Here is a 57,467-nt window from a genome sequence, read left to right as displayed (position 1 = left end):
CGTCGTCCCACCGCGGGGCGGTGCGCGGCAGGCGCGCCTCGTCACCCGGCGCCGCCGGGTCGAGGCCGGGCAGGGAGAGGCTGTCGAAGAGGGAAGTCATCGCCCCTAAGCCTAGGCGGGCTCACCGACACTGCCGACGGGCCGCGCGGCGGACCGGCGGCCCCGGGGCCCCGCGCCCCACCCAGACGGTCGTCGGGATCATCCGCCGGGAGTGCCGAAAGGCCCGCCGAACCACCGGATGAAATACCGGGAACGGTTTTGTGCGACGTTCCCGGGCCCACCGGGAAAAGACGCCGGATATCAACCGTGGGCCGGGGTGATGTTCGGGTGATGTTCCGCGCCCTGAATATCACCCGGCGCCGCGGGTGAATCGCCGTGTTCACCCGCTCCCCGGCTTTCTGGGGCGCGCCGCGGGGGCAACACTTTCCTCATGCATTCCGCCGCTCCACACGTTCTGGTGATCATCCAGAACCTGCCGTTCAGGATCGACCGCCGGGTCCGGTCCGAGTGCCGCGCGCTGACGGACGCCGGGTACCGCGTGAGCGTCGTCTGCCCGCAGGAGAACCCCGACGAGCCCGCCCGGTTCCAGGTGGACGAGACGACGGTCTACTCGTACGCCCCGCCGCCGGACTCCCGCGGCGTCATGGGCTACGTCCGCGAGTTCCTCGTCTGCTGGTGGCGGACGGCGCGGGCCTCGGGCCGCGTGCACCGCGACGCGCCGTTCCAGGTGATCCAGGCGTGCAACCCGCCGGACACCTACTGGCTGCTCGCCCTGCTCTGGCGCCTGCGCCGCGGGGTGCGGTTCGTCTACGACCAGCACGACCTGTGCCCCGAGGTGTACCTGGCCAAGTTCGGCCGGCAGGACCTGCTGTACAAGGCGCTGCTGCTCCTGGAGCGCGCGACGTACCGCACGGCCGACCACGTGATCTCGACGAACGGCTCGTACCGGCAGATCGCGCTGGAGCGCGGCAAGGTCGACCTGAGCCGCAGCTCGGTGGTGCTCAGCACGCCCGACGCCGACCTGATGCGCAAGGGCGACCCCGAGCCGGGGGCCCGTGACCTGGGCAAGCACCTCGTCTGCTACGTGGGGATCATGGGCTCGCAGGACGGCGTGGACCGGCTGCTGGCCGCCATCGAGCACGTGGTGCGCGTGCGCGGCCGCACCGACGTGCGCTTCGCGCTGCTCGGCTTCGGGGACGCGCTGGAGGAGCTGCGCGCGGACTGCACGCGCCGCGGCCTGGACCTCTGGGTGCACTTCACCGGCCGGGTCGACCACGAGGCCATCGGCCGGTGGCTGTCCAGCGCAGACCTGGGTGTCACGCCCGACCCGCCGAGCGAGTTCAACGACCGCTCCACCATGAACAAGACCCTCGAGTACATGGCGCACGAGCTGCCCGTCGTGGCGACCGACCTGACCGAGACCCGCCGCAGCGCGGGCGACGCGGGGCGGTACGTCGCCGGGAGCGACGCCGCGGCGTTCGGCGACGCGATCCTCGAGATCCTCGACGACCCCGACCGCGCCCGGCGGATGGGCCTGGCCGGGCGCGCCCGGATCGAGGGCGAGCTGTCCTGGCGCCGGCAGGCGGAGACCTACGTGCGGGTGTTCGACACGGTGACGGGCCACGCGCGCGCATTGTCCGAGAAGCGCGGATGAATGCACGTCGCGGTATTTCCGGCGCGCCTCGCGCATTTCTCTTTCACCCCTGGGTGAAACACGCTCCGGGTGAATAAACGTCTACCACGGGTGATTTCGAAAGGCCTCGGCCGGTTCGCCGCGAGGCCGGGACGTACATTGATCGGAGCCAGGATGACAACACTCCGGGCCGATCCGAGCTGATACCGGAAGAAGGCAGCATGGACCAGAGACTCTTGCGGGCGGCCGTGGTGGGCGCCGGCTACTGGGGACCCAACCTGGCACGCAACTTCGCGGCGTCCGACCGCTGGGAGCTGGCCGCCGTCTGCGACCTCGACGCGGACCGCGCCACGCGGGTGGCCCGCGCGAACGGCCGGGCCGACGTCGAGACGTCGCTCGACGCGCTGCTCGCCCGGGACGACGTGGACGCGGTGGCCATCGCCACGCCCGCGCGGACGCACCACGCGATCGCCCTGGCCGCGCTGCGCGCCGGCAAGCACGTGGTCGTCGAGAAGCCGATCGCGGACCACGCGGCGGCCGCCGCCGAGATGGTCGCCGAGGCGCAGGCCCGCGGCCTGGTGCTGATGACCGACCACACCTACTGCTACACGCCCGCGGTCCGGAAGATCCGCGAGCTCGTGGCGGGCGGCGACCTGGGCGACATCCTCTACATCGACTCCGTGCGCATCAACCTCGGCCTGGTCCAGCCCGACGTCGACGTGTTCTGGGACCTGGCGCCGCACGACCTGTCGGTCCTCGACCACATCCTGCCCGGCGGGCTGCGCCCCGAGTCGGTGGCGGCGCACGGCGCCGACCCGATCGGCGCGGGCAAGTCCTGCGTGGGCTACCTGGTGCTGCCCCTGCCGGGCGGCGCCGTGGCGAGCGTGCACGTGAACTGGCTCAGCCCCACCAAGGTGCGGCGGATGACCATCGGCGGGTCGCGCCGCACGCTCGTGTGGGACGACCTGAACCCGCAGCAGCGGATCAGCGTCTACGACCGCGGCGTCGACCTGGAGACCCAGGCGTTCGACAGCCTGGAGCGCCGGGCCGCCACGATCTCCTACCGCCTGGGCGACACCTGGTCGCCCGCGCTGGAGGAGCGCGAGGCCCTCGGGTCGATGGTGGGCGAGCTCGCCGAGGCGATCCAGGGCGAGCGCCCGGCCCTGACCGACGGCGCGGCGGGCCTGCGCGTGCTCGACGTGCTGGAGGCCGCGGACCGCAGCCTCGCCACGGGCGGCGGCGTGACCCGGATCGAGACCGGTGCCCGCACGCCGGTGCTCGCGGGCGGTCCCACCGGGAACGGAGCGGCCGCATGAGCGCGCTGAAGGGGACGCGCGTGCTGGTCACGGGCGGTGCCGGATTCATCGGCAGCCACCTGGTCGACGAGCTGGTGCGCCGGGGCGCGGCGTCGGTCACCGTGGTGGACAACCTGGTCAACGGCCGGCGCGAGAACCTGGCCCACCACCTGGAGGACACCGACGGGCACGGCACCGTGCGCCTCGTCGCCGACGACATCCGCAGCGCGGCCGCGCTCGCGCTGGTCGACGACGCGGACGTCGTCTTCCACCTGGCCTGCCTGGGGGTGCGGCACAGCCTGCACGACCCGCGGGAGAACCACGAGGTCAACGCGACCGCCACGCTGGAGCTGCTCGAACGGGCCCGCGCCGCGGGCGTCGGCCGGTTCGTGCACGTGAGCTCCAGCGAGGTGTTCGGCACCGCGCAGTACGCCCCGATGGACGAGCGGCACCCGACCTGGCCCGAGACGGTCTACGGCGGGTCCAAGCTCGCCGGGGAGGCGTACGCGCGCGCCGCGTTCCGCACCCACGGCATGCCCGTCGTGGTGGTCCGGCCGTTCAACACCTTCGGCCCGCGCAGCCACTTCGAGGGCGACAGCGGCGAGGTGCTGCCGCGCACGATCGTGCGCGCCCTGTGCGGCCTGCCCGCCTTCGTCTACGGCGACGGCGAGCAGACGCGCGACTTCCTGCACGTCAGCGACACCGCGCGAGGCCTGGCCGACATCGCGGAGTGCGACGCCGCCGTGGGCAGCACCGTGAACGTCGGCTCGGGCGCCGAGGTGACGATCAACGAGCTGGTGACCACGGTCGCGCGGCTCGCCGGGCGGCCCGACCTCGAGCCGGAGCGGCTGGAGGCCCGCCCGGGCGACGTGCGGCGCCTGCTGGTGGACAACACGCTGGTCCGGGAGCTGACCGGGTTCCAGCCGCGCACCACCTTCGAGCAGGGGGTCGCCGACCTGGTCGACTGGTTCCGCAGCCGGCCCGAGAGCCCGCAGGAGATGCTGAGCCGCATCGAGGACCGCAACTGGGTCGCGCCCGCGAGCGCCACGGCCCCCGCGGGGGTGGTCGCATGACCGCCGTCGAGGAGGGGCTGCACCGCGTCGACGTCATGAAGCCGTGGCTGGGCCCGGAGGAGGTCGCCGCGGTCACCGAGGTGATCGAGTCCGGCTGGGTGGCCCAGGGCCCGCGGGTCGCCGCGTTCGAGGCGGCGTTCGCGGACGCGATGCGCGCCCGCGCGGCCGTCGCGACGTCGAGCTGCACCACGGCGCTGCACCTCGCGCTGGTCGTCGCCGGCATCCGGGCGGACGACGACGTCGTGGTCCCGTCGTTCTCGTTCGTCGCCACGGCGAACGCCCCCACCTACGTGGGCGCGCGCCCCGTCTTCGCGGACGTGGACGCCGCCACCGGCAACCTCACCGCGGAGACGGTGGCCGCCGCCCTCACGCCCGCCACCCGTGCGGTGATCGCGGTGGACCAGGCCGGCGTACCGGTCGACCTGGCCGCGATCCGCGAGCTGTGCGATCCGCTCGGCATCGTCGTGATCGAGGACGCCGCGTGCGGCGCCGGCTCGACCTACCGCGACCGTCCGGTCGGGGCGGGCGCCGAGATCGCCGCCTGGTCCTTCCACCCCCGCAAGATCCTCACCACCGGCGAGGGCGGGATGATCACCACCAGCCGCCCGGACTGGGCCGCCCGCGCCCGGCGCCTGCGGGAGCACGCCATGAGCGTCTCCGCGGCGGACCGGCACGCCTCCCTCGTCTCCCCGCCGGAGGAGTACGACGAGGTCGGGTTCAACTTCCGGATGACCGACCTGCAGGCCGCCGTCGGCCTGGTGCAGCTCGGCCGCCTCCCCGAGATCGTGGCCCGGCGGCGCGAGCTCGCCGCCCGCTACCGCGAGGCGCTGGCCGGCGTGCCCGGCCTGCGCCTCGTCGAGGACCCGGCCTGGGGCCGCGCCAACGTGCAGTCGCTGTGGGTCGAGGTGCTGCCCGGGTACCGCCTGGACCGGGAGGGGCTGCTGCTGGCGCTCGCCTCGGCGGGCATCTCGGCACGCCGCGGCATCATGGCCGCGCACCGGCAGCCGGCCCACGCGGACCGCGGCCACGTGCCGCTGCCCGTGACCGAGCGGCTCACGGACCGCACGCTGATCCTGCCCCTGTTCCACCAGATGACGGACGCCGAGCTGGGCCGCGTGGTCGAGGTGCTCCGCGGGTACGGGGGGCAGTGAGGTGGCGGCGAGCTGGGGCGGGCCGCTGCTGCTGGTGGGGGCGAGCGGGCTGGCCCGCGAGGTGCTTCCCGTCGCCGCCGAGGCCGGGCACGAGGTGCTCGGCCTGCTCGACGACCGCCACGCCGACCTGCCGCCCACGCTCGGCGGGGCGCCGGTGCTGGGGCCGGTGAGCGCCGCCGCGGAGCATCCCGGCGCCCGGCTGCTGCTGTGCGTCGGCCCGAGCCGCACCCGCGCCGCGGTCCACGCGCGGCTGGACCCGCGGGCCGCGTACGCGCGCGTCGTCGACCCCTCGGTGCGCAACCCCGCCGGCTGCCCCGTCGGCGAGGGTTCGGTGCTGCTGGCCGGCGTCACGATCACCGCGGACGCCGTGCTCGGCGCGCACGTGGTCGCGATGCCCGGGGTGACCGTGACGCACGACTGCGTGCTGGACGACTTCGCGACGCTCGCCGCCGGGGTGTCCCTCGGCGGGGGCGTGCGCGTGGGCCGCGCCGCCTACCTGGGCATGAACGCGTCGGTGCACCCCGGCGTCCGGATCGGCGCGGGCGCCGTGGTGGGCATGGGGGCCGTGGTCCTGACCGACGTACCCGACGGCGAGACCTGGGCCGGCGTGCCGGCCCGGCGGCTGGTCCGGGAGGTGGCGCGATGACCACGGTCCGGGCCCCGCTCCCCCTGCGCACGCGCCCGCTCGTCTCGGTCGTGGTGCCGCACTACAACTACGGGCAGTACCTCCCGACCTCCGTCGGCTCCGTGCTCGCCCAGGAGGGCGTCGACGTCGAGGTCATCGTGGTCGACGACACCTCGACCGACGGGAGCGTCGCCGTCGCGCGCGAGATCGCCGCGTCGGACCCGCGCGTGAGGCTGGTCGAGCACGAGCAGAACATGCGGCACATCCGCACGTACAACGACGGGCTCGGCCGGGCCAACGGCGACTACGTGGTGCTCCTGTCGGCCGACGACGCCCTCGCGCCCGGCGCGCTGGCCCGCGCCGCCGCCCTGCTGGAGCACGACCGGCGGATCTCGCTCGTGTACGGCCTCGTGACCGACTTCGACGGCGTGCCGCCCGCGTTCACGCCGGCCCGGAGCTGGTGGACCGTCTGGGAGGGCGAGCAGTGGGTGGGCCACGTCGCCCGCCGCGGGCGGAACATCCCGACCAACCCCGAGGTGGTGATGCGCCGGTCCGTGTACGACGCGATCGGCGGCTACGTGGCCGCGCTGCCGCAGGCCGCGGACATGTACATGTGGCTGCAGGCCGCCGCGCGCGGCCGGATCGGCCGCGTCAACGGGCCGGTCCAGGCCTACTACCGGCAGCACGACGCGAACATGCACAACGTCCAGTTCGGCGGGAACCTCGACAACTGGCGGTCCGTGCTCGAGACCTTCGACCTGTTCTTCCGCGAGGACGGGCACCTGTTGCGCCGCCCCGACCGCCTGCGCGCGCGGGCCGACGCCGCCGTCGCGCGCGAGGTGGCGCTCGCCTCCACGCTGCTGCCCCCGGGGCCTGACGGCGCCGAGCACCGCGCGCAGCTCCTGCGGCTCGCCCGCGAGGCCGACCCCGCCGTCGTCCGGTCGCCGGCCTGGCAGTGGGCCCGGCTGGCCGGGCGCGCCGAGCACCGGTCGCGGCTCGGCGTCGAGGCCGTCGAGTCGCTGCGCTGGAAGGTCCGCGGCCAGCTCCTCGCGAGGTTCGGGACATGAGCAAGGGCGCCACCCTGAGCGGCCGCGTCGGCAACGCCCTGCGCTGGAGCACCACCGGCACCGTCGTCGTGCGGCTGGGCAACCTCGGCCTGGGCATCGTCATCGCCCGCATCGTGTCGCCGGAGGAGTTCGGCCTCTACGCGATCGCGCTGACGGTGCAGAGCGTGGTCATGGCCCTGGCGGACCTCGGCCTGAGCGCCGACCTCGTGCGCAGCCCCGACTTCGAGCGGCGCACCGGCCCCGTCGCGGTGCTCGGCCTGGTCACCGGTGGCACGCTCACCCTGGTCACCGCGCTGTCCGCGCCCGCGCTCGCCTCCGCGATGGGCGGCCCCGGGGCGGCCGGACCCATCGCGATCCTGGCCGCGACCTTCCTGCTGGCCGGGGTCGGCGTCGTCCCGTTCGCCACGCTCCAGCGAAAGCTCGACCAGCAGGGGCTGTTCCGCTCCAACGCCGTCGACTTCGGCGTGGGCGCCGTGGTGACCCTCGTGCTCGCCGTGCTCGGCTACGGCCTGGTCGGCCTGGCGGTGGGCCGGGTCGTCGGCCAGGCCTGCGGCGTGGCCGTGCAGTTCTGGCTCACCCGGAGCAGGCTCCGCCTCTCGTGGGACCGGACCGTGGCCCGGTCGGTGCTCGCGTTCGGCCTGCCCGTCGCGGCCGCGAACCTGCTGTCCTGGGTGCTGCTGTCGGTCGACCGCGTGGTGCTCGGCAACCTGGCCGGCGCCGTCGAGCTCGGGTTCTACGTGCTCGCCGCGAACATCTCGACGTGGCCCATGACGCTGGTGGGTCAGGCCCTGCGGTCGGTCACGCTGCCCGCCTTCTCCCAGGTGCGCGAGCGCGCCCGCGCCGCGCTCGTGCCGCTGCTCGGGCCCGTCTGGTGGGCCGTCGTGCTGGCGGCGGCCATGCTCGCCGCGCTCGCCCACCCCGTGGTCGTGCTCGTCTACGGCGCCCGGTGGGAGCCGGCCGCGCAGATCCTGGTGCCGCTGGCCGTGGTCGGCGCCGTGCGCGTCGTCTCGGACGTGCTGGCCGGCTACCTCTACGCCCTGGGCCGCTCGCGCGGCGTCCTCGCGGTGCAGGTGGTCTGGCTCGTGGCCCTGGTCCCCGCCGTCGTGCTCGGCGCGCGGGCGGCCGGGAGCATCGGCGTCGCCGTCGCACAGGCCGCCGTCTCCGTGGGCGTGCTGCTGCCCGCCTACCTGGTGCTGCTGCGCCGGTCGAGGGACGAGGTCGGCGCACTGACCTGGGCGCTGGCCGTGCCGGGCCTCGCCGGGGCGGGCGCCGTGGCCGCGGGCCTGCTGGTCGCCGGCCGGGTCGAGAACCCGCTGCTCGGCGGCCTGCTCGCCGGGGCGGTCACCTTCGCGCTCTACGCGGCGGCCACGGTCGCCTGGGTGCGGCCACGCTGGCGCGCCGCCCGCACGGCCCTGGACGGTCCGGACGACGCGGCGGACGCCGCGCCCGACGCGGTGCCGGACGCCGTGCCCGACGCCGCCCTCGCCGGGACAGCGGCCGAGGCCCTTGATCTTCTGCCGGACGCCGTCCCGGCTGCCCCACCGAGAGGAACGACGCGATGACCGAGACCACGACCGCCACCACCCCCGCGCCGCCGCGGGAGCCCGTGCCCTTCCTGGACCTGGGCGCCCAGACCGCCGAGGTCGAGGGCGACGTCCGCGAGCGCTGGGACGACATCCTGCGCACGTCCGGGTTCGTGCTGGGGCCGGACGTCGAGCGGTTCGAGCGCGAGTTCGCCGCCTACAGCGGGGCGCACCACGCCGTCGGGGTGGGCAACGGCACGGACGCCCTGGAGATCGGCCTGCGGGCGGCCGGGATCGGCCCGGGCGACGAGGTGATCGTCCCGGCCAACACGTTCTTCGCGACGGCGGAGGCCGTACTGCGCTGCGGCGCCCTGCTGGTGCCCGCCGACGTCGACGACGACTTCCTGCTGGACCCCGAGGACGTCGCCGGCCGGCTGTCGGCGCGCACCCGCGCCGTCGTCGGCGTGCACCTGTACGGGCAGATGGCGCCGGTGACGCAGCTCCGCGAGCTGGTGGGCCCCGACGTCCTCCTGGTCGAGGACGCGGCGCAGTCCCAGGGCGCGAGCCGGGACGGGTTCCGCTCCGGCGGGGCGGGCGACGTGGCCGCGACCAGCTTCTACCCGGGCAAGAACCTGGGCGCGTTCGGCGACGGCGGCGCGGTGCTGACGTCGTCCGACGACGTGGCCGAGCGGGCCCGCCGCCTGCGCAACCACGGCGGCGTCCACCGCTACGAGCACCTGGAGGTGGGGGCCAACTCGCGCCTCGACTCCCTCCAGGCCGCCGTGCTGTCGGCCAAGCTGACCCGGCTCGACGCGTGGAACCTGCAGCGCTCGGAGGCCGCGGCCCGGTACGGGGCCCTGCTCGCCGACGCGTTCCGGGACGTGCCGGAGCTCGTGGCGCCGCGCGAGCTGCCGGGGGCCACGCACGTGTGGCACCTGTACGTGGTGCGGACGCCGAGCCGGCCCGCGGTGTCCGCGGCGCTGTCGGCGGCCGGGATCGGGCACGGCATCCACTACCCCGCCCCGGTCCACCTCCTGCCCGCGACGGCGCACCTGGGCTTCCGCCCCGGCACCGCCCCGCGGGCCGAGGCGGACGCCGGCCAGATCCTCTCGCTGCCGATGTTCCCGGGGATCACCGCCGACCAGCAGGAGCACGTGGTGCGCACGCTGCGCGCCGCCGTGACCGGGCGGGCCGCACCTGCGGGGGTGGCCCGATGAGTACGGGGGCGCTCGACCGCGCCGCCGTGGCGTGGCGCGCCCGGGTGGACCGGGACGCCACGGGCGGGCCGGGGCTCGGCGCCCGGGTCGTGGGCACGCTCGGCTCCTGGGTCCGGTCGCCGCTGGCGCCCCGGTCGTTCCGGCGGCAGCCGCCGTCGGCCCCGCAGCTGCGGCCCCGGGTCTCGGTGGTGGTGCCGTGCTACGGCTACGGCCGGTTCCTGCCGCAGACGGTGGGCAGCCTGGTGACGCAGGAGGGGGTCGACGTCGAGGTGATCGTCGTCGACGACGCCTCCACGGACGACAGCCTCGCCGTCGCGCGCGCCCTGGCGGCCGAGCACCCGGGCGTGACGGTGCTGGCCAACGAGCGCAACCTGGGCCAGGTCGAGTCGTTCAACCGGGGCTGGGAGCACAGCACGGGCGAGTTCGTGGTGCGGCTCGACGCCGACGACATGCTGCCGCCCGGCGCGCTCGCGCGGGCGACCGCGCTGCTGGAGCAGCACCCGGAGGTCGGGCTGGTCTACGGCCACCCGCAGCACTTCGACGACGGCACGCCGCCCGTCCCGGCGCTCGGCGAGCTGTCCTGGACCGTGTGGGACGGCCGAGCGTGGCTGGCGGAGCGGTGCCGCACCGGCGTCAGCTGCATCACCTCCCCCGAGGTGGTCATGCGGTCCGACCTGCTCAAGGACGTCGGCCCGCTGGACCCGCACCTCAGGTTCACGATGGACGTCGAGATGTGGCTGCGCCTCGCCGCCGTCGGCGACGTCGCGTACGTGGGCGGCGCCGACCAGGCGCTGCACCGCGAGCACGCGGGGAGCCTGAGCGTGAACGAGGGCTCCGGCGCGCTGCTCGACCTGCGCGCCCGCGCCGACGCGTACGACCGGCTGTTCGCGAACGTCGGCGAGCGGCTCACCGGCGCGCACGGGCTGCACGACCGGGCACGCTCCGCGCTCGCCCAGGACGCCCTGCGGTACGCCGCGGCCGCCGCCGACCGGGCGGAGTCGCCGGCGCCCTACCTGGAGCTCGCGACCGAGGTCTGGCCGGGCTCGCGGGAGTGGCCCTCGGCCGCGCGGATCGCGCGCCGGGCTGCGCGGGCCGGGCGGACGGGCCGGGCCGGGTACGGCGCCGTCGTCCGCCGCGTCGCCCGCCGGGCCCGGACCGAGCTGATGTACCTGCGCTGGGCCACGTCCGGCCTGTGACCGTGCCCGACGACATGCCCGTGACCGCGCCCGTGAACCACGAGGGGGACCACCGATGAACCGGCTGACCAAGGCCACCGCGCGGCTGCGCCGCCTGCGCCGCGTGGGCGCGCGCGGGCTGGCCCAGCGCGTCGCCGCGCGCGCCTACCGCAGCACGGACGCCGCGTCGCTCGGCTTCCAGCTCGACGCCGCGGACATCGCGGACGACGTCCCCGAGACGCTCCCGACGCCGGAGCCCGTGCCCGGCGACCGCCCGCTGACCGTGGGCTGGGTGACGTCCCCGCCCGCGGCGGGCTCCGGCGGCCACACCACGCTGTTCCGGATGGTCGAGGGGCTGGAGGCGCGCGGGCACAAGTGCGTCGTGTTCCTCTACGACCGGCACGGGCTGGACGTCGACCAGCGGACCGCCGAGCTGCGGCACGGCTGGCCCGGCGTGCGCGCCGAGGTGCGGGACGCGCGCGCGGGCATCACCGGCATGGACGCCGTGGTGGCGTCGTCGTGGGAGTCCGCGCACGTCATCGTGGCCCGCACCCCGCGGCCCACCCGGCGCCTGTACTTCATCCAGGACTACGAGCCCTACTTCTACCCGCGCGGGTCCGAGTACGAGCTGGCCGCGATGACGTACCGCTTCCCGTTCCGGCGCATCGCGCTCGGCGACATGGTGGCCGGCTGCCTCACCGCCGAGCTGGGGCAGACCAGCGACGTGGTGCCGTTCGGCTGCGACACCGACACGTACCGGCTCCCCGAGGTCGAGGTGCCCCGGTCCGGGGTGGTGCTCTACGCGAAGCCCGACGTCGGGCGCCGGGGCTACCTGCTCGCCCGCCTCGCCCTCGAACGCTTCCACCGCGCGCACCCCGAGCAGGAGATCCACGTCTACGGCTCACGCCCGGCGGACCTGACGTTCCCGGTGACGTACCACGGCCGCCTCACTCCGGCGGAGCTCAACGCCCTGTACGGGCGGGTCGTGGCGGGGCTGGCGATGTCGTTCACCAACATCTCGCTCGTGGCCGAGGAGATGCTGGCCGCCGGCGTCGTGCCCGTCGTCAACGACTCGCCGCTGGCGCGCGCCGACCTGCCCAACCCGTACGTGGGGTGGGCCGAGCCGACGGCGGCGGGGATCGCCGCCGGGATCGCCGCCGCCGTCGAGCGGCCCGACGCCGCCGCGTACGCGGCCAAGGCCGCCGCGAGCGTCGTGGGCCGGTCCTGGGGCCCGGCGCAGGAGGCCGTGGCCCGCATCGTGGAGGACGAGGTCCGTGGCGCGGCGCACGGCTGACGGCCGGCGGCCCGGGTCAGCGGCGCCGGGCGCGCGTCTCGAGCACGGCGATGAGCGCGAACGTGGCGCTCGCGCCGAGCAGGCCCGCCATCCCGGCGGCCCGGATGGTCGAGCCCCCCACCTGGTGCACGACCAGGGACTCCGGGGCGACCGTCACGGTGATGTCGTTGACGGGGACCACCCCGGCGTCGCGCTGCAGGCGGTCCAGCTCGTCGGCGATCTGCGCGACGATCTCGTCCTGCCGGGCCGCGACCTCCTCGGCGGTGGCCGCGACGACCTCGACGTACAGCACCTGCTCGGCGAAGTTGGGGGCCCACTGGCCGCCCGTGTCGGGCAGCCGGATCGACCAGCCGTCGCGCGTCCCCTCGCCCACCAGGGTCGCGTCGGGCGAGGCGTACTTGGTGACCTTGTCGGGCCCGGACACGGCCTTGGCGACCGCGCCGGCCGTGATGATCAGGTCCTCGGACGTGGTGCGCAGCGCGTTCGGGTAGGCCTTGCTCGCGGGCGCGAGGAACACGACCTGGGTACGGCTCCAGTACACGCCGTCGTCCAGCGTGGTGGTGTACACGAGCCCGAGCGTGGCCACGGCCCCCGCGAGCAGGACGGGCCAGCGCCGGAGCGCCGCACGTATCAGGTCCCACAACGTCATAGCTTCTCCGCGATTTCCTGGAGCGGGCGAAATTCGCGTCGGAGTTCCGCGACTCGTTCCTTTACCCGCCCTCGGCACGATACCTTTGTCGAGCGCGGCGTGATACGCCCGGAAAGGGTGAACAAATGTCATTCCTCGACGTGATTGCAGCTTTGGGCCGCCGGTGGATCGTCACCGTCGTCGGCCTGCTCGCGACCGCCGGCCTCGTCTACGGCGCGAGCACCATCGAGCCGCCGGTCTACACCGCGCGCGCCCTGGTCCTGCTGGTGCCGTCCGAGCAGGTGGTCGGCGAGGGCGGTAACCCGTTCCTGGCCCTCGGCGGGCTCGACCTGCCCGCCCGCGTGGTGGTCGCGTACTACGAGAGCGACGTGGCCAAGGAGCGGTTCAGCTCGGGCTCGGCCGACGCCGAGTACGTCGTGGCCATCGAGGAGTCGACGCGCGGCCCGGTGATCTCGGTCGACGTGACCGACGTCAGCCCCGCGGCCACCATCGACACCCTGGAGCTGCTCACCTCGTCGATCCCGGTCGAGCTGGAGCGCCTCCAGGAGGAGGTCGACGCGCCGAAGAACACCGTCGTCTCGACGCTGGTCCTCGCCAAGGACGAGCGGGCCAAGACCGACAACAGCGGCACGGTGCGCATGGTCATCGCCGCCGGGGGCCTCGGGCTGGTGGCGACCGTGGTCGCGGCCGTCGCGGTCGACGGGCTGGTCCGCAGCCGGGCGCGGGGGCGCCGGCAGGCCGCCCCGGCGGACCCCACGGACCCGGCCGGCTCGGACCCGGCCGCGCCCGCGCCGGCGGGCGCGACGTCCGCAGCGGGGCCGAAGCCGGCCGGGCCGAACCCCGACGCCAAGGCCCAGCCGGCCGACCCGGGGTCGCCCACCGCCAAGCCGGCCAAGCCGGCGACCGTGCGGCTGCCCGCCGTGCGGCCGCCGTCGGTGCAGCCGCCGGCGGGCCGGCCGGCGGACGACCGGGCCCTGCCGTCCTGGCCCAACCTCCCGCTCGACGCGCGTGACCGCCGCAGGGACGACGCGTCCGCCCGGGCGTCGACCGCGGAGTCCCGGTGACCCAGACCCGGCCTGCCGCCGACCGGCGGCACGCCTCGCCGCCGCGGCCGGTGCCGCGGCGGAGGGTGCGACCCGACGTCGTCACCTGGCTCTCGGTCTACCTGCTCCTGCTGTTCGTCATCCCCTCCAAGCTGGTGATCGGGCCGCTCGGCAGCGCGGGCGCGCCGTCGATGGTCGTCGGCCTCGCCAGCCTGCTGCTGTGGGTGCTCACCGGCGTCGGGGCCGCCCGGCCCCGGCTGAGCGGGCCCCGGCTGATCCGGGTCTCGCTCGCCCTGTTCCTGTTCAGCGTCGGGGTCACGTACGTCATCGCCATGTCCCGGCCCGTCGTGTCCAACGAGATGAGCCCCGCCGACGTCGCGATCCTGGCGCTGCTCGCCTGGTCCGGCGTGCTCCTGCTGGCGCACGACGGCATCACCTCGACCGCTCGGCGCGACGTGCTCGTGTGGCGGCTGGCGCTGGCGAGCGGAGCCCTGGCCGTGCTCGGGCTGGCGCAGTTCGTGCTCGGCGAGCTGCTCGTGGACCGGCTCGCCCTGCCGGGCCTGACCCTCACGGCGCCCTACGAGCTCGGCGAGCGCAACGGCCTGATCCGGCCGCAGGGCACCGCGACCCACGCGATCGAGTACGGCGTGCTCGTGACCATGCTGCTGCCGCTGACCCTGCACGTCGGCTTCGAGCACACCGAGCGCAGGCCGCTGGTGCGGTGGGCACCCGCTGCGGCGACGCTCGTGCTGGTGCCCCTGTCCGGCTCCCGGTCCGCCTACGTGGGCGCCGCGATCGGCCTGGTCATCCTGCTCCTGGGCTGGAAGGGCTCCCGGCGCAAGATCATGCTCGGCGTGACCGCCGTCGGCGCCCTGGCGGGCCTGGTGGTCGCGCCGGGCATGCTGTCCTCGATCCTCGGCCTGTTCACCGGCGCGTCCGAGGACCCGAGCGTCACCTCCCGGACCGGCTCGTTCGACCTGGCGGGCGAGTTCATCGCGCGCGACCCCCTGTTCGGGCGCGGCCTGGGCACGTTCCTGCCCACCTACCGGATCTTCGACAACCAGTACCTCCTGCTGCTGGTGACCGTCGGGCTGGTGGGCACCGTCCTGTTCCTCGGCATCGGCGCGGCCACGGTCCGGGTGCTGATGCGGGTCCGCAGGCGCGCCGCGGGCACCGACGCCCGGACCTACGACCTCGCCCTGGCCCTCACGGCCTCGGTGGTCGTCGGGTTCGTCAGCCTGCTCTTCTTCGACGCCTTCGCGTTCCCGATGACGATGGGCGCGCTCTTTCTCCTGGTCGGTGTCGCGGGTTCCCTGCGCGCCCGGGCATAGCCCTGCGCAGATACCCCGAGAATCACCCGGAGAATCACCCGGGAATGCATTCCGCAGCGGATTGTCGTCGTTCACGATGAACAAATGATCAATCTCTGCTTTCACGGCATCGGGACGCCGCCGCACGACGCCCCGGCCGAGGAGGCCGCCTACTGGATCGGCACCGACACGTTCCGGCGCGTGCTCGACGTGGTCGCCGTCCGGCCGGACGTGCGGCTCAGCCTCGACGACGGCAACGCCTCCGACGTCGACGTGGCGCTCCCGGAGCTCGTCGAGCGCGGGCGGGTGGCCGACTTCTTCGTCATCGCCGGCCGCCTGGGCCACGCGGGCTCGCTGTCCGCCGGGGACGTGCGCGCGCTGCGCCGGTCCGGGATGGGCGTCGGGTCGCACGGCATGCACCACCGGGTCTGGCGCCGGCTGCGCCCGCCGGAGCTGCGCGAGGAGCTCGTCCTGGCCCGCGAGCGCCTGGAGGACGTCCTGGAGGAGCCGGTGCGCACCGCGGCCTGTCCGCTGGGCCGCTACGACCGGACCACCCTGACCGCGCTGCGGAAGCTGGGCTACACGCGGGTCTACACCAGCGACCGGGCGCTGGCCCGGCCGGAGTCCTGGCGGCAGGCCCGGTTCAGCCTCCGCGCGACCGACACGGCCGACGACGTCGCCGCGTGGCTGCGGCACGGGGACCGCTACACGGTCCGCGCGGCGGACCGGGCCCGCACGTTCGTCAAGGGGCTGCGCTGATGGGGGCCGAGGTCGCGGCGGTGGTCGTGACCTACAACAGCGCCCGGCACATCGACGCCCTGCTCGACAGCCTGCCGGCGGCCTTCGGCGACGTCCCGTACACCACGGTGGTGGTCGACAACGGGTCCACGGACGAGACGCTCACGCTGCTGCGGCGCCGGGGCGACTGCTCCGTCGTTGAGAGCGTCAACGACGGCTACGGGGCGGGGATGAACAAGGCGGTGCGGTACTCGCCGGAGTCGGCCGCGATCCTCGTGCTCAACCCGGACGTGGAGCTCGACGCCGACTCCGTCCCGCGGATGCTGGACGTGCTGCGGCGGCGCGGGGTCGGCATCGTCGTGCCGCGCACGCGGGAGGCGGACGGGAGCCTGTCCCCGACGCTGCGCCGCACGCCCACCGTGGCCCGGGCGGGCGGGCTGAGCTTCACGCGCCTGCCGGCCTTCGCCGAGCGGATCGAGGACCCGCGGGCCTACGCGACCGAGCACCTGGTGGACTGGGCGGTCGGCGCGATCTGGCTCGTGGACCGGGCGTGCTTCGACGCCCTGGGCGGGTTCGACGAGTCGTTCTTCCTCTACTCCGAGGAGACGGACTTCGCGCTCCGCGCGCGGGACCGCGGCTGGCGCTCCCTCTACACGCCGACGGCGGGGGCCATGCACATCGGCGGCGGCTCGGGCACGAGCCACGAGACGCACACCATGCTGATGCTGAACCGGGTGCGCCTGATCCGGCGCCGGCGCGGCACGCGGGCGGCCTGGATGTACTACGGGGTGACCCTGCTCGTGGAGCTCCGGCGCGGCCTGCTGGGCCACGGCGCGTCGTGGCCCACGCTGCGGGCCCTGGTCCGCCCGGCCCGGCGCCCGACGGCGCTCGGCGCGAGCGACGAGGTGCTGCCGCGATGAGCGCGCCGGTGGCGTCCGTGGTCGTGCCCGCGCACGACGAGGAGCGCACGATCGGGCGTCTCCTGGACGCGCTGTGCGCCGACCCGGGGCTGCTGGAGGTCGTGGTGGCCTGCAACGGGTGCACCGACGGGACGGCGGCCGTGGCCGGCCGGTATCCCGTGACCGTCCTCGACCTGCCCGAGCCCTCCAAGGCCCGCGCGCTGCGGGCGGCCGACCGGGTGGCCGTCGCGTTCCCGCGGGTCTACCTGGACGCCGACGTCGAGATCACGGCGGACGGCGTCGCCCGGCTCGCGGCCGCGGTGGGCCCCGGGGGTGCCGCCGTGGCGGCGCCGTCGCGCACCATGCCACGGACCGGGGTGACGCTGCTGGCGCGCTGGTACTACGACGTCTGGGAGGCGCTGCCCACCGTGCGGTCGGGCCTGTTCGGGCGCGGGGTGCTGGCCGTGTCCCGGGCGGCCGCCGGCCGGATCGCCGCGCTGCCCCAGGTGATGGCCGACGACCTGGTGCTGTCCGAGGCGTTCGCCCCGCACGAGCGCGTCGTGGTGGCGGACGTCGCGGTCGTCGTGCACCCCGCGCGCACCCTGCGCGACCTGGTGCGCCGCCGGGCGCGCGTGACCACCGGGAACGTCCAGGCCGACCGCGCGGGCCTGCGCGGGGCCGAGGCGCGGACCTCGCTCGGCGACCTCTGGCGGGTGGTCCGGGAGCGACCCGGCCTGGCGCCCAAGGTACCCGTGTTCCTCGGCGTGGTGCTGGCCGGGCGGCTGCGCGCCCGCACGGCGGTGCGCGCGGGCGACTTCACCACGTGGGAGCGGGACGCGAGCTCGCGGGTCTGACGGGCGGAGGCCTGAAGGCGGCAGGGAAGGCGGCGGGGCGGCTCAGTTGCCGCTGCCGCCGCACTCGATCGGGTCCACGGGCGTGGTGCGGCCCTCCTTGTCGGCCGTCACCGTGTGTGCCTGCCAGGCCGTCAGGGCGGGGCACAGCACGTCGACGGGCCCGTAGCCCCAGGTGTCCTGCACCACCTGCAGGTTGCGCACGCTGCCCTCCGTGCCGGCCCGGAACGCGTAGCCGCCGCCCTCGACCAGCAGCCCGTCGACGGTCAGCGACGTGTTGCCCTGGCCGCTCGGGTAGAAGAAGGGCGCGGTGCCGTAGCAGTCGGCGGTCTCGCGCATGATGATCCGGGTGTTCCGGACGGTGAGGCTGCCGCCGCCGTAGCCCTGGATGCCGTCGCCGTGCCAGTCGGTGCAGACGTCGGGCGGGACCACCCGGATGAACGAGTCCTCCACGACCACGTCGCCGCACTGCTTGGCACCCACCCGGATGCCCTCGGGCACGCCGTCGATCACCACGTCGCGCACCGTGAACCCGCCGTTGCCGATCACCTGCCGGTCGCCGTCCCCGGTCCGGACGTCGCTCCGGACGAACTCGGACTGCTCGACCAGCAGGCCGGACCCGCACACCGGGGTGTCGTCGTTGACGACCTTGGACCCGACGGCCTGCACGCGGCGCAGCGTCACGTCCGGGGCGTCGACGTAGATGGTGCCGTCCGTGATCCGCAGGTCGCTGACCACGGTGCCCGGCTCGCTGATCCGGAGGTCGCCGGTGTGGGTCTGCTTCGGCGTCCACCCGTCGGGCAGGCCGGCGGTCTCGGGCGTGGGGAAGGTGAGCGCCGCGGCCTTCACGACGGGTTCCGGGGGCTCGCCGGACGGCGTGGGCGCGGCGTCCTGCCCCGTGCCGCCGGACGAGGCGCCCGGGTCCTCGGGGGACGTGTTCTGGGACACGGCAACCGTGGTCAGCGCGGCGGCGACCAGCGCTCCGACGACCCATCGGAGCGGCACCCACCAGGACGATCGGCCCATGCGAGTCATCCTGGCATGCCGGTCGTCGTCGCTCATCCGGTGGCCTGCGCCCCGGCCGCGGGCCGCGCCGCGGCGACCTGCTCGTAGAGCTCCACCATCGTGTCGACCCGCCGGTCCCACAGGTGCTCGGCCACCGCGTGCTCGCGGGCCGCCTCGCCCATCCGCAGCCGCAGGTCCGGCTCGGTGACCAGGCGGCGCACCGCGGCGGCGACGTCGCGGGCGAGCTGGGCCGGCGAGTCGGCGGGCAGCCGGAACGCGCAGGCGTCGGTCACGTTCGCGCCCGGGCCGCCGCGGTCGCACACCACGAGCGGCAGCCCGTGCGACATCGCCTCGAGCGCGACGGCGCCGCCCGGCTCCCGGTAGCTCGGGAAGACGAAGACGTCGGCGCGCTCGTAGAAGCCGTCGACCTCGGCGCGCGGCACCGCCCCGTGCAGCGTCACCTGGTCCGCCAGGCCCAGCTCCTCCACCAGATCGGCGCACGCCTGACGGTCGTTGCCGTCCCCGACGACGTCGAGCACCACGGGCAGGTCGCGCAGCGCGGCCATCGCGCGGATCACGTCGCGGGCGCCCTTCGTGCGCACCAGCCGGCCGACGTGCAGCAGCCGCACCGGGCCGCTGCGGCCCCTGCGGTCGATCGGCGGCCGGACCGCGTGCAGGGCCACCTCGCGGAGGGTCTCGAACCGCCGCAGCCGCACGTCGCCGAGGACCTCCTGGACGTAGGGGGCGATGCCCACCACGCAGTCGGCGGACTCGTAGGTGGAGCGCAGGAGCGGGTCGTACCGCAGCCGCAGCCGGTCCAGCGCGCGCAGCCGCTGGTACCACGGGACCACCTCCTCCCGGGCGAACGCGGGCGGGGACTCCAGGCTGCCGCCGACCGGCCCGACCACCAGCGGGATGCCGAGGCCGACGACGGGGCACGGGTAGCGCATCGCCACGGGCGCCGGCTGGTGCGCCACGTCGAACCGTTCGCCCGCCGCGAGGCGGCCGCGGACCCAGCGCCGGGCCCGCACGTAGAACGGCACGTAGGCCGGCTGGAGCAGGCTGTTGAGCCGCTCCGCGCGGTGCACCAGCGGCGGCTCCGGCCACTCGACCACGCGCACGCCGGGCAGCTGCCGCGACGGCGGCACGTGGCCCTTCTTGTACGTGGACAGGAGCGTCACCCGGAACCGTTCGGAGAGCAGGCTCGCCCACTGGTGGGCGAGCCAGGACTCGCCCACGTCGTTGCCGTCGCACGCGGGTGCCACCAGCAGCACGCTGGCCACGCGAGAGGATCCGGCGGGTTCGTTGACAGCCACCCACCGATAGTGACGGCTGCCACCGGCCGAATGCAGCCCCGGGCCGGGTGAGAAGAGGGGTGAGAAATGCGCCCCAGGCAATACCGGACACCCATTCCCGGGGTCATACTCGCCGACGTGGCACATTCGAAAGATGTCGAGCTCGCACCCGTCACGACGGACGACCTGCCGCGTGTGGGCGAATTCCTGAGCGTTTATCTCGACGGTTCCCTCACCCCGGGCCAGTGGGCGCGCTCCCTGCGTCCCACGTGGACCACGAGCCACCCCGACCACGGGTTCCTGCTCACGGCCGAGGGCCGGGTCGTGGGCGTGTACGCGGCCCTCTACTCGGAGCAGGACGGCCCCGGCGGGCCGCGCGCCGTCTGCAACGTCGCGGCCTGGTGCGTGCTCGACGAGTACCGCCACCACTCGCTGCGGCTGCTGCGCGCCATGCTCGCCCAGCGCGACCGCGAGCTCACCGACCTGTCCCCCAGCGGCACCGTGGTGCCCCTGAACGAACGGCTCGGGTTCCACCACCTGGACACGTCCGGAGCGCTCGTGGTCAACCTCCCGCTGCCCTCGCCGGGCGTGCGCCTGCTGACCGGCCGGGCCGACATCGAGGCCGTACTTTCGGGCCCTGACCTGGCCGCCTACCGCGACCACGCCGACTCCGCCGCCGCGCGGCACGTGGTGGCGGTCGTCGACGGCAGGCCGTGCTGGGTGGTGTTCCGCAGCGTGCGGCGCAAGCGGCTGCGCCTGTTCGCGTCCGTGCTGCACGTGAGCGACCGCGAGCTGTTCCGCACCGCCGCGCCCGCCGTCTACCGGCACCTCCTGCTCACGCACGGGCTGCCGTTCACCCTGCTGCAGCACCGGGTCAGCGGACCCCGCCCGTGGCACTCCGTGCCCCTGTCCGCGCAGCGGCCGACGATGTACCTGAGCCGCACCGACCAGCCGCCGGAGTCGGTCAGCTACCTCTACAGCGAGCTGACCCAGGTGCCGTGGTGAGCGCCCCGCCGAGGTGAAACCACCGGCGCGGGAGGTAATTCACCATTCCCCGGCCGGCGGGTCGCGGATGAGTTCTGTTATCCGCCCGGGAATTCACCTTCCGCACCTAATACGAAACGATCGGGCCTGCCGCTCGGCCGGCGCCCCGCGATCCTTTTTTCACCCATTCTGGGTTCACCCGCTTTTCGGCCCTATTCACCCGTCACCCACCTGACGAAAATCGTCGCGAGCGCTTTACCGTGATCTTCGTGACGACCATCCATCAGCATCTCGAGCAACAGGCGCGCCTGCGGCCCGACGCCCCCGCGCTGTCGGCCCGGGACGCGACCCTGACGTACGCGCGGCTGTGGCAGGGCGTGCGCCGGGCTGCGGCCCGGCTCACCGGGCTCGGCGTGGCGCGGCACGACCGGGTGGCCGTCTTCCTGGAGAAGCGGTTCGAGACGGTCGAGGCCCTGTGGGGCACCTCCGTGGCCGGCGGCGTCTTCGTCCCCGTCAACCCGCTGCTCAAGGGCCGGCAGGTCGCCCACGTCGTGCGCGACTCCGGCGCCCGGGTGCTCGTCACCTCGGCCGGCCGGCTGAGCGCCGTCCGCGACCACCTCGGCGACACCGGCCTGACCACGGTGCTGCTCGTCGACCCGGCCGACGGCGGCGTGCCGGACGACCTGCCCCGCGTGCCCGGGCTCACGGTGCACCGCTGGACCGACGGCGCGCAGGAGGCAGACGGCGCGCACGAGACCGACGAGCCCACGCCGTCCGGCCCCGACACCGACATCGCGGCGATCCTGTACACGTCCGGCAGCACCGGCGCCCCGAAGGGCGTCGTCCTGTCGCACCGCAACCTGGTCGTGGGCGCCACCAGCGTCTCCGGCTACCTGCACAACACGGCCGACGACGTGCTGCTCGCGGTGCTGCCGCTGAGCTTCGACGCCGGCCTGAGCCAGCTCACCACCGCGTTCGCCGTCGGCGCCCACGCGGTGCTGCTCGACTACCTGCTCCCCCGGAACGTCACCGCCGCGTGCGAGAAGTACGGCGTCACCGGCATCACCGGAGTGCCGCCCCTGTGGACGCAGCTCGCGGCGGTCGAGTGGCCGTCGGGCGCCCGCTTCGCGCTGCGCTACTTCGCCAACACCGGCGGGCGCATGTCCGGCGCGCTGCTGCACGAGCTGCGCGACCTGTTCCCCGCTGCCGCGCCGTACCTGATGTACGGGCTGACCGAGTCGTTCCGGTCCACCTACCTCGACCCCGCGCAGGTCGACGCGCGCCCCGACTCGATCGGGCGGGCCATCCCGAACGCGGAGGTCCTGGTGCTGCGCCCGGACGGCACCCCCTGCGAACCCGACGAACCGGGCGAGCTGGTGCACCGCGGCAGCCTCGTCGCGCTCGGCTACTGGAACGACCCGGAGCGGACGGCGGCGCGGTTCCGCCCCGTGCCCGGGTACGACGAGCCGTGGCGCGCCGTGCCGGAGCCCGCCGTGTGGTCGGGCGACACCGTGGTGCGGGACGCCGACGGCTACCTGTACTTCGTGGGCCGCGCCGACGAGATGATCAAGACCTCCGGGTACCGCGTGAGCCCCACCGAGGTGGAGGAGGCGGCGCTGGCCACCGGCCTGGTGCGCGAGGCGGTCGCGGTCGGCGTGCCGGACGCCCGGCTGGGGCAGCGGATCGCGCTCGCCGTGCTGGCGCCGGAGCCGGTCGACACCGACCGCCTGCTCAAGGAGATGCGGCAGACGCTGCCCACCTTCATGGTGCCGGCCCAGGTCCACGTGGCCGCCGCGTTCCCCCGCAACCCCAACGGCAAGCTGGACCGCCCGGCGATCCGTGCGGGGCTGGTCGCGGAGGTGGCCGGGTGACCGCGCAGCCGCTGGTCGCGCCCCACCCCGCCGTGGCGGCCGTGCCCGTCTCGGGCGACGAGATCCTCGTGGGCGGGGTGCCCCTGACGCGCCTGGCCGCCCGGGTCGGGTCCACGCCGTTCTTCGCCTACGACCGGCAGCGCATCACCGACCGGGTCGGCGAGGTCCGGGCCGCGCTCGGCGACGCGGTGCGGCTCGGGTACGCCGTCAAGGCCAACCCGATGCCCGCCGTCGTGCAGCACCTCGCCGGGCTGGTCGACGCGCTCGACGTCGCCTCCGCGCACGAGATGCACACCGCCCTGGACACCGGGACGGACCCGCACCGGATCAGCTTCGCGGGCCCCGGCAAGACGCCGGAGGAGATCCGCTCGGCGGTCGCGGCGGGCGTGCTCGTCGAGCTCGAGTCGCAGACCGAGGCCCGCCGCGTCGTGGCGGCCGGGGAGGCGCTCGGCGTCGTCCCCCGGGTGGCGATCCGCGTCAACCCCGACTTCGCCGTGCGCGGCTCGGGGATGCGCATGTCCGGCGGCCCGCAGCAGTTCGGCGTGGACGCCGAGCAGGTCCCCGACCTGCTCCGGTACCTCGGCACGACCGGCGTCGAGATGGCCGGGTTCCACGTCTTCGCGGGGTCCCAGAACCTCGACGCGGAGCTCATCGCCGGCGCCCAGCGCGCCACGGCCGACCTGATCGTCGCGCTCGCCGAGCACGCGCCCGGGCCGGTGCGGTACGTGAACCTGGGCGGCGGCCTGGGCATCCCGTACTTCCCCAAGGACCGGCCCGTGGACCTCGCCCGCGTGGGCGAGAGCCTCGCGGCCGTGGTCGCCGGGCAGATCGCCCCGGCGCTGCCCGACGCCGACGTGCACATCGAGCTGGGCCGCTATCTCGTCGGCGAGGCGGGCAGCTACGTGACGCGCGTGATCGACCGCAAGGTCTCCCGCGGCCGCACCTACCTGGTGGTCGACGGCGGCATGCACCACCAGCTCGCCGCGTCGGGGAACCTCGGGCAGGTGATCCGGCGCAACTACCCGGTGCTGGTCGGCAACCGGATGGCGTCGGCCGAGACCGAGCAGGCCACCGTCGTCGGCTGCCTCTGCACCCCGCTCGACCTGCTGGCGGACGACGTCCCCCTGCCCCGGGCCGAACCGGACGACCTCGTGGTCGTGCTCCAGGCGGGGGCCTACGGCCTGACCGCCAGCCCGACCGCCTTCCTGGGCCACCCGGCACCCGCCGAAATTCTGGTGTGAGGCGGAGGTGCAGCGAAGGGCGGGGGGCGAGGAACGAGGCACCCGCCCGCAGCGGAACCGCAGCCTCACACCACCAAGAACACAGTCTGACGCCTGGCCCGACGCCCGGTTCCAACCCCTGACAGGAGAGACATGATGAGCAGCGACGTGACAGACGGCCCGGCGGGCACCACGACCGGCGAGGTGTCCCTCTCCGACGTGCTCGAGGTGCTCGGCAAGGTGCTCGGGATCGAGGACCGCGTGGCCTCGTTCGACGCGGGCACCCCCCTCTTCGGCGACCTGCCCGAGCTCGACTCGCTGGCCGTCCTGGAGCTCGTGACCGCCCTCGAGGACCGGTTCGGCATCACGGTGGACGACGACGAGCTTGCCGGCGGCCTGCTGGAGACCGCGGGCAGCCTGCACGCGTTCGTCGGCGCGCGGGCGCGGTGACAGGGAAGGAAATGCCATGACCATCGACGAGCAGGGGGCGGCCCGGGTCCAGGACTCGGCCGACGTCGACGAGCGCGCCACGATCGGCGCCGGCACCACCATCTGGCACCTGGCCCAGGTGCGCGAGGACGCCGTCGTGGGGTCCGGCTGCATCGTGGGGCGGGGCGCCTACGTGGGGCCCGGCGTCCGCATCGGTGACGGCTGCAAGCTGCAGAACTACGCCCTGGTCTACGAGCCGGCGGTCCTGGAGGACGGCGTCTTCGTCGGTCCCGCCGCCGTGCTGACCAACGACCTGTACCCGCGGGCGATCACCCCGGACGGGACCGTCAAGACCACCGACGACTGGCAGGCCGTCGGCGTCACGATCCGCACCGGCGCCGCGATCGGCGCCCGGGCGGTGTGCGTGGCGCCGGTGACCGTCGGCCGGTGGGCGACCGTCGCGGCGGGCGCCGTCGTGACCGCCGACGTACCGGACTTCGCGCTCGTCGCCGGGGTGCCGGCCCGGCGCATCCGGTGGGTCGGCCGCGCCGGCGTGCCGCTGGAGCGCACCGCCGGGGACGGCTGGCGCTGTCCCGTCACCGGCGACGAGTTCACCGAGTCGGACGGCGTGCTGCGCGAGGCGCCGTCGAACGCGTCTTTTCGGCACTGAACGACCGTCGGTTATTTCTTTTCCAGCCCGCCGTCTCACCTTTCCATCGAAAAGGGTGAACTGACGGGTGAAGGCCCCGGAAAATGGCACCTGGAGCACGACAGAATACAGCGACCCTCATATTATCGTGACCAAGAAATAGCAACGAGAACCGGGCACACACAACGCCCCGAGGCTGCTGTTGCAAGGCCCGGACCACCACCCCCCGGCTCCACCAGGGCGCGTCGACGCCTCGCGATCGACTGCGCCCCAAAACTCATTCCTGGCCAGAGGGAAGGAAGGAATCGACGTGGCGAGCCAGACGATAGGTGGCGGTTTCGAAATTCGCCCGCAGGTCACCGAGAAAAGGGTGAAGAATGCGGCGTCGCGTGGTTTTCACGACGTCCGCGCGCGGCGCGCTCACCCGCAGTGGCAGGTGCGATATCGCGCACGGCTGCGCTACACGGACACGGCCGTCGTCCTCGCCTCGGTGATCCTCGCGTCGGTGCTCGACGCGACCCTGCTGTCCGGCTCCCCCGGGCACCCCGGACCGTTCCGGTCCCTCGCCGTGTCGGCCCTGGTGGCGGCGGTCTGGATCGGTGCGGTGGCCGCGCGCAGCTCCTACGACCTGCGGGTGGTGGGCCGCGACCACACGGAGTACCGGCGCATCTTCGGCGCCACCTGCACGGCCGTGAGCCTGCTCGTGGTCGCCGCTTGGCTCACCGGGTCGGTCGAGCCGCGGGACGTGCTCGCGCAGGCCGTGGTGCTGCCGCTCGGCCTCGCCGGGCTGATCGGCTCCCGCTATGCCTGGCGGCAGTGGGTGGCACGCACCCGGCGGCGCGGGACGGGCTGCATGACGCCCGTGCTCGTCGTCGGGCACCGCGAGCAGGCCGAGCAGGTGATCCGCCGGCTCAACGGCGCGCCGCACAAGGGCTTCGTGGTGGTGGGCGCCTGCCTGCCGTCCGACGAGACGCCGGCGGGCGAGACGGCCCCCGGCGAGACGCCGCCGCGCGACGGGCTGCCCGGCGACGAGGTGGGCGGCGTGCCCGTGCTCGGCGACCTGTCCCGCGTCGGCGAGGCCGCGGCCCTGGTCCGCGCGAGCGCCGTGGCGGTGAGCGCGTCCGGCAGCATCACCACGGACCTGGTGCGCCGGCTCGGCTGGCAGCTCGAACGGGTCGGCGTCGACCTCATGCTCACCACGGAGCTCGCGGACGTCTCGGCGGCCCGCCTCAGCGTCTCCCCGGCGTCGGGCCTCTCGCTCCTGCACGTGGCCGCGCCGCGCTTCCGGGGGCACAAGTTCCGCGTGAAACAGTGCATCGACTGGGTGCTCGCCGCCGCGATCACGGTGCTGGTGTCGCCGGTGCTGCTCGGCGTGGGGCTGGCCGTCGCGCTGACCAGCAAGGGCCCGCTGTTCTACCTGTCGGAGCGCGTGGGGCGCGACGGCAAGATCTTCCGGATGTTCAAGTTCCGCACCATGCGCGTGGGCGCCGACCGCGAGGTCAAGGCCCTGACGGCGGGGAACGACGGCGCCGGCCCGCTGTTCAAGATGCGCACCGACCCGCGCATCACCCGCGTGGGCCGGGTGCTGCGCCGGTACTCGCTCGACGAGCTGCCCCAGCTCCTCAACGTGCTCGTCGGCCACATGAGCCTGGTGGGCCCCCGGCCGGCCCTGCCGCACGAGGTCGCGGCGTACGAGGAGCGCATGCGGCGCCGGCTGCTGGTCAAGCCCGGGATGACGGGCATGTGGCAGGTCTCCGGCCGGTCCGACCTGCCCTGGGAGGAGGCGGTCCGCCTCGACGTCTACTACGCCGAGAACTGGACGCCGATGCAGGACCTGGCGATCCTCGGGCAGACGGCCCGCGCCGTGGTCTCGGGCCGCGGGGCCTACTGAGGCCGGGCGGGCGGGCCCGGCCGCCCTACCCGGCCCGGTCCGCCCGCCCTCTCCCGGTCAGGCCTTCTCCCACACCGAGACGTGCTTCTCGGAGTCGGCGGTGAACGGCGACCGGTCCCAGCCCGCCCAGCGGTGCCGGAGCCGCAGGCCGGCGATCCGCGCCATGAGGTCCATCTCGGCGGGCCAGGCATACCGGAACGGCACCGCGCGGAACTGCCCGGTGCCGTCGGGCCGCACGGTCACGTGGTTGGACGTGAAGAGCTGGGTGGCGACGTCGTACCGGTCGAAGCCCACGTAGCCGCTGTCCCCCGCCGCGGGCGCGACGGTGAACGGGACCGTGTCCTGGCCGGGCGGCAGACGGCGCAGGCCCGGCACGCCCACCTCGATCAGGAACAGCCCGCCGGGCCGCAGGTGCGCCGCGGCGTTGACGAAGACGTCGACCTGCCCGTCCTGCGTGGTCACGTTGCTGATCGTGTTGAAGACCAGGTAGGCCAGGGAGAAGTCGCCCGGCCGGACGGCGCCGTCGAACCCGTCGAACCGGGTGGTGGTCATGTCGCCGACGGTGACGCCCACGGCGTCCCCGCCGGGCTTGCCGGCGATCCGCGCGGCCATGGCGCGGCTCAGCTCGATGCCGCCCACCCGTACGCCGCGGGCGGCCAGCGGGGCCGCGACACGCCCGGTGCCGACCGCCAGCTCCAGCACGGGGCCGCCGGCAGCGAGCTCCTCCAGCAGGTCGACGGCGGGCGTCACGACCGCCGGGTCGTTCGCGCCGCCCGGGCCGTCGTAGTCCACGGCCACGCTCTCGGGGAACTGGCCGTCGCCCGGGTCGTCGCCGGGGCGGTGGGCGAGGTTGCCTGCGGTGCTCGGGGCGGGGTGCGCGTCGTCGGTCACGCGCCCGACGCTATGCCCGGCGCCGGTGCCGGCCCAGCTCTTTTCGGGCCCCTCAGACGTGGACGCGCACCAGCCGCATCGGCGTGTGCGGGATGCCGTCGTCGAGGAAGTCGTCGCCGTCCGCCACGAACCCGTGCTTGCCGTACCAGCCCGTGAGCGGCGACTGGGCGTCCAGCACGACGTCGCGGTCGTCGCCGGCCTCCTCGACGTACTTCAGGGCCGTGCGCATGACGTCGTCGGACAGGCCCTTGCCGCGGGCCTCCTTGGCCAGGGCGACCCGGCCGATGCGCCACACGTCGCCGTCGTCCAGCACGCGGGCGGTGCCGAGCACGCGGGTCCCACCGTCGGACACGGAGTCGGGCGCGGCCTCGGCCAGCAGCACGACCTGCACGGCGCCCGGCTCGACGTCGCGCCCGTCGAGGTCGTGGTACGGGCAGTCCTGCTCCACGACGAAGACGTCCTGACGCAGCTTCCAGACCCCGTAGGCGATGGCGACGTCGAGCTGGGCGAGCGGGGCGGTGATGATCTGCACGCATCGATCCTCGCACGCCCCGCCCCGTGGGCGTCGTGCCGAGGCGCCCCGCCCGGGATCGCCTGCCCACCCGAATTCCCTAAGAGCCCCAAGACCCCGAAGAGAGATCTTGAGGCTTTCTTGAGGATCTTCGGCTGGGCCTTGAGCCCGGAGAAGCATGCTGGGAGCGGCCATTCAGAGAGCCCACTAAAAGCATTCCGAGAGCCATCGGTAAAAGCTTTGTGGTCATTCTTCGCGCACCATTCATGATCTCGTCGGGGAGAGCATCGCCATGACCCACGTAGAAACTCGTCGGCCGGCACCGACCCGTCCCGTGCCCACCAGGGCCTCGACGAGCAGGCCGACCAGCGGCCGCGTCGTGGTGATGATCCCGGCGCACAACGAGTCGGAGGGCATCACCGAGACCGTCACGGCCCTCGGCCGCCAGACCCGTCCGCCCGACGAGATCCTGGTCGTCTCGGACAACTCGACCGACGACACCGTCGAGCTCGCCAGGCGCACGGGCGCCCACGTCACCGAGACGGTCGGTAACCGGCACAAGAAGGCCGGGGCCCTCAACCAGGCCCTCGCGACCGTGCTTCCCCGGCTGCGGGACGACGACTTCGTGCTGGTGCAGGACGCAGACAGCGTGCTGGACCCCGGCTTCGTCGAGAGCGCGCTCGCGCACCTCGCCGCCGACGACCGGCTCGGGGCCGTCGGAGGCGTCTTCCGTGGTCAGGACGGCGGAGGGTTCGTCGGTCACCTGCAGCGCAACGAGTACGCGCGCTATGCGCGGGACGTACGGCGGCTCAGGGGCAGGTGCCTGGTCGTCACCGGCACCGCCGCGGTGTTCCGTGTCTCGACGCTCCGACACGTCCGAGCGGCCCGGCTGGCGCACGAGATCCCGGCCGGCGACGGGCACGGCGGCATCTACGACACGACGGTGCTGACGGAGGACAACGAGATCTCGTTCGCCCTGATGCACCTCGGCTACAAGATCCTGTCGCCCGCGGGCTGCACGCTCACGACAGAGGTGATGCCGACCTGGCGGGAGCTCTGGAACCAGCGCCTGCGGTGGAAGCGGGGCGCGATCGAGAACTGCGCCCAGTACGGACTGACCCGGGTCACCGCGCCCTACTGGGGTCGGCAGGTGGTGTCCGTGCTGGGAATCCTGGTGACCGCCGCCTACCTGGCGACGATCGTCTGGTCCCTCGTGGCATTTGGATCACTCAACATCCAGCCGTTCTGGCTGGCACTGACCGGCGTTTTCGTCGTCGAACGTGTCATTACTCTGCGAGACCGGGGACCGGTCAGGCAGATGATTGCCGCGACGCTTTACGAGCTGCCGTTCGACCTCTTTCTGCAGGCATGCCATGGAAAGGCATATCTGGACACCGTGATGAACCGAGAAAGGAGATGGTGACATGTACAACGGAGCAGCACTGAGCACGATCGGAGGCGGTGGCGTGGCAGCCCTGGCCGCCACGGGCCCCGACAACGTGCTGTGGCTCGCACTGGCGTCGTTCGCACTGGTCGCGGCCGGGGTGGCCGTACGACGGATCGTGCCCCGCAAGGAGGGGTGACCTCCGCACAGCCCAAGGGTGCTCGCCACGGATCTCACCGTGGCGAGCACCCTTTCGCGTCAGTCCACGGGCAGGTACCGCCGCCACCAGTCGAGCAGGATCTCGAACCGCTGCTGCCGGTGGCGCGGGCGTCCCGACCGCGACAGCTCGTGGTTCTCGCCGGGGAAGACCACCAGCTCCGTCTCCACCCCGTTCCCCTTGAGCGTCGAGTAGTAGCGCTCCGCCTGCGACAACGGGCAGCGCAGGTCCAGCTCGGAGTGCAGCACGAGCGTGGGCGTCGTCACCTGCCCGGCCACCGCCTGCGGCGACTGCGCCGCGATCTGCTCGGGCTTCTCGCCCACGTACTCCAGGCCGAAGAACGAGCCGATGTCGCTGGTGCCGAAGAACACCTCGGGGTCGAGGAACCCGCGCTCCACGACGGCGCCCGCGAACCGGTGGTCGTGGGCGATCGTCCAGGCCGTGAGGTACCCACCGTACGAGCCGCCGAGCACGCCCACGCGGGACCCGTCCAGCCGCCCGTCCGCGGCGACCGCGCCGTCCAGGAAGTCCAGCACGTCGTGCAGGTCGACGGTGCCCATGGCCTGCTTGATCGTGCGGCCGTGCGCCTGCCCGTAGCCGGCCGAGCCGCGCGGGTTGCAGTAGACGACGGCGTACCCCGCGTCGACCAGCACCTGTGTCTCGTCGAACAGCCGCACGTCGTAGGACGCGTAGGGACCGCCGTGGATCATCAGCAGGGTCGGGTGCGTGCCCGTCCCCTCGGGCACCGCGACCCAGCCGTGCACGGGATACCCGTCGCGCCCGGTCACGGTCAGCTCGGTGGGGGTGACGACGCCGGCCGCGCGCAGCGGCGCGGAGAAGTCGGTCCGGGGGTGGATCCCGCCGTCCGCGACGACGCCCACCTCGCCGTAGGTGCCCGCGTCGCCGTAGGCGACGGCGATGGTGCCGCCCGCGACGCCGATGTCGGAGACGAGCACGTCCCCGCCGGTCAGCGCGGTCGTGGTGCCGTCGTCGGCGACCTTGACCACCTGCTGGGTGCCCCGGGTCGCGAGGACGAGCAGCACGCCGCCGTCGGGCAGCGGCACCGGCTCGTGACCCAGCTCCTGCGTCTCCGGGTCGGTGAGCCGGCGGGGCTCCGGGTCGGCCCACGCGGACACCACGTACAGGGCGGCGTTGCGGGCCACGAAGTCCTTGCCCTCGGGGCCGTGGTCCTGGGCGAGCACGTACAGCTCGCCGCCCGGGCCGAACGCGACCGCCTGCGGGCCGAGCGTGCCGAGCTCCACCTCGGAGCCGCCGCCGGCGGCGCCCTCGCCCAGCGGGAGCATCCGCAGGACGCTGCGGCCCACCTGGCCCGCGCCCTGCTCGCGCTCGGCGAGCACGGCGATCGAGCGGCCGTCGGGCGTGAAGGCGATCCCGCCGTGGTCGACGTCGTCCGTGGTCACCCGGCGCGGTTCCGGCACCACGGGGCGCGGCTCGGCCGGGCCCTGCGGGGTCGCGACGGGCTGGACCACGGGCTCCGCGTCGACGTCGGGCACGTCAACCAGGTACACGTGCTGCGGGCGGTCGCGGTGGTAGCCAAGGCCGTTGCGCGTCCAGCTCCACTCCGTGATGCGGCGCGGGCCCTCGGCCCCGGGCGCGATGCCCTCGACCGAGCCGTAGCGGCCCGGCTCGGGCTCACGGCTCAGGAACGCGAGCCGCTTGCCGTCCGGCGACCAGCGGAACCCGCTCACGCCGAGCGTGCGGTCCGTGACCTGCACGGCCTCGCCGCCCGCGACCGGGAGCACCCAGAGCTGCGAGGCGCCCTGCGGCTGCGCGCGCAGGAAGGCGACCAGGGCGCCGTCGGGCGAGAAGCGCGGCTCGGTGTCGCGGAAGCCGCGGGTGAGGCGGCGGGGCGTGTCGGTGCCCTGGCCGGTGCTGGTGGCGGCGTCCGGGCCGGCGCTCGGGGCGGCGAGGGGGACGCGCCAGAGCTGGCCCACGACGGCGTCGGCCTCCAGGTCGGGCCGGGTCACGGCGACGACGGCCCACGTACCGTCCGGGTGGACGGCGGGCCGGGAGACGGTGCGGATCAGGGGAAGGTCGGCTGCCTGCATGACCCGGACATTACCCTTGCGAACATGTCCGAAACACAGCAGACCGACGCGCCCGGCGCTCATGAGGCCACGAGCGCGCACGAGGCGTGGGGCGCACCGCGCAGCCGTGACCTGACCTGGTACGACCCCCTCAGGACTGCGGCAGAGGCGCCGCTGACGTCCGGCGTCGAGTTCCTGCGCCGGATGCGCGACGGCCTCATCCCGCCGCCGCCGATCGCCTCGCACTTCGGCCTCGACATCGACGAGGTCGAGGAGGGGCGCGTGACCTTCCGGTGCACGCCCGACGAGTCCGGGTACAACCCGATCGGCACGATCCACGGCGGCGTGCTCTGCACGCTGCTCGACACGGTGTGCGGCTGCGCCATCCAGTCGGTGCTGCCGCAGGGCAAGGGCTACACGTCGATCGAGATCAAGGTCAGCTACGTCAAGGCCGTGCGCGGCGGCGGCGGACCGCTCACCGCCGAGGGCACGGTCGTCAAGGCCGGCTCCCGCGTGGGCTTCACGGAGGGCGTGGTCCGGGACGCGACGGGCGCGGTGGTCGCGACGGCGTCGAGCACGCTGCTGATCTTCGACCTCCCGACGCCGACGGCCTGACGCACGTCGGCCCGGGCCCGAAGTGCGCTTCTACCCAGTCATTGGGCCCGTAATCACGCTGTTTTCGGGCCCAATGACTGGGTAGAAGCGCACCTTCACGGCGACGCGGGCCGCGGCCGGCCGAGTCAGCCGTGGGGTCGCGTCAGCCCGTGATGACGAGGCCGACCACCCACGCGCCCGTCGCGATCAGCGAGCCCACGAGCTGGACGCCGATCGTGATCAGCGTGGCCTGGACGGCGGCCTTGGTGGCGGACCAGGCGGCCGACACGTCCCGGCGGCGCGCCCACTCCAGCAGGAAGATCGCGGCGACGAAGAACAGGAACAGGCCGATCACGGGCACCACGAAGAAGCCGATGATGCCCGCGATGCCGCCCACGGCGAGGGTCAGCACGGGCACCTCGGCCTTGCGCATGTGCTTGCCGGCGAGGATCCACTGGAACACCTCGGCGACGGCGATGGCCACCGCCGCGATGCCGAAGACGACCCACGCCTGGACGCCGCCCGTGAAGATGGCCCACACGAGGATGCCGCCCAGCACGAGCACGGCGCCCGGCAACACCTGAACGACGATGCCGATCAGCCCGACCAGGATTGCGACACCGACGAGTACCTCTGCCCATACGTCCACGGCCGCACACTAGCCTGTTGGTGCAAATCGGACACGGAGGGCGGCGGATATCCTGCTCGCCATGAAGCACGAGGCGGCCGGCTACCTGGCCAGGCTGGGCCTGGAAGCGCGGCCCCCGGCGACGGTCGGGACCCTGTTCGAGATCCACCGGCGGCACGCCGAGCGCATCCCGTACGAGAACCTGCACACCATGCTCGGCGACCCGCCGCCCATCGACGCGACGTCGACCCTGGCGCGACTGGCGGCGGGCGGCAACGCCGGCTACTGCTTCCACCACAACGGCGTCATGACGACGGCGCTGCGGGCGCTCGGCTACGACGTCGTCCCGGCATGGGGCCACAACTGGGACGACGAGGCGGAGCGCCGGGACCTGCACGTCGGGCACCTGGCGCTGACCGTGCGCGGCCTGCCGGCCGACGAGAACCCGGGCGGCGTCTGGTGGCCCGACGTCGGCTGCGGCGACGGGCTGCACGAGCCGCTGCCCCTGGTCGCGGGCGAGTACGAGCAGGGCCCGTTCACCTACCGGTTGGAGGTGCGCGACGACGGCTGGACGTTCCACCACGACGCCCAGGGCAGCTTCGGCGCCGTCGACCTCTTCGACGAGGCGCTCACGCCCGAGCAGGCGGACGCCGCCCACCGCCGGCTGACCGCGCCAGACGGCGGGGCGTACGCCCGCAAGCTGGTGGTGCAGCGCCGTCTGCCCGACGCCGCAGAAACCCTGCGCGGCTGCCAGTTCACGCGGACCGGGTCACGCGCCGAGCAGGTCGAGCTCACGGCGTACGACGACTGGCGCGACGGGCTGCGGACGCTGGGCATCATGCTGCAGGGCGTCGACGACGACGCCCTGCGCGCACTGTTCGACCGCAGCCTGGCGGCGCACCGCGACTGGCTGGCGACGCGCTAGCGGCGCCGGCCCGCCCGGTGCGCGCTCGGTGTCAGTTCCAGAACACCGCGACCGCGATGTTCACCAGGGTGAGGCCGAGCACGGAGCCCTTGAGGCCCTGCGACACGTTCTCGCCCTTGCGCACCGCGAGGACGGCCAGCACCGCGACGGCGAGCGCGATGATCAGCTTGACGCCGATCTTCGCCATCGACGGACCGCCGTCGTCCCAGAGACCGCCCATCTCGGCGATGCCGACCATGATGACGCCCGCGACGACGGCTCCCATGGCACCGTGCGAGACGCCCTTGTAGAGGGCCTTGGTCCGCAGCGACGCGATCGAGCCGCCGAAGACGAGCGCCCAGCTCGCGAAGTGCAGGAACACGAAGACGTTGTAGAGGAACTCCATGGTCGGCAGCCTATCCGCGGCGGGGGTCCGAACCACCTGAAATCCGCGCGCCTGGGGCGTTAGTGACAATTTTCACGAGGCTCGCAACGACAGGTCGCCCACCCAGCTCCAGGACCTCGGCACCCCGTGTTGCTCGTCAGCTTGCAACGCCGTGGTCCTGGTTGGCCTGACCTGCAGCTTCCACGATGGCCGAGTGGAGTTTCGGCCCCTCGCGCACCACGCCGTTCGAGTCCAGGAGAACTTGCCGGGAGATCTGTCGACCGTCGCGCAGTTCGAGGACAACCCTCGGATGCACTGCCCAGCGCGACCACTCCGGCCTCCACTCTCCCGGCAGGACGTAGGCGGAGGCGACGTCCTGGGGCTGAAGCCGAATGGTACGAAAACGTCCGCGGACCAGCAGCGCTTCCCGACTCACCGAGACCCTTGTTCGACCAGCAGTGAACCACCAGTTCAGCACCCGCACCAAGCCAACTAGCAGCACGAACACCGCAATCGTCACTGCGATACCGAGCGTCGCGGAAGAATCCACCTGCCTGGCCGCCAGCAGACCCAGAAATGCCACGGATGCGAGAATCCCGGCGACGTAAACAGGCCTCCAGAGTTGCGATTTCTTGGATCGCAGCACGTACATTGCTATTTCTCGCCAATCAGGCTGTTTCCACCACTACTGATTACCCCCGACGTGGCAACTCCGGCCACGTTTGACGTCACGTAGCTCGTGCCGTAAAGGCGTCTGACGTCGGTCACTCCAAGAGCGTCACCCACGGGATCGATGGACCGTGCCACACTCAGTGCGGGGTTGGCTGGCAGATCGTTCGCAAACCGCTTGACCACGCTCTTCGCCACAACCTTTCCTGCCGCGCCGCCGCCGATCATCCCCACTGCCGACACCGCAGCCTCGCCCCACTTTCCTTGTCGAGCATAGGCCGCAGTGTAGACGGCGCCACACAGTGCGCCTGCAGCACCGATCGCGAACCCGCAGGCAAACTCGATCGATTTTCCGACCTTGCTCTCTGTCAGATACTCCGCTGCATCACCAGAGGCATCCCACGCCTTATCCGCCGCGTCCGAGGCCCAGTTGCCGACGTCCTTGAGCCAGCTGTTCTTCTGCTCCCGCTTCTGGGTCTGTGCCTCTCGCGCCTGCGCTGCCGCCCTTTCCTGGGCCTTCTTCTGCTGGATCCGGCGCTGCTCCAGCCGCCGATGCGCCGCCGCAGCAGCCGCGATGCGCGCCTTTGCCCCGGGCGCATAACCGCCCCGCCCGTTGTAGACGGGCCGGTCCCCGATCGAGTTCGGGCCCTTGTACGACCCCCCGTTGTTCCACCGACCGGTGTACCCGGTGCGGTTCGGGGCGACCTGCCAACCACCTGATCCGGGCTTCCCCCGCTTGGGCGCCGTGTACGCGCCGTCGATCAGCGGCCCGAGCAGCAGCCCGGTCGGGTCGGACCACGTCAGCGGGTTGTTGTTCGCGTAGGCGTACGCGTTCCACTGCTGCGGGTCGGCGAGGTCCATGACCGGGTCCACCGAGATGAACGACCCCAGCACCGGGTCGTACAACCGCGCCCCGACCGCTGTCAGCCCTGTCGTGTCGGACGGTTTGTCGAGGAACCCGTGGTCCCCCACCCAGTCGGTGCTGCCGCCCGCGGCGGGGTCCGGCAGGCCCGCCGCGCTGTCCCGTGACGCGCCGAACGGGTCGGTGTACCGGCGGGTGATCTGGTTCGTCGTGTTCGCGACCTGGATCGTCGCCGTGTTGTGGTGGTCGGAGAAGATGCTGGAGACGTCGGCATACGTCGAGCCGTCCCGGACCGCCACGGTGTGACCCGCGAACGAGTAGTAGCGGTTGGCCCGCACCTGACCCGTCTGCCCGTCCAGCGTGATCTCCTGCCCCGGCAGGTACAGCGTGGTGTCGCCGTCCTGCTCGCGGAGCAGGCGGTCGCCGTCGGCCGTGTACACGTACTCGTCCGCCGCGGCCTGCTCCGCCTCGGAGACCGAGCCGTTGCCGTCCGTGTCCTCGGCCACGGACTCGAGCTCGCCCTCCGTGTCCCAGGACAGCTCCTGGGCCTTCTGGCCGGCCACGGCGCGACCCGTCATGTTCCCCGCCTGGTCGTACGAGAACGCACTGGTGCCCAGGACCGCGCCTGTCGCCCCCTTTGCCGTCACGGAGGTGACGGCGTGCGGCCGCGCCGCACCCGCGACCGGACGGGTGTAGCCGGAGGTGACGTTCCCGCCGTCCGCCGTCGACCGGTGCAGCGCGCTGGACGTGCGGTTCCCCACGGCGTCGTAGGCGTACGACTTCCAGTACGGGTCCCCGCCGCCGAGCGCGGCCACCGACGGCGCCGTGGCGCAGTTGCCGCTGGTGGGCGTCCACGCACCCGTCAGCCGCCGCGCCCAGTCGTAGGTGAAGCACTGCCGGTCGGACGGCTGGCTGCCCAGAGCCGGATCAGGGGTGTCCGCGACGGACAGGACGTTGCCCGCGTCGTCGTACGTGTACGCGGCGTCACGCAGCTCGTTCAGCGGATCCGTCTCCGCGCCGACCTGCTGTGTCGTCGTCACGCCCTCGAGCCGCCGGGTGCCGCGGTCGTAGTAGGAGTTCTCCTGGTACGCCTTGGTGTTCCCGGTCCGCAGGGACGAGGTCTCGCCCGTGGGGAGGAAGTCGGCACGCACCACGTAGTTGCCCCAGCCGAACCCACCCGTCAGTCCGTCCGCCACGTTCGTGGCGGAGTAGTAGGTGGTCAGCCCCTCGGCCGTGATCCCCCCGGCGGCGGGCACGCTCTGCGTCCTGACCCGGCCGTCCTGCGTGTAGGTGTACCGATAGGTGTACTGCCCCGCCAGACCGGCCGGCGTCGAGGCCGACTGCGGTATCGAGACGGTGGTCGCCGTCGGCTGGTACCGGTTGGTGAACCCGTCGACCGTCGTCGTGAGCTGGACGCCGTCGTGGTGCCGGGTGGTCGCCGTCTGCTGGCCCTTCACCACTGTGCCGCTCGCGAGCTTGTCGTACGACCACGACGCCCGGACGGTCCCGGTCACGCCGCCCGCTCGAAGACTGGTCTTCCGCCCCAGGTTGTCGTAGGTGTACCCCAGCGTCTCGCCCCGCGAGTCGGTGGTGGTCAGGACCTGCCCCGCGGCGTCGTACGTCGTGGAGCTCGCGCCCTTGTCCGGGTCGGAGGCGCTGGTCTGCCGGCCGCGCAGGTCGTACCCGTACGACCACTCGTTGCCCGACGGGTCGGCGACCCCGACCAGCCGGTCCGCGTCGTCGTACGCGTAGCTGGTCACGTGGTGCGTGCCCGACGGCGACCCGCCCTCGTACTGCCACAGCTCGGACGTCCGTCCGCGCGAGTCCGTGACGGTGGTGGTGGGCGTGCCGCCGGCCGGCGGGTCCACGCTCACCCGGTCGCCGCCGTAGGACGTGGTGGTCGTCCAGGTGTCCAGGTAGGCCGTCTCGCCGTCCGTCTGGTCGCCCTCACCCGACTGGAACGTCTCCGAGACCGGCCGGCCCGCACCGTCGAACGCGGTCAGGACGCGAGAGTTCACGGCCTTCGCGGAGACGACGAGCGCTGCCGACGCCGCCCCGGCGGTCGACCAGCCGTCCCGCGTCACGGTCGTCAGGCCACGCGAGTCGTACAGGGTGTCGGAGACGACCCGGCCGAGCACGGTCGCGCTGGCGGAGGGGGTCTGCGTCTGGCGCTCGCGCAGCAGTCCGTCGTACAGCGCAGAGGACGCGACGTAGCCGGAGGCGTCCCAGTTGAGGGTCTCCGTCAGCACGGTGTTCAGCCCGGAGTCGCTCACCTGGTAGGTGAACTTCGAGGTGGGGTCGTTCTGGTCGGGCACCCGGCCGGGCTCCCACACGGCGGTCAGCCGCCCCAGAGCGTCGTACCGCCCCTGCGTGACCTTCCCGTTCGGGTCCGTCGCCCGCGTCGGGGCTCCCCACAGCGGGTCGACGGCGGTGGTCGTCACGTGTGTCGTCAGCGGCCCGGTCCCGTCCGGGTCGGGCGAGGTCGACGTGGTCGACCGGGTCAGCCCGCCCGTGTTGTCGTAGTCGGTGGTCGTCACGTTGCCCAGGGCGTCGGTCGCCGACGTGGGCTGACCGTAGCTGTTGTACTGGGCCTTCGAGGTGTCGACGTAGACGGGCGCGCCCGAGGTGTACTTGTCGGCCTCTTGCGTCAGGGTGACCAGCCCGCGGGAGGGCGCCGTGCCCACCGCACCCGAGTCGTAGGCGTACCGCACGTCCGAGACCACGTCCTGCGGCAGCGAGGCGGTCTGGTCGCACCGCACGCCGACCGTCTCGACCCGCTGGGCGGTGTTCAGGATGTTCGCGGTCGTGTTGCGCACGTAGGTGGTCCTGGTGCAGAGCTCGTCCCCGGTCGCTCCGGTGCTGCCGTGCTCCGAGACGGTCTCCGGCATCCCGTAGGAGTCGAACGTCGTCTCGGTCGACGTGGTCAGCGCGCCGCCCGCGGCCAGCGGGGTGACCGTGTCGGCCCGCGCGACCCCGGTGCGGAACGCCTTCTTCGAGGTGTCGTCGGGGTCGGTGGCCGTCGCTGCCGACCGCCAGGGTGTGCTGACGGTTCGTTCGACGACGTCGGACCCGTCGTAGGTGATCTCCTCCCGCACCATCCCGGCGTACTGGTCCAGGTCGTCGATGCCGTCCACCTGCTTGCTCGTGGTCCCGCCCGCGCCGTCCCGGTCGCCGTGCATGCCCTGGAAGTACCGGTACGCCGTGTGCAGCCGCGGCGCGTCCTCGTCGCCGGAGGCGCCGGTGTACACGTCCACCTGCGCGTAGCCGCGCAGCTCACCCCACGTGCGGTGCTTGGGCTTGATCAGCTCGTTGTCGGTGTAGCGCCACTCCGGCCCGCCGGTGTACTCGTACGTGGTGTCCATGGGCACCGTGCCGGCGACCCGCCCGTCCTGCGTGACCGACTGGACGCGGTAGTGGTGGAAGTACTCCATCACCTGCTCGGCCGCCCCCTCGGGGGTCCACCACACCGGCTGGCACCGCATCGAGTTGCTCTGCGGGCTGTCCGGCAGGTTCGAGGTCGAGCACTCCTGTCCCGAGTAGGCGATGGTGGTGATCCCGCCGGACTCGGACCGGATCTCGTCCAGCCGGTACCGGGTCATGGCGGGGCCCAGGTCGCCCGTCGTGTCGACCCGGTTGTCCTTCTGCGCGCCGTGGAACTGGACGTCCGGCAGCGTCACGTCGGCCGCGGCGCCGCCGAGGCCCGTGTGCCGGATCGACTGCAGCCACAGGGCCGGGCTCTGCCCGTCCCCCGCGTCGGGGTAGGACTGCGTGAGGCTCCACCGGTCCACCGGCACGAGCGTGCCGCCCTCGCGGATGTTGGTCGTGACGTCCGTCAGGCGCTTGCGGTCGTAGAACGCCGGCGCGGTCTGGGGGCACGTGGTGCTGGAGGTGCAGATCAGGTCCTGCGGGACGTCGGGCCAGTGGCTGCTGTTGGCCGCGTTCAGCTTGCTCGCCGCACAGTCGAAGTCCGCCGTCGGGAGGCAGCGCTCCGCGTACGCGAAGGAGATCTCGGCGGGCGCCGCGGTCGTGGCGCCGGCCCGCGTGCCGTAGGTCGCCGTCGCCAGACGGGCCCCCGACACGTACTCGGTGGTGGAACCGTGGGAGTTCAGGTTGTGCCCGTACCGGTTGGTCTCCCGCTCGTAGGTGTACGAGATCGTGTTCCCGGACGTGTCCTCGACCTTGTCGAGGTTCCACCGGTACGGCATCTGCGGGCACGACGAGTCCGCGAACGCCGTGGCGTGGCACGGTTCGCCGGGGTGGTTGCCGTACACGCGCACGTACTGGACGGACAGGGACGCGGTGCCGGTGCTCGTGAGCCCGCCGCCGAACGTGTACTTCGTGCCGTCGTCGGTGGTCACCACCCAGTGCTCGCCGTCCTGGCCCCCGCCCGCGCCGCCCGTCGCGCGGACCACCTTCGTGTTGTCGTCGTTCTCGGGGCGCCACGTGTTCGTGCTGCCGTCGCGCACCAGCTCGGTCGAGGACCCGTTGAACACGAGGGTCGCGTTGTTCGACTTCCAGCACAGGTCGCCGGTGTCGCGGGTGGCGTTGTTCGGCGCCTGCTCCTTGACCGCGCCCTGGTCCTCGGAGCACGGCACGTACGTGCGCTCCACGTACCCCGAGAGGTTCGCCTCCCACCCGTCGCCGACCTTCGACGCCTGAGAGTTCGCGGAGACGACCCGCCCGTCCAGGCTCGCGGAGGAGTAGGACAGCGAGAGCTCCGGCGCCAGCCCGCCGGGGACCGGCGGCGTGCGCATCGGGTAGGACCAGGAGAACGCCCCGCTCTGGGTGGACACGTTCCAGGACGACGACGGCGACAACGACGTCGCGCCCCAGTCGCCCGCGGACCCGGCCGTCCCCGTCGTGACGGCCAGGACCAGCGTGTCCTCGGCCGCCCGGGCCGACGACCCGGGGATCTCGACGTCACCGCTCAGTTCGAGGGTCTGCGGATCCAGATGCGCACCGGGGACCGGGCTGGCGTCCCTGCAGCCCGCCACCTCCGGCGAGGTCACCGCGCACTCCGGCAGCTGGACCAGCCGCAACCGGTGCACCAGGTCGGCACCCGCTCCCGCGAGATAGGAGACGTCCAGCCCCACGCGCACGTGGCCGCCCGACGCCGGTCCCGGCGTCGCGGCCGTCGAGGCATCGTCCCGCCGGGGCGCCGCACCCTTCTCGGCGACGAGGTCCGCGGCCCGGAGGGTGACCACCGGTCCGGCGGCACCCAGCGACTCGACGACCGGCCCGGTCAGGTGCTCGACCTCGACCGGCCCGGCCGCCGACCGGGTGCCCGTGGGGCGGAGCTCGACGCCGAGGTCGCCGGCCCGGCCCTGCACGTCGTCGGCCTCGCGGCGGGCTCCCGAGCGGGTGCCCGCGTCCTGATCCACGGCTGGCAGGTCGAGCGTGACCGCACCGCCGTCGGGAGCCGTGACCACCTCCGGCCGGTCGCCCGGCATCGGGTCCAGGTCCGCGGCATCGCGGACGTCGTCCGATGTCAGCTCGGTCGAGTCCACGAGGTCCACGTCCGGCGCCTCGAACCCGAGCGAGTCGGTGTACTCCCGGGCCTCGTCGAGCGTCATCCGCTGCCGCTCGGCCGCGTCGACCCCCGCCGCGACCGCCGGCGCCACCGCGGGACCCGCCAGGATCAGCACCAGGGCGCCGGCCACCACGGCCGCCCCCCTCGCCGAGTGCTGACGCCGTCGACCTGCTCCACGATCCCGCACGCTCTCCCCCACTGCTCGGCCCCCTCGCCGGTTCGTTCCCTGGAACCCGGTCATGTCCGTTCCTGCCGCGCCGGTCACGGGACGTCTGCCCCGGTACAGATGTTGGCCAGCGTGTCCTCGTCGTAGATGTGCCCCGCGGCGACGCGGACCTCGTCCACGGCCCCGTGGAAGGGCAGGACCGGGCTGCCGTCCTTCATCCCCGACCCGAGCCGCAGGTGTCCTGCCACGTTCCACGGGTCCCAGGTCTCGTCGGGGTCGATCACCCCGTCGCCGTCGTCGTCCGTCTCGAACCTGGCGACGGCCCCTGACGCGGGCCGCTCGGCGGGGAAGGCGAACATCGGGCAGGCCCACGCCTGCAGCGACTTGTCAGCGGCGTCGTAGACGCCGACCACGTGGGTCCACTGCCCGACGACGGCGGGCACCGGGGTCAGGGAGGCCACGTCCGGCGAGTTGGGCTCGTTGTCCCGCGCCTGCCAGAAGGCCCAGCAGGGTGCGACGTTCCCCGCGTTCGCCGGGTCGGCGTCGGTGGGGCAGCCCTGGCTCGTGGAGAACCCGAGGTGGAAGCCGGACCGGAAGTCCCCGTCGACCGTCTCCGCCGAGGTCGGTGTCTGGGTCACCGCCACGCCGGACTCCGCGACCGAGTCCGGGCGCAGGAACGCCGAGACGGTGAACGACTCGGTGCCGTTGACCACCGGCTTCACCGACGTCGCGGCGTCGTCACTGCCGGCCAGGTCGGGGTTGAACAGCCAGGCGCCGTCCGGCACGCGGCCCTCCGGGTTGCCCGACGGGTCCGGCGGCCACATGCCCAGCGGCTCGGTGCCGCGGGTCCACGTGACCCCACCGGTGGCGGTCAGCGAACCGGCCGTCGACGTCCCGTCACCGTTCACCGCCGTGACCGACGGCGTCCCGTCGGACCACGCGGTGTCGTTGAACTGCCAGTGCGCGGTCGTGGACGCGAAGCCCACGTAGAACTCGTAGACGGTCGGGTCGGAGACCAGACCGGCGGCGTCCTCCGAGTAGACGGCGACGTAGTTCAGGCCGGGCCTGGTGATCGGGATCCCGATCGTCGCCGGGCCACCCGGGGACGTCGGTGCCTGCTCGTTCCCGTACGTCTGCGAGTTCAGGGAGTACCGGTATCGCACCACGTCCGACGACCCGTTCGCCGAGAACGTCACCCCCAGGGCGACGCCCACCGCGCCGGCGACCTTCCCCTCGGGATAGTTCGAGCTGGTCACCACGGGCGGGTTCGGGTCGGACGTGTCCACCGTGAAGAAGCACAGGGGTGAGTCGCTCCACGCGGTGGTCGCCGTGCTGCCCGACACGGAGTCGGTGGAGGCCACCTGGACCCGCCAGCGATACGTCTGGCCGGACTCCAGGCCCGCACTGCCCGGAACGGTGATCGAGCGCACCGTGCTCGCTCCCGCCGGGGCGGACCAGTCCGAGTCCCAGATCGGCAGATCGGTGGCCTGCGACTCCACCCGGAACCGGATCTTGACCTCGGTGGTGCCGTCCGGCTCCGAACCTCGGGCGTTGATCTGCGGAGTGGCGTCGCGCACCACCGCCCGGTTCGCCAGGTCCGTGCAGGCGAGCGGGGCGGCCCCGTCCGCCGGCACGATCTGGGTCTGGCTCTGGGTCGGGGGCAGCGGCGGACGGTCGAACAGGATCGACAGGGTGCCCGAGGAGCCGGTGTACCGCTTCCACCAGCTCATAGACGTCTCCGAGGCGGTACGCATGCCGACGGTGATCCAGGACTCGTCCCTGTTCGCCGCCGTCCGGACGCGCGCCGTGACGTCGAACTCGGCCCGGGTCGTCCGGCCCGCGCAACCGTCGCGGTGGGTACCGGTCCACCGGTCCTGCACCGCGTTCCAGCCGATGTCGTCCCAGACCGTGGACGAGTTGATGTTCTCCGCGATGCCGTAGACGTCGACGGACCGGGCGTTGCAGTCGAAGCTGTGCGTGCCCGCGACCGCGAACTCCGCCCGGACGACGTCGGTCCCGGCCAGCTCGGCGAGCGTGACCCCGTCGGTGCCGTAGCGCAGGTTGCTGAACCGCCACAGGAGCCGCTGGACGTTGCGCTGCGTGCACCCGGTGTTCGCCGCCGGGTCGCACAGGCCGACACCCTCGTCTCCCGAGAACCGCCAGTGGGGGGTGTTCTTCCAGGCCGAGTAGTTCTGCACCATGGCCCACCCCGCCGGGGTCGGGGACCCGATCTTCGGGTCGAGGAGCAGGGGCATCTCGAGGTCCGGGTCGGCGAGCATCTCCGCGTCGGGCGTCACGGTCACCTGCCCACCCAACGGCGTCTCGGTGACGTCGATGCCCATCGTCGCCACCATGTCGCCGGCCACCGGGTTCTCCAGGCGGACGTCGCCCTCCCCTGACTCAGCGGCCGAGCCGGAGTCGGAACCGGCCAGGATCCCGGCGGAGAACGACGCCGGGCGGTCCGTCGTCCCGACTGCCGGCTGGTCCCAGGCCGTCGACCCCGCCGAGTCCCACATGAGCGCGGGGCCCGACTCCCACACGGTGATGCCGCCTGGTTCGACGACCTCGAACCCGGGCCCGTCCGCGGCCCGGCGCAGGTCGAGACCGTCGGCGGTCCGGAGCGTGAAGTCGAGTCCCAGGTCGGCCGCCCCGCCGAGGAGGTCCTCGCGGAGATGGTCGAGCGCGCCACGGTCGGCGACCCGCACGACCGGCGTCGCGGTGGTGCCGTCCTCGTTGACCGACACGATCAGGTCGACGCCCTGGCCGAAGGAGTAGGTGACGCTGCGAGCGGCCTCGTCGACCACACCCGTCGTGGCGTCCGACGGCGGGAGCGACGCGGAGAACATGCTCACCCGCTCGCCGGGCGCCCCGAGCGTGACCAGCGGCAGACCGGCACCCGCCCGGCCGCCCGGGTTCAGCCAGACCGGCTCCACCCCGCCCGTCACGGGGATCATCCCCGCCAGCTCGCCGGCGCCCTCCGGCGCGTCCTGGATCTGCACGTCGACAGGCGCCCAGACACCGTCACCGTCACCGTCCTGGCGGACCGCGCCGGCCGAGTAGTCCATCCGCAGGTTGCCCGACGCCGTGACGAAGCCTGTCGTGAACTCCGACAGCGTCTCGCCCACCCGGGTCTCACCGCCGCACTCGACGGCGACCTCGGTCGCCTGGGCGAGGGTCTCGACCTGCTTGGGGCAGTCGGCCACGACGGCCGGCCGTTCTCCGCCGCGCTCCGTCGTGGTCGTCGGTGCGGCACCAGCCCCTATGGCGCCGCTCGCGGCAAGGAGCACCGCCAGAGGGGCCGCCAGGACGAGATGTGACGTGCCCGTTCGGGCGCCACCGGACGTTCGTGCGCGAACCTGCATCAGACGACTCCCCCACCGCGACGACAGCGTGCACTGGCACGGTTCGACGCATGGCAGGTCCGCTCGCATTTGCCATGCCTCGCCTTGCCGGTGCCCAGACCCTGACAGTTGGGTAAATGAGCGTCAAGCGGGTTTATCGGGCGAAATAGCCTGACCGAGGTGGGCGAACGGCGAGAATTCACCCGTTCCATCCACAGGGTGAAACCTGCCGTGCAGCAACGCGGCCGATTCCGACGGCCGCGGCCTGTGGAAAGCCGTTAACAGGTTCGTTACATGAACTTTGACCTCCGATGACACTCGCCCATCGCGACGCTCGGCGGTTCCCGACTGTTTTGGTAGGGAAATGCATAGGCAACATTGATGCACTCGATAGACATCCACTATATGGACATGGTCTTCCGCCCTTCCGAACCCGCGGTTACGGTCTTCGCCATGACCAAGGCAGCGCGCATCTCCCTCGTGACACGGCGTCACGAGATGCCCATGTGTGCCATGCCGACCTGTGCCTGCGACCGCTGTCGCAGCTGTCAGCCCTGACGCGCCCCTCGCCCCTGCAAGGTCAGCGCGCGCCGCCGGCCCGCAGCGCTGAGTCCCTGGTCATCCCCGGGAACCGGCTTCTTGTGCCCGCACGACGCGCACCACTCCCCCCAGCACGCTCCACGCCCGCGCGCCCCGCACCGAACAGGACCCCGCACATGGTGAACACGGCCCCCACCCCGCCCGAGACCCGCACCCCTGCACGGCGCACGCCCACGACGTCGAAGCGCCCCGCCCGGCCGAACGGCCAGTGGAAGGTCGACGGGACCGCGCCGCTGAACCACAACGAGGAGTTCAAGCAGGAGTCCGACCCGCTGGAGGTGCGCGACCGCATCGAGCGCATCTACGCCAAGGAGGGCTTCGACGCGATCCCCGGTGACGACCTGCACGGCCGGTTCCGCTGGTGGGGCCTGTACACGCAGCGCAAGCCCGGGATCGACGGCGGCAAGACCGCCACGCTGGAGCCGCACGAGCTCGAGGACAAGTTCTTCATGCTGCGCGTGCGCATCGACGGCGGCGCCCTGACGACCGAGCAGCTCCGGACCATCGCGGGCATCAGCACGGAGTTCGGCCGCGGGTCGGCGGACATCACCGACCGGCAGAACCTGCAGCTGCACTGGATCGAGGTCGAGTCGGTGCCGGAGATCTGGCGGCGGCTGGAGGCCGTGGGGCTGAGCACCACGGAGGCCTGCGGCGACGTGCCGCGCGTCATCCTCGGCAGCCCGGTCGCCGGCGTCGCGAAGGACGAGCTGATCGACCCGACGCCCGTGATCGAGCAGATCCAGGAGCGCTTCATCGGCGATCCCGCCCTGGCCAACCTGCCGCGCAAGTTCAAGTCGGCGATCACCGGCCACCCCAGCCTCGACGTCGTGCACGAGATCAACGACATCTCGTTCGTCGCCGTGGACCACCCCGAGCTCGGCATCGGCTACGACCTGTGGGTGGGCGGCGCGCTGTCGACGGCGCCGCGCCTCGCGGAGCGCCTCGGCGTGTTCGTCACCGAGGAGCAGGCGCCCGACGTCTGGCACGGCGTGGTGCGGATCTTCCGCGACTACGGCTACCGCCGGCTGCGCAACAAGGCGCGCCTGAAGTTCCTCCTCGCCGACTGGGGCGTGGACAAGTTCCGCCAGGTGCTCCAGGACGAGTACCTGGGCTACGAGCTGCCCGAGGGCGTCGCCCCGCCGTCGCCCGCCTCGCTGGGGCTGGACGAGCGCGGCGACCACGTCGGGGTGTACGAGCAGCACGACGGCCGGTTCTACGTGGGCGCCGCGCCGACGGTCGGCCGGGTCTCGGGCGAGACCCTGGCCCGACTCGCCGACCTCGCCGAGACGCACGGCAGCAGCCGCGTCCGCCTGACGCCGCAGCAGAAGCTGCTGGTCCTCGACGTCGCGCAGGAGCAGGTCGAGCCCCTGATCACCGGCCTCGCCGAGCTGGGTCTCCAGGCCCGGCCTAGCCCGTTCCGCCGCAACACCATCGCCTGCACGGGCATCGAGTACTGCAAGCTCGCGATCGTCGAGACCAAGGCGACGTCGGCCGCGGCGATCACGCAGCTCGAGGAGCGCCTCGGGGACCTGTCGAACCTCAAGCCCCTGAGCCTGCACGTCAACGGCTGCCCCAACTCGTGCGCGCGGATCCAGACCGCCGACATCGGCCTCAAGGGCCAGCTCGTCATGGACGACGACGGCAACCAGGTACCCGGCTTCCAGGTGCACCTGGGCGGCGGCCTGGCCTCGACGGAGCGGGACGACGCCGGCCTCGGGCGCACCGTGCGCGGGCTCAAGGTGACCGCCGACGGCATCGGCGACTACGTCGAGCGGGTCGTGCGCCGGTTCGACGCCGACCACGAGGGTGACGAGACGTTCGCCCAGTGGGCGCACCGCGCCGACGAGGAGGCCCTCCGATGACGGCCCTCAACGAGGCGCCGACGTCGTCCGTGACGCTCTCCGGGGTCGGCGCCGGCGAGAACCCGCGCCTCGCGCGGGTCCGTGCCCGCGCCGCCGCCCGCGAGAGCACCCGTGACGCCCGCCGGGCCGCCCGGGCCACGCGCCGCCGTCGGACGCCGGAGGAGCTGCGGGCCGTCGTCGAGCGCGGACAGGCCCAGCTCCACGCCTCCACCGGCAGCCCCGAGGCCGACGCCGAAGCGGTCATCGCCTGGGCCGTGCGCGAGTTCGGGCCGTGGATGGCCGTGGCCTCCTCGATGCAGGACACCGTGCTGTCGCACCTGGTGGCGCAGCAGCTCCCGTTCGTCGACGTGCTGTTCGGCGACACGGGCTACCACTTCGCGGAGACCCTGGGCACCCGGGGCGCCGTCGAGATCGAGCTGGACGTCAACGTCGTGGACGTGCGCCCCGAGCTGACCGTGGCCGAGCAGGACGCCGCCTACGGACCCAGGCTGCACGACACCGACCCCGAGGCCTGCTGCGCGATGCGCAAGGTCGCGCCGATGAAGAAGGCGCTGGAGGGCTACGAGGCGTGGGCCACCGGCGTGCGCCGCGAGGAGACGGCGGCGCGGGCCAACGCGCCCCTCGTGTCCTGGGACGAGCGCAACGGCGTGGTGAAGATCAACCCGATCGCGGCGTGGACGGACGACCAGGTCGCCGCCTACGCCGCCGAGCACGGGCTGATCGTGAACCCGCTCCTGACCGACGGCTACCCGTCCGTGGGCTGCGAGCCGTGCACCGCGCGGCCCCTGCCGGGGCAGGACGCGCGCTCGGGCCGCTGGGCGGGGCGCGACAAGGACGAGTGTGGTCTCCATGTCTGAGGCCGCACAGTCCGGCGCGGCACGGACTGACGCCGCGCAGTCCGGCGCGGCGCAGTCCGACGGCGGCCAGATCTATCCGCTGGGGCTCCAGGTCGCCGGGCGGCTCGTCGTCGTGGTCGGCGGCGGTCCCGTGGCAGCGCGCCGGGTCCGCTCGCTCCTCGACGCCGGCGCGCGGGTGCGCCTCGTCGCGCCGCACGCCGTGCTCGGCGAGCAGGGAATCGCTGTCGCTTCGGAGTCCTCGGACGACGAGCTGGCGCCGGGAACCGTGCAGTGGGTCCGGCGCGAGTACCGCACGGGCGACCTCGACGGCGCCTGGCTCGCGCACACCGCGACAGGTTCCGCCGCGGCGGACCAACAGGTGGCCGACGACGCCGAGCGCGCCCGGATCTTCTGCGTCACCGCGGGCGACGCGTCCGTGGGCAGCGCGTGGGTCCCGGCCGTCGCCCGGACCACCCTGACCGACGGCGCCGAGGTGACCGTCGCGGTGACCGCCGGCCGGGATCCGCGACGTGCGCGGGCGATCCGGGACGCGGTGGCGGGCCAGCTCCAGTCGGGCGCGCTGCCGCTGCGGCGGCAGCGGCCCCGGGGCGGTGGCCCGACGGCGTCATCGACGACGTCGGGTGCCGCCGCGTCTGCCGCCGTCACACCCGGCCGCGTCTGGCTCGTCGGCGGCGGCCCGGGCGACACCGGCCTCATCACGGCACGTGGCCGCGCGGTCCTGGCCCAGGCCGACGTCGTCGTCGTGGACCGCCTCGGTCCGCGCGCGCTGCTCGACGAGCTCGCGCCCGAGGTCGAGGTGATCGACGTCGGCAAGACGAGCGGCAACCACCCGGTGCCGCAGCACGAGATCAACGCGCTGCTGGTCCAGCACGCGCAAGCGGGCCGCGACGTCGTCCGCCTCAAGGGCGGCGACCCGTACGTGTTCGGCCGCGGCGGCGAGGAGCTCGCGGCGTGCCGCGCGGCGGACGTCGAGGTCGAGGTCGTACCGGGCGTGACGTCGGCGGTCTCGGTGCCGGCGGCCGTCGGCATCCCGGTGACCCACCGCGGCGTCGCGCGCGGCTTCAGCGTCCTGACCGGCCACGACGGCGCCGCACAGGTACCCGGCGGCCCCGATCACACGCTCGTGCTGCTGATGGGCGTGACCCACCTGTCCGACACGGCGGCCGCCCTGATCACCGCCGACCGCCCGGCAGACACCCCGGCCGCCGTGGTCGAGGATGGCTACGGCCCCCGCCAGCGCGTCACGATCGGCACGCTCGCGACGATCGCGGCCCGCGCAGCGGCGGCGAACGTGAAACCCCCGGCCATCATCGTGATAGGCGACGTGGTCCGCCTGTCCCCGTCCTGGCCGCCCCTCTAGCTCGTTGAGTGCTGGGTATTTGTCGGCGCGAAGGCCATCAACCCGCAAATACCCAGCACTCAACGGAACGACTACAGCAGGCGGCGGGCTACCGCCCAGCGGGTCAGCTCGTAGCGGGAGCTGAGCTGCAGCTTCCGCAGCACCGCGCTGACGTGCGTCTCGACCGTCTTGATCGAGATGAACAGCTCGCTCGCCACCTCGCGGTACGAGTACCCGCGCGCGATGAGCCGCATGACCTCCTGCTCGCGCTTCGAGAGGCGGTCGAGCTCGTCGTCGGCCACGGCGATGTCGTTGGCGGACGCGCCGAACGCGTCCAGCACGAACCCGGCCAGCCGCGGCGAGAACACGGCGTCGCCGCCCGCGACCTGCACCACTGCGGACGACAGCTCCGACGGCGCGATGTTCTTCGTGACGTAACCGCGGGCGCCTGCCCGGATCACGGAGACGACGTCCTCCGCGGCGTCGGACACGGACAGCGCCAGGAACCGCACGCCCTCGGTCAGCAGGTCGGCGCACCGCTGCACCACCTCGGCACCGCCGCCGCCGTTGCCGCCGGGCAGGTGCACGTCGAGCAGCACCACGGGCGGGCGGTGCTCGTGCACCTGCGCCACGGCCGTGTCGACGTCGGAGGCCTCGCCGACCACGGTCACGCGGTCGTCCAGCGAGGCGCGCACGCCCGTGCGGAACAGGTGGTGGTCGTCCACGAGCACCACCGGTACCGGGAGCGGCACCAGCCCGCCGCCCGACGCCGTCGCCTGGGTTGTCATCTCGTCGCACCTTCCGCTGTGGTGGGCACGGCGTCGGGGGCCGTCTCGGCCTGCGCCCTGCCGTTCTTCTCGGTCTTCTTCTCGCCGTTCGCGGGCTTGCGGTCGCCGTTCGCCGGCTTGCGGTCGCCGTTGGCCGGCTTCCGGTCGCCGTTCGCGGGCCGGCGTTCGCCGTTCGCGGGCTTCTCCAGCGGCATCCGCAGCCGGACCTCGGTGCCCCATCCTTCCCGGCTGACGACGTCGGCGGTGCCGCCACGCCGTCGGACCCGCCCGAGGATCGACTCGCGGACGCCGAACCGGTCGACCGCGATCTCGTCGAGGTCGAACCCGTCGCCCCGGTCGCGGACGAACACCTCGGCCACGTGGTCGGAGACCTCCAGGTACACCGACACGGGCGGCTTGCCGTGCTTGAACGCGTTGAGCATCGCCTCGCGCGCCGCCTGGAGCAGCGCTGCGGTGCACTCGGTGGGCGGGCAGTCGCCCACGACCACGGTCTCCACGGTGAGCGGAGCCACGGCGTCCTCGATCTCCGCGACCAGGTCCTTCAGCTCGGCGGCCACGGACGTGCCCGGCTCCTGCCGGTCGTCGTAGAGCCAGCCGCGCAGCTCGCGCTCCTGGGCGCGGGCCATGCGGGAGACGGCCTCGGGGTCGTTCGCCTGGGCCCGGATCAGCGCGAGTGTCTGGAGCACGGAGTCGTGCAGGTGGGCGGCGATGTCGGCGCGCTCGGACTCACGGGCGCGGGCGGCGCGCTCGTCGCCGAGCTGCCGCACGAGCCGGATCCACCAGGGCACCGACACGAGCACGAGACCCGCCACCATGGCGACCGACGCGACGGTGGCCTGCATCAGCACGCTCACGGGCGTGTCCTGGCCCACGAGCATCAGCACGCCGAGCATGGTCAGCACCACGCCGCCGGCCAGGCGCAGCAGCGCCGTCCGCGAGCGCAGGAGCGAGCCGGTGCCGGACCCGCCGACCCAGCGGTCGCGGTCGGTCGCGTCGATCTGGCTCCAGGCCAGGGCCACGCCGCCGAGGCCGATGAGGGCGGGCAGCACCCAGGAGGCAACCGGGTCCCAGCCCGCGCGGTACGCGACGAGCAGCGCCGCGCCGGACAGCAGGGCCACGCCGAGCCAGATGTCGCGTGCCGCGAGCCGGGAGACCGGCCCGGACAGGCGCATGCGCTCGGCGAGGGAGGCGGCGTTGCGTTCCTGCGCGCCGGCGTCGGCGTCCGCGTCGGTGGTCAGGCGCGGCGCGAGCCGGGCACGGTCGGTGGGCACCGCGGCGACGGGCACGGTCGGCACGCCCGCGGGGATCGTCACCCACCAGAAGACGTAGGCGACCGCCCCGGCCCCGGCGAACCCGGTGAGCACGACGAACGCGATCCGGACCAGCCACACCGGCAGGCCGGTGTGCGCGGCCAGGCCGGCGGCCACGCCGGCCAGCCAGCGGCCGCTGTGTCCCGGCCCGGCCTTGCCGGGTCTGCGGAGGGTGAGTCTTTGGTTCACACCCTGATCGTCACATGTCCTCTGGCCCCTGAACATGGCTGAGCCGGGATCTCAGGGTCCTGCGCGGGGGTAACCAGGGTCGGTTCAGGGCAGGTCCCGATGCCGCATCGGCCGCCGGTCGACAAGCATGGATGTCATGAGCACCGACGAGACGCGTCCCGAGGACGCCACGAGAGAACCGGGTGGCCCGGCCGACGCCAGGTCTGTCGGCCCGGACCCGGTGGACCCCGCGTTCACCCCCGCACCTGACGCAGCCGCCGACCCGAACGCCGGCCCTGCACCCGTCGCCCCCGGGCAGCGGCCGTACCCGGAGACGGGCTTCTTCGCCTCGATCCGCCGCGGCCTGTTCCCGCGTTCCGACCAGCGCTGGGTGGGCGGCGTCGCCGGCGGTGTCGCCGAGCGCATCGGCTGGGACCCGCTGCTGGTCCGCGGCCTGCTGATCATCAGCTTCTTCCTGGGCGGCCTCGGCCTCGTCGCCTATGGCGTCGCCTGGGCGCTGCTTCCCGAGCGGGACGGGCGGATCCACCTGCAGGAGGCGGTGCGCGGCAACTTCGACGTCGCGATGCTCGGTGCGGTGGCTGTCTTCCTGGTCGGGTTCGCCTGGGGCGGCCCGCTGGGCTGGTGGGACAACGGCGGCTGGGAGTGGCTCGCCGCCATCTTCTGGCTCGCCGTCGTCGGGGTGGTGCTCTACCTCATCGTCCAGGGCGTGCAACGGTCGCGGGACAACAGGGTGGCCCGGAGCCAGGGTCACGTGCCGGGCACGCCGACCGGTACGCCGACGCCGGGGGCACCCACGCCGGGCACCCACGTCGGCACTCCGACGCCGGGCACCCCGACCCCGGGCGCTCAGTCCGGCACCACCGCCCCGTTCACGCCCGCGCCGCAGGTCGACTACCGCCGCACCGAGGGCCTGGTCTACGCGACCGGCGCCGGTCCCCGGCACCAGGGCCAGTCCCTGCAGTCGCCGTACCGCCCGGCCCCGACGGCGGCACTCCCGCCGCAGCCGGTCTACGCCGCGCCCCGGGTGCGGACGTCGCGCGGCCCTGGCGCCGCCGCCGTCGGCATCACGCTCGGCGTGATCCTGCTGGCGGGCGCGCTGCTCCTGGCGGCGGAGCGCCTGGGCGGCGGCAGCTACCTCGACGGCGCGACGCTCCTGGCCGCCTGGCTCGGCATCGGGACGGTGGCGCTCGGCATCGCGATCCTCGTCTCGGGTCTGCGCGGCCGCACCAGCGGCTGGCTCGGCTTCTTCGCGATCGTCGCCCTGGTGTTCGGGGTGGGGTACGTCGGCATCGCCGGCACCGCCGGGCCGCGGTGGGTCGACGACGCCGTGGTGAGCAGTCGGCACATCGAGGGCATCATCACCGAGAACGACAACCCGGACGCCGCCACCCTCACCGAGGGCACGATCGCCGTCCAGACGCTGCGCGAGGCCGAGAACGGCTTCTACGTGCAGTGGGGCGACCCGACCATCGACCTGTCGGAGCTCAACCTGTCCGGGGTCGAGCCCGGCGACCCCGTCGTGGTGCCCATCCAGCTCGGCGCGGGCCAGACCTCCGTGATCGTGCCGAAGGACGTGGCGGTCGAGGCGAACGCGTACGTCGCCGCCGGGGTCGTCCAGTGGAACGTCGACGACCAGAACCGCGCCACGAGCGGCGTCGGCTCCGACAACTACTTCGCCAGCGACGCAGTCGGCGACGAGGGCGCCGTGCTCAGCCTCGACATCGAGGCCGGCGCGGGCGAGGTCATCGTCTCCGAGAGCAACTGAGGGAGCACGCCATGACTGACCAGACGAACGACCGGAAGAACCCGAGCGAGACCCCCGGCGGGCCCGAGGGCCAGGACACGAGCGAGAACATGGACCAGCAGACCACGAACGACCCGGACACCACCCAGGTGCTGCCGGCCCAGGCCACCCCGCCCACCCAGAAGATCACGCTGGACGACTCCGGGCGCGAGCCCGAGGCCGCCGCGCCGGAGGGCGAGGTGCACCCCGCCTACGGCATCGCCGCGGCGCGGGTCGAGGCCGAGGCCGCGGCGGCGGAGATCCACGACGCCCCCGTGCGGGACGACTCCGACCCCCTCGCGCCCCTGCGCGAGCCGGCGCCCGGGGCGACCTCGGCGCCGGGGGCGACCCCTCCGCCGTCCGGCAGCGGCCCGGCCGCGACGCAGCCCGCGCCGGCCCAGCACGGGCCGGCCCAGCACGGGCCGGCCCACCCCACCAAGGCGGTCCAGCCCGCGCAGGCCGCCGCCCCCAAGCGCGGCCCGCGCGTGGGGACGGCGGTGTGGGGCCTGATCGTGATCGCGGTCGGGCTGGGGATCCTCGCGGTGGCGGCGGGCGTGGTGTTCGACCTGGGCGCGGCCCTGATCGTGCTGCTCGGCGCCGCCGGCGTGATCCTCGTCGCCGGTTCCGTGATCTCCAGCGTCCGACGGCGCTAGGGGGTCCGGGCCAGTCTCTGCAGTGCTCCACCGATCACGCCCAGGACGATCCCGAGCCCGACCACCAGGGCACAGACCCCGAACGCGACCACCGAGGTGAACAGCGACGCGCGCAGGAACGACGCGTCCATCACGGTGTCGCGGACGGGGTCGTCCTGTGCCAGCTCGGCGTAGGTCGCCCCGCCGGACGCCTCGAGGGCGTGGTGGTTGATGATGTCCGCCTGGGCGTAGGCCGTGAGCGGTCCCTGCACCTGCTGACCTGCGAAGACGCCCCCCATGAACGTGGAGTCGTCGGAGACGGTGATCTTCTCTGCCGAGAGCTGCGTCGCGACGAGAATCCACACGGCGATCCCCGCCACGATCATGATGATCGCGGCGACGATGACGAACACACCAGCACCCTTGACCCCTTTGACGGGGACTTTCGTGTAGTCGCTCATCCCGCAACGCTAAGTACGGACCACCCGCCGCGCGCGGCGTAGCACCAGGCAGGAGGACCGCCGGGTGCGAGGATGGCGGGCGTGCGCATCACCCACGTGTCCGACACGTACCTTCCGCTGCTGGGCGGGATCGAGTCCCAGGTGAGCCGCCTGGCCGCGCAGCAGGTCGCGGCCGGGCACGACGTCGAGGTCGTCACGACCACCCCCGCGGCGCCCGGCGCGCACGGGGTGAGCACCGCCGTCGAGGACGGCGTCGTCGTGCACCGGATCGCGGCGCGGATCCCCGGCGGCTGGCCGATCCACCCCCGCTCCACCGCGCACGTGACCACCCGCCTGCGGGCGGCGATCGACCGGGGCGAGCGACCCGACGTCGTGCACCTGCACATGGGCGTGCTCGCCCCCACGGCGCAGGGCGCGCTGCGGCCCGTGACCCGGCTGGGGCTGCCCGCGGTGCTGACCGTGCACAGCGTGTGGGGCAACGCGTCGCGCCTCTTCGCGGCCGCCGACGCCGCGGCGGGCTGGTCCCGCTGGCCCGTGCGCTGGTCGGCGGTCAGCGGGATGACGGCCGAACCCCTGCGCCGGCTGCTGCGGCCCGGGGCCGACGTCGCGATCCTGCCCAACGGCATCGACCTCGCCGCCTGGCGGGTGCCGCGCACCGAACGCGGGGACCGGCCCGAGGGTGCGGCCGTGCACGTGGTCTCGGCCGCGCGGTTCGCGCCCCGCAAGCGCATGCTCCCGCTGCTCGCCGCGATCGCCGAGGCCGTCGGCCGGCTCCCCGAGAGTGCGCTGTTCGTGACGCTCGCCGGCGACGGCCCGGAACGCGCCGCCGCCCGGAAGTTCGTCGCGGAGCACGGTCTGCGGGACGTCGTCTCCCTGCCCGGGCGCCTCACCGCCACCGAGCTCAAGCGGCTGTACGCGCGCGCCGACGTGTACGCCGCGCCTTCCTCCGACGAGGCCTTCGGGATCGCCGCGCTGGAGGCGCAGGCCGCGGGGCTGACCGTGATCGCCCACTCCCGGTCGGGCCTGGCCGAGCGCGTCGTCGACGGCGCCACCGGCCTTCTGGTGCCCGACGACGTCGCGCTGACCGCCGCGCTCGTGCGGCTCGCGGCCGAGCCCGACCTGCTCGACCGGCTGCTGGTGGCCGCGGCGACGCCGCCGGCGGGCGTGGACTGGCCGGACGTCCTGGCCACGACGGACCGGGCCTACGCGGAGGCGGCGACGCTGGCGCGCTCATGACGCCTGCCCGGCGCCCGACCCGACGCCCGAACCCGGCCCCCGAAGCTGGCGCCCGAACCCGGGCGGTCTCTCTCCCCTTCGAGGCCCGGGTTTCTCACTTTTCCAGGCCCCCAAAGACGAGAAACCCGGGCCTCGAAGGGGAGCCGGCCGGCCGCCGCAGCAAGATTCGGAGGGAGCCGGCAGGCGGCCGGTCCCCGTTGCGCTGCGCCGTGCGGGCCCCGCCGATAGCCTCCCCGGGTGAGCCCCTCCGAACCGGCCCCGACGAGCCCGGTCGAACCCTTCGCCCTCCGGCACTACCGGCGGGCGCGGGCCGAGGTCACGCCCTGGGCGCGGAGCATCGGCGTCGTCGCCGTGATCGCCATGGTGTGGGCCGTCTGGGCGAGCGGGCCGGGCTGGCTCACGCCCGCCTACCTGGTGCTCGCGGTCGCGGGCGCGGCGCTCGGTGTGATCGACGCGCACACCCACCGGCTGCCCGACGCGCTGGTGTTCCCCCTGACCTGGGCGACGGCGGCGCTGCTCGCCGTGGCCGCCCTCGGCACCGGCTCGTGGGGCGACCTCGGCCGCGCGGCGCTGGGCGGGATCGCGTTCTTCGCGCTCTACCAGGCGCTGTACTGGGTGTCCCCACGCGGCGGGATCGGGTACGGCGACGTCAAGCTCTCGCTGAGCCTGGGCGCGTTCCTGACGTGGCACTCGTGGACCGCGCTCCTGGTCGGCGTCTTCGCCGCGCACCTCGTGGCCGGCGTGGTCGCGATCGTGCTGCTGCTCGGCCGGCGCGCCGGCTGGAAGTCGGGCATCGCGTTCGGCCCGTACCTGCTGCTCGGCACCGCGATCGGCCTGACCTGGGTCCGCCTCACCGGCTGATCCGAACCCGCCGCTTTGCCGGCAAACGGGATCTCAGTGATTTCACCGAACAATGTCCGATAACCGGTCAACAATGCGGTGAAAACTGCTTTCCGGGTATCAGCGTGCGGGTGAAATCCTCGTCCTTCTATGACCGGCGACAACAGCGTCGCCGGCTGACATGGGGGATTTCTCATGAGGTACGCAGACAAGGTGAAGCGCAGTTCCCGCACCCGCCTGACCGCCGTGGTCTCGGGGGCGCTCATGGTGGTGGCGCTCGGGGCGGCAACGCCCGCCGTGGCAGGGACGGCCGACGGCGCGGGTGCCGCCGGGGTGCAGGTCGAGGAGGTGGGGTCGGCCGCGCCGGTGCTGGTGGCAGACCTGGCGGCAGCGCCGGCCTCCGTCACGGCGACGTACTACTGCGCGGTGCGGGACGGGCAGTTCGGGTGCACGAACGGCGCTCCCGGCGACGGGCTCGTGGTGGCCGAGTTGTACCAGCACGCCGAGTTCGGCGGGTGGCGCGTGGTCGTCTTCAACCCGGCGTACAGCTACG

At 73.5% G+C, this 57,467-nt stretch carries 48 protein-coding genes (2 of these 48 running past the window's edge); 33 read left to right on the top strand and 15 right to left on the bottom strand.

From position 1 onward, the window contains the following. Positions 1-100, bottom strand: the beginning of a protein-coding gene (locus ACFV9Q_RS18120; RefSeq protein ID WP_377235520.1) for a UvrD-helicase domain-containing protein. The gene continues 2,636 nt to the left of window position 1, outside the view; only the first 100 of its 2,736 coding nucleotides appear in the window; it begins with the start codon at positions 98-100; its stop codon lies off the left edge, out of view. Between the two features lie 357 nt (positions 101-457). Here ACFV9Q_RS18120 and ACFV9Q_RS18115 point away from each other — a divergent pair, with 357 nt between their 5' ends. From ACFV9Q_RS18115 to ACFV9Q_RS18070, 10 genes are all read left to right on the top strand, one after another. After that, the gene (locus ACFV9Q_RS18115) at positions 458-1,654 is read left to right on the top strand and encodes a glycosyltransferase family 4 protein (protein ID WP_377235519.1); all 1,197 of its coding nucleotides are present in this window, start codon (positions 458-460) and stop codon (positions 1,652-1,654) included. A 200-nt stretch (positions 1,655-1,854) separates the two neighbouring features. After that, positions 1,855-2,949 carry a Gfo/Idh/MocA family protein gene (locus ACFV9Q_RS18110; protein ID WP_377229890.1) on the top strand — a complete coding sequence of 365 codons (1,095 nt, stop codon included), beginning with the start codon at positions 1,855-1,857 and terminating at the stop codon, positions 2,947-2,949. Then, the gene (locus tag ACFV9Q_RS18105; protein WP_377235518.1) at positions 2,946-4,001 is read left to right on the top strand and encodes a dTDP-glucose 4,6-dehydratase; all 1,056 of its coding nucleotides are present in this window, start codon (positions 2,946-2,948) and stop codon (positions 3,999-4,001) included. Before ACFV9Q_RS18110 ends, ACFV9Q_RS18105 begins: the two co-directional genes overlap by 4 nt. Continuing rightward, positions 3,998-5,152: a DegT/DnrJ/EryC1/StrS family aminotransferase gene (locus ACFV9Q_RS18100; RefSeq protein WP_377235517.1), complete on the top strand. Its 1,155-nt coding sequence runs from the start codon at positions 3,998-4,000 to the stop codon at positions 5,150-5,152. The genes ACFV9Q_RS18105 and ACFV9Q_RS18100 overlap by 4 nt, the downstream gene beginning before the upstream one ends. A gap of 1 nt (position 5,153) precedes the next feature. After that, positions 5,154-5,798 (top strand): acetyltransferase, encoded by a 645-nt coding sequence (locus ACFV9Q_RS18095; protein ID WP_377235516.1) that lies wholly within the window; start codon positions 5,154-5,156, stop codon positions 5,796-5,798. Then, positions 5,795-6,844, top strand: coding sequence for a glycosyltransferase family 2 protein (locus tag ACFV9Q_RS18090; RefSeq protein ID WP_377235515.1), 1,050 nt, complete (start codon positions 5,795-5,797; stop codon positions 6,842-6,844). The genes ACFV9Q_RS18095 and ACFV9Q_RS18090 overlap by 4 nt, the downstream gene beginning before the upstream one ends. Next, positions 6,841-8,406 carry an oligosaccharide flippase family protein gene (locus tag ACFV9Q_RS18085; protein ID WP_377235514.1) on the top strand — a complete coding sequence of 522 codons (1,566 nt, stop codon included), beginning with the start codon at positions 6,841-6,843 and terminating at the stop codon, positions 8,404-8,406. The genes ACFV9Q_RS18090 and ACFV9Q_RS18085 overlap by 4 nt, the downstream gene beginning before the upstream one ends. Then, the gene (locus ACFV9Q_RS18080) at positions 8,403-9,584 is read left to right on the top strand and encodes a DegT/DnrJ/EryC1/StrS family aminotransferase (RefSeq protein WP_377235513.1); all 1,182 of its coding nucleotides are present in this window, start codon (positions 8,403-8,405) and stop codon (positions 9,582-9,584) included. The genes ACFV9Q_RS18085 and ACFV9Q_RS18080 overlap by 4 nt, the downstream gene beginning before the upstream one ends. Beyond that, the gene (locus ACFV9Q_RS18075) at positions 9,581-10,780 is read left to right on the top strand and encodes a glycosyltransferase family 2 protein (RefSeq protein WP_377235512.1); all 1,200 of its coding nucleotides are present in this window, start codon (positions 9,581-9,583) and stop codon (positions 10,778-10,780) included. The genes ACFV9Q_RS18080 and ACFV9Q_RS18075 overlap by 4 nt, the downstream gene beginning before the upstream one ends. Before the next feature lie 55 nt (positions 10,781-10,835). Next, positions 10,836-12,053: a glycosyltransferase family 1 protein gene (locus tag ACFV9Q_RS18070; RefSeq protein WP_377235511.1), complete on the top strand. Its 1,218-nt coding sequence runs from the start codon at positions 10,836-10,838 to the stop codon at positions 12,051-12,053. A gap of 16 nt (positions 12,054-12,069) precedes the next feature. Here ACFV9Q_RS18070 and ACFV9Q_RS18065 read toward each other — a convergent pair whose 3' ends face one another. Beyond that, positions 12,070-12,702: a hypothetical protein gene (locus ACFV9Q_RS18065; RefSeq protein ID WP_377229899.1), complete on the bottom strand. Its 633-nt coding sequence runs from the start codon at positions 12,700-12,702 to the stop codon at positions 12,070-12,072. A gap of 125 nt (positions 12,703-12,827) precedes the next feature. On the opposite strand from ACFV9Q_RS18065, the gene ACFV9Q_RS18060 reads away from it, so the two are divergent. The 5 genes from ACFV9Q_RS18060 (at position 12,828) to ACFV9Q_RS18040 (ending at position 17,546) form a co-directional block, all read left to right on the top strand. Continuing rightward, positions 12,828-13,766: a hypothetical protein gene (locus ACFV9Q_RS18060; protein WP_377235510.1), complete on the top strand. Its 939-nt coding sequence runs from the start codon at positions 12,828-12,830 to the stop codon at positions 13,764-13,766. Then, complete coding sequence (locus tag ACFV9Q_RS18055; protein WP_377235509.1) at positions 13,763-15,076, top strand: O-antigen ligase family protein; 1,314 nt, start codon at positions 13,763-13,765, stop codon at positions 15,074-15,076. The genes ACFV9Q_RS18060 and ACFV9Q_RS18055 overlap by 4 nt, the downstream gene beginning before the upstream one ends. Positions 15,077-15,160: 84 nt before the next feature. Then, positions 15,161-15,814 (top strand): polysaccharide deacetylase family protein, encoded by a 654-nt coding sequence (locus ACFV9Q_RS18050; RefSeq protein ID WP_377229902.1) that lies wholly within the window; start codon positions 15,161-15,163, stop codon positions 15,812-15,814. After that, complete coding sequence (locus tag ACFV9Q_RS18045; RefSeq protein WP_377235508.1) at positions 15,814-16,713, top strand: glycosyltransferase family 2 protein; 900 nt, start codon at positions 15,814-15,816, stop codon at positions 16,711-16,713. Before ACFV9Q_RS18050 ends, ACFV9Q_RS18045 begins: the two co-directional genes overlap by 1 nt. Next, on the top strand, positions 16,710-17,546 hold the full coding sequence (locus ACFV9Q_RS18040) for a glycosyltransferase (RefSeq protein WP_377235507.1): 837 nt from the start codon (positions 16,710-16,712) through the stop codon (positions 17,544-17,546). Before ACFV9Q_RS18045 ends, ACFV9Q_RS18040 begins: the two co-directional genes overlap by 4 nt. Before the next feature lie 42 nt (positions 17,547-17,588). Here the strand turns inward: ACFV9Q_RS18040 and ACFV9Q_RS18035 are convergent, their stop codons facing one another. Further along, positions 17,589-18,569 (bottom strand): hypothetical protein, encoded by a 981-nt coding sequence (locus ACFV9Q_RS18035; RefSeq protein ID WP_377235506.1) that lies wholly within the window; start codon positions 18,567-18,569, stop codon positions 17,589-17,591. A gap of 32 nt (positions 18,570-18,601) precedes the next feature. Next, entirely contained in the window at positions 18,602-19,864 is a 1,263-nt protein-coding gene (locus tag ACFV9Q_RS18030; RefSeq protein WP_377235505.1) for a glycosyltransferase family 4 protein, read from the bottom strand. 117 nt (positions 19,865-19,981) lie between these two features. Between ACFV9Q_RS18030 and ACFV9Q_RS18025 the strand changes: the two genes are divergently transcribed. The 6 genes from ACFV9Q_RS18025 to ACFV9Q_RS18000 all read left to right on the top strand — a co-directional run bounded on the left by ACFV9Q_RS18025 (position 19,982) and on the right by ACFV9Q_RS18000 (position 26,887). Then, on the top strand, positions 19,982-20,848 hold the full coding sequence (locus ACFV9Q_RS18025) for a hypothetical protein (RefSeq protein WP_377235504.1): 867 nt from the start codon (positions 19,982-19,984) through the stop codon (positions 20,846-20,848). Between the two features lie 248 nt (positions 20,849-21,096). Then, the gene (locus tag ACFV9Q_RS18020) at positions 21,097-22,698 is read left to right on the top strand and encodes an acyl-CoA ligase (AMP-forming), exosortase A system-associated (RefSeq protein WP_377235503.1); all 1,602 of its coding nucleotides are present in this window, start codon (positions 21,097-21,099) and stop codon (positions 22,696-22,698) included. After that, positions 22,695-23,939 (top strand): pyridoxal-dependent decarboxylase, exosortase A system-associated, encoded by a 1,245-nt coding sequence (locus tag ACFV9Q_RS18015; protein WP_377235502.1) that lies wholly within the window; start codon positions 22,695-22,697, stop codon positions 23,937-23,939. Before ACFV9Q_RS18020 ends, ACFV9Q_RS18015 begins: the two co-directional genes overlap by 4 nt. A gap of 135 nt (positions 23,940-24,074) precedes the next feature. Further along, positions 24,075-24,368 (top strand): acyl carrier protein, encoded by a 294-nt coding sequence (locus ACFV9Q_RS18010; RefSeq protein WP_377228619.1) that lies wholly within the window; start codon positions 24,075-24,077, stop codon positions 24,366-24,368. Between the two features lie 16 nt (positions 24,369-24,384). Further along, the gene (locus ACFV9Q_RS18005) at positions 24,385-25,017 is read left to right on the top strand and encodes a DapH/DapD/GlmU-related protein (RefSeq protein ID WP_377235501.1); all 633 of its coding nucleotides are present in this window, start codon (positions 24,385-24,387) and stop codon (positions 25,015-25,017) included. Positions 25,018-25,432: 415 nt separating this feature from the next. Next, positions 25,433-26,887, top strand: coding sequence for a sugar transferase (locus ACFV9Q_RS18000; protein WP_377235500.1), 1,455 nt, complete (start codon positions 25,433-25,435; stop codon positions 26,885-26,887). 57 nt (positions 26,888-26,944) lie between these two features. On the opposite strand, the gene ACFV9Q_RS17995 is transcribed toward ACFV9Q_RS18000, so the two are convergent. Further along, positions 26,945-27,778: a class I SAM-dependent DNA methyltransferase gene (locus tag ACFV9Q_RS17995; RefSeq protein ID WP_377228616.1), complete on the bottom strand. Its 834-nt coding sequence runs from the start codon at positions 27,776-27,778 to the stop codon at positions 26,945-26,947. Between the two features lie 52 nt (positions 27,779-27,830). Then, entirely contained in the window at positions 27,831-28,310 is a 480-nt protein-coding gene (locus ACFV9Q_RS17990) for a GNAT family N-acetyltransferase (RefSeq protein WP_377235499.1), read from the bottom strand. A gap of 313 nt (positions 28,311-28,623) precedes the next feature. Here ACFV9Q_RS17990 and ACFV9Q_RS17985 point away from each other — a divergent pair, with 313 nt between their 5' ends. Then, entirely contained in the window at positions 28,624-29,712 is a 1,089-nt protein-coding gene (locus ACFV9Q_RS17985) for a glycosyltransferase family 2 protein (RefSeq protein ID WP_377235498.1), read from the top strand. 1 nt (position 29,713) lies between these two features. Then, positions 29,714-29,872 carry a hypothetical protein gene (locus ACFV9Q_RS17980; protein WP_377228613.1) on the top strand — a complete coding sequence of 53 codons (159 nt, stop codon included), beginning with the start codon at positions 29,714-29,716 and terminating at the stop codon, positions 29,870-29,872. Positions 29,873-29,931: 59 nt separating this feature from the next. Here the strand turns inward: ACFV9Q_RS17980 and ACFV9Q_RS17975 are convergent, their stop codons facing one another. Beyond that, entirely contained in the window at positions 29,932-31,959 is a 2,028-nt protein-coding gene (locus tag ACFV9Q_RS17975) for a prolyl oligopeptidase family serine peptidase (RefSeq protein WP_377235497.1), read from the bottom strand. 24 nt (positions 31,960-31,983) lie between these two features. Here ACFV9Q_RS17975 and ACFV9Q_RS17970 point away from each other — a divergent pair, with 24 nt between their 5' ends. Continuing rightward, positions 31,984-32,553 carry a PaaI family thioesterase gene (locus ACFV9Q_RS17970; RefSeq protein WP_377235496.1) on the top strand — a complete coding sequence of 190 codons (570 nt, stop codon included), beginning with the start codon at positions 31,984-31,986 and terminating at the stop codon, positions 32,551-32,553. A gap of 142 nt (positions 32,554-32,695) precedes the next feature. Here the strand turns inward: ACFV9Q_RS17970 and ACFV9Q_RS17965 are convergent, their stop codons facing one another. Continuing rightward, a complete protein-coding gene (locus tag ACFV9Q_RS17965; RefSeq protein ID WP_377235495.1) occupies positions 32,696-33,181 on the bottom strand; it encodes a DUF456 domain-containing protein in 486 nt (161 codons plus the stop codon). A gap of 61 nt (positions 33,182-33,242) precedes the next feature. Between ACFV9Q_RS17965 and ACFV9Q_RS17960 the strand changes: the two genes are divergently transcribed. Beyond that, positions 33,243-34,085, top strand: coding sequence for an arylamine N-acetyltransferase (locus ACFV9Q_RS17960; protein ID WP_377235494.1), 843 nt, complete (start codon positions 33,243-33,245; stop codon positions 34,083-34,085). A gap of 31 nt (positions 34,086-34,116) precedes the next feature. On the opposite strand, the gene ACFV9Q_RS17955 is transcribed toward ACFV9Q_RS17960, so the two are convergent. From ACFV9Q_RS17955 to ACFV9Q_RS17940, 4 genes are all read right to left on the bottom strand, one after another. Beyond that, positions 34,117-34,470, bottom strand: coding sequence for a hypothetical protein (locus ACFV9Q_RS17955; protein WP_377228608.1), 354 nt, complete (start codon positions 34,468-34,470; stop codon positions 34,117-34,119). 136 nt (positions 34,471-34,606) lie between these two features. Next, on the bottom strand, positions 34,607-35,101 hold the full coding sequence (locus tag ACFV9Q_RS17950) for a hypothetical protein (RefSeq protein ID WP_377235493.1): 495 nt from the start codon (positions 35,099-35,101) through the stop codon (positions 34,607-34,609). A gap of 2 nt (positions 35,102-35,103) precedes the next feature. Further along, positions 35,104-41,643, bottom strand: coding sequence for an RHS repeat-associated core domain-containing protein (locus ACFV9Q_RS17945; protein WP_377235492.1), 6,540 nt, complete (start codon positions 41,641-41,643; stop codon positions 35,104-35,106). Positions 41,644-41,771: 128 nt separating this feature from the next. Beyond that, positions 41,772-45,038: a LamG-like jellyroll fold domain-containing protein gene (locus tag ACFV9Q_RS17940; protein WP_377235491.1), complete on the bottom strand. Its 3,267-nt coding sequence runs from the start codon at positions 45,036-45,038 to the stop codon at positions 41,772-41,774. Between the two features lie 695 nt (positions 45,039-45,733). Here ACFV9Q_RS17940 and ACFV9Q_RS17935 point away from each other — a divergent pair. From ACFV9Q_RS17935 to cobA, 3 genes are read left to right on the top strand one after another with little or no spacing between them, the layout of a single operon-like run. After that, entirely contained in the window at positions 45,734-47,479 is a 1,746-nt protein-coding gene (locus ACFV9Q_RS17935) for a nitrite/sulfite reductase (RefSeq protein WP_377235490.1), read from the top strand. Next, positions 47,476-48,336: a phosphoadenylyl-sulfate reductase gene (locus ACFV9Q_RS17930; RefSeq protein ID WP_377235489.1), complete on the top strand. Its 861-nt coding sequence runs from the start codon at positions 47,476-47,478 to the stop codon at positions 48,334-48,336. The genes ACFV9Q_RS17935 and ACFV9Q_RS17930 overlap by 4 nt, the downstream gene beginning before the upstream one ends. Beyond that, the gene (gene cobA, locus ACFV9Q_RS17925; protein ID WP_377235488.1) at positions 48,329-49,696 is read left to right on the top strand and encodes a uroporphyrinogen-III C-methyltransferase; all 1,368 of its coding nucleotides are present in this window, start codon (positions 48,329-48,331) and stop codon (positions 49,694-49,696) included. The genes ACFV9Q_RS17930 and cobA overlap by 8 nt, the downstream gene beginning before the upstream one ends. A 71-nt stretch (positions 49,697-49,767) precedes the next feature. Here the strand turns inward: cobA and ACFV9Q_RS17920 are convergent, their stop codons facing one another. Continuing rightward, the gene (locus tag ACFV9Q_RS17920) at positions 49,768-50,463 is read right to left on the bottom strand and encodes a LuxR C-terminal-related transcriptional regulator (RefSeq protein ID WP_377235487.1); all 696 of its coding nucleotides are present in this window, start codon (positions 50,461-50,463) and stop codon (positions 49,768-49,770) included. Then, on the bottom strand, positions 50,460-51,962 hold the full coding sequence (locus ACFV9Q_RS17915; RefSeq protein ID WP_377235486.1) for a PspC domain-containing protein: 1,503 nt from the start codon (positions 51,960-51,962) through the stop codon (positions 50,460-50,462). The genes ACFV9Q_RS17920 and ACFV9Q_RS17915 overlap by 4 nt, the downstream gene beginning before the upstream one ends. A gap of 136 nt (positions 51,963-52,098) precedes the next feature. Between ACFV9Q_RS17915 and ACFV9Q_RS17910 the strand changes: the two genes are divergently transcribed. Beyond that, positions 52,099-53,727: a PspC domain-containing protein gene (locus tag ACFV9Q_RS17910; RefSeq protein ID WP_377235485.1), complete on the top strand. Its 1,629-nt coding sequence runs from the start codon at positions 52,099-52,101 to the stop codon at positions 53,725-53,727. Between the two features lie 11 nt (positions 53,728-53,738). Continuing rightward, positions 53,739-54,398 (top strand): hypothetical protein, encoded by a 660-nt coding sequence (locus tag ACFV9Q_RS17905; RefSeq protein ID WP_377235484.1) that lies wholly within the window; start codon positions 53,739-53,741, stop codon positions 54,396-54,398. Here ACFV9Q_RS17905 and ACFV9Q_RS17900 read toward each other — a convergent pair. Further along, entirely contained in the window at positions 54,395-54,838 is a 444-nt protein-coding gene (locus ACFV9Q_RS17900) for an aromatic ring-opening dioxygenase LigA (RefSeq protein WP_377228600.1), read from the bottom strand. The two genes, ACFV9Q_RS17905 and ACFV9Q_RS17900, sit on opposite strands and share 4 nt — an antisense overlap. 81 nt (positions 54,839-54,919) lie before the next feature. On the opposite strand from ACFV9Q_RS17900, the gene ACFV9Q_RS17895 reads away from it, so the two are divergent. From ACFV9Q_RS17895 to ACFV9Q_RS17885, 3 genes are all read left to right on the top strand, one after another. Beyond that, a complete protein-coding gene (locus tag ACFV9Q_RS17895) occupies positions 54,920-56,074 on the top strand; it encodes a glycosyltransferase family 4 protein (RefSeq protein WP_377235483.1) in 1,155 nt (384 codons plus the stop codon). Between the two features lie 237 nt (positions 56,075-56,311). Then, a complete protein-coding gene (locus ACFV9Q_RS17890; protein ID WP_377235482.1) occupies positions 56,312-56,935 on the top strand; it encodes a prepilin peptidase in 624 nt (207 codons plus the stop codon). Between the two features lie 192 nt (positions 56,936-57,127). Beyond that, a protein-coding gene (locus ACFV9Q_RS17885) for a hypothetical protein (protein ID WP_377235481.1) crosses the window boundary here: on the top strand, positions 57,128-57,467 show its 5' portion. Its footprint extends 206 nt past the window's final position; the window shows 340 of its 546 coding nt (coding positions 1-340); its start codon is at positions 57,128-57,130; its stop codon lies beyond the right edge, outside the window.

Origin of the sequence: Promicromonospora sp. NPDC059942 (genome assembly GCF_042731755.1) — a bacterium.
Lineage (GTDB): Bacteria > Actinomycetota > Actinomycetes > Actinomycetales > Cellulomonadaceae > Promicromonospora.
Note: the sequence above shows the minus strand (reverse complement) of the source record. Positions and strands in the feature narration are given on the sequence as shown.

Excerpts from the sequence above, each read along its gene's own strand:
- ACFV9Q_RS17955 (WP_377228608.1), bottom strand. The coding sequence starts at position 34,470 with ATGGAGTTCCTCTACAACGTCTTCGTGTTCCTGCACTTCGCGAGCTGG.
- ACFV9Q_RS17950 (WP_377235493.1), bottom strand. The coding sequence starts at position 35,101 with ATGTACGTGCTGCGATCCAAGAAATCGCAACTCTGGAGGCCTGTTTAC.
- ACFV9Q_RS18010 (WP_377228619.1), top strand. The coding sequence starts at position 24,075 with ATGAGCAGCGACGTGACAGACGGCCCGGCGGGCACCACGACCGGCGAG.
- cobA (WP_377235488.1), top strand. The coding sequence starts at position 48,329 with ATGTCTGAGGCCGCACAGTCCGGCGCGGCACGGACTGACGCCGCGCAG.
- ACFV9Q_RS17960 (WP_377235494.1), top strand. The coding sequence starts at position 33,243 with ATGAAGCACGAGGCGGCCGGCTACCTGGCCAGGCTGGGCCTGGAAGCG.
- ACFV9Q_RS17900 (WP_377228600.1), bottom strand. The coding sequence starts at position 54,838 with ATGAGCGACTACACGAAAGTCCCCGTCAAAGGGGTCAAGGGTGCTGGT.
- ACFV9Q_RS18090 (WP_377235515.1), top strand. The coding sequence starts at position 5,795 with ATGACCACGGTCCGGGCCCCGCTCCCCCTGCGCACGCGCCCGCTCGTC.
- ACFV9Q_RS17980 (WP_377228613.1), top strand. The coding sequence starts at position 29,714 with ATGTACAACGGAGCAGCACTGAGCACGATCGGAGGCGGTGGCGTGGCA.
- ACFV9Q_RS17940 (WP_377235491.1), bottom strand. The coding sequence starts at position 45,038 with ATGCAGGTTCGCGCACGAACGTCCGGTGGCGCCCGAACGGGCACGTCA.
- ACFV9Q_RS18105 (WP_377235518.1), top strand. The coding sequence starts at position 2,946 with ATGAGCGCGCTGAAGGGGACGCGCGTGCTGGTCACGGGCGGTGCCGGA.
- ACFV9Q_RS18100 (WP_377235517.1), top strand. The coding sequence starts at position 3,998 with ATGACCGCCGTCGAGGAGGGGCTGCACCGCGTCGACGTCATGAAGCCG.
- ACFV9Q_RS18065 (WP_377229899.1), bottom strand. The coding sequence starts at position 12,702 with ATGACGTTGTGGGACCTGATACGTGCGGCGCTCCGGCGCTGGCCCGTC.
- ACFV9Q_RS18035 (WP_377235506.1), bottom strand. The coding sequence starts at position 18,569 with ATGGGCCGATCGTCCTGGTGGGTGCCGCTCCGATGGGTCGTCGGAGCG.
- ACFV9Q_RS18110 (WP_377229890.1), top strand. The coding sequence starts at position 1,855 with ATGGACCAGAGACTCTTGCGGGCGGCCGTGGTGGGCGCCGGCTACTGG.
- ACFV9Q_RS17910 (WP_377235485.1), top strand. The coding sequence starts at position 52,099 with ATGAGCACCGACGAGACGCGTCCCGAGGACGCCACGAGAGAACCGGGT.
- ACFV9Q_RS18040 (WP_377235507.1), top strand. The coding sequence starts at position 16,710 with ATGAGCGCGCCGGTGGCGTCCGTGGTCGTGCCCGCGCACGACGAGGAG.
- ACFV9Q_RS18075 (WP_377235512.1), top strand. The coding sequence starts at position 9,581 with ATGAGTACGGGGGCGCTCGACCGCGCCGCCGTGGCGTGGCGCGCCCGG.
- ACFV9Q_RS18050 (WP_377229902.1), top strand. The coding sequence starts at position 15,161 with ATGATCAATCTCTGCTTTCACGGCATCGGGACGCCGCCGCACGACGCC.
- ACFV9Q_RS17930 (WP_377235489.1), top strand. The coding sequence starts at position 47,476 with ATGACGGCCCTCAACGAGGCGCCGACGTCGTCCGTGACGCTCTCCGGG.
- ACFV9Q_RS17975 (WP_377235497.1), bottom strand. The coding sequence starts at position 31,959 with ATGCAGGCAGCCGACCTTCCCCTGATCCGCACCGTCTCCCGGCCCGCC.
- ACFV9Q_RS18085 (WP_377235514.1), top strand. The coding sequence starts at position 6,841 with ATGAGCAAGGGCGCCACCCTGAGCGGCCGCGTCGGCAACGCCCTGCGC.
- ACFV9Q_RS17920 (WP_377235487.1), bottom strand. The coding sequence starts at position 50,463 with ATGACAACCCAGGCGACGGCGTCGGGCGGCGGGCTGGTGCCGCTCCCG.
- ACFV9Q_RS18005 (WP_377235501.1), top strand. The coding sequence starts at position 24,385 with ATGACCATCGACGAGCAGGGGGCGGCCCGGGTCCAGGACTCGGCCGAC.
- ACFV9Q_RS18060 (WP_377235510.1), top strand. The coding sequence starts at position 12,828 with ATGTCATTCCTCGACGTGATTGCAGCTTTGGGCCGCCGGTGGATCGTC.
- ACFV9Q_RS18045 (WP_377235508.1), top strand. The coding sequence starts at position 15,814 with ATGGGGGCCGAGGTCGCGGCGGTGGTCGTGACCTACAACAGCGCCCGG.
- ACFV9Q_RS18070 (WP_377235511.1), top strand. The coding sequence starts at position 10,836 with ATGAACCGGCTGACCAAGGCCACCGCGCGGCTGCGCCGCCTGCGCCGC.
- ACFV9Q_RS17905 (WP_377235484.1), top strand. The coding sequence starts at position 53,739 with ATGACTGACCAGACGAACGACCGGAAGAACCCGAGCGAGACCCCCGGC.
- ACFV9Q_RS17935 (WP_377235490.1), top strand. The coding sequence starts at position 45,734 with ATGGTGAACACGGCCCCCACCCCGCCCGAGACCCGCACCCCTGCACGG.
- ACFV9Q_RS17970 (WP_377235496.1), top strand. The coding sequence starts at position 31,984 with ATGTCCGAAACACAGCAGACCGACGCGCCCGGCGCTCATGAGGCCACG.
- ACFV9Q_RS18080 (WP_377235513.1), top strand. The coding sequence starts at position 8,403 with ATGACCGAGACCACGACCGCCACCACCCCCGCGCCGCCGCGGGAGCCC.